The organism is Spirosoma areae, from assembly GCF_054781775.1.
In genome coordinates this window covers 230,687-288,357 of sequence record NZ_BAAGTT010000027.1, presented here as the reverse complement: position 1 = coordinate 288,357, position 57,671 = coordinate 230,687, and the positions used below count along the sequence as shown (strand labels likewise).

Below are 57,671 nucleotides of genomic sequence, written 5' to 3'. Positions count from 1 at the left end.
TTAGGGACGTCTGCGGCTTCGTACTACTATAGCTACTAATAAGCTCGGTTACTTTTGGTCCCTTGTTCCCGAAAATCTTGTCGATAAACGTATTTCCGACGGTTACGCTGGTAGCTACCTGATTCCGGGCGATAATCTGACTAATTTCTGGGGGGGCTTCCTCATAATTGCCCTTGTCTAAAAAACTAATTATCGACGACGGGCCATCGGTTTCCTGAATGCGTCGGGTTAGCCCGCCCAGCAGCGTTGGCAGGGCACTATTAATGGCTTTCAGCGTGTTGGCTGATGTTTCGTTCAACTGACCGCTTAGCTGGTCAACTACAGCGGGAGTGAACTGATCTTTCAGGTAAGCTACTAAATGAACGGCCATAGGGTTTGCGTTGAGTTGACATCACTAAAACCGGCCACCGCAAGGTTTGTTATAAAGTTATAGGGTTACAAAGTCATAAAGCTACCTGGCGCTTACGTCCATAAACTTTACAACTCTATAACCCTACAACCACTACACCTTAATTTTTCTACAGTTGCGGAATCCGCAGCACCTGATCGGGATAGATCAGGTCGGGAGATTTCAGCATGGGTTTGTTCGCTTCAAAAATAACACCGTATTTCATTGGGTCTCCGTATACCTCTTCGGCGATTTTCGACAGCGAATCACCTGATTTTACGGTATAGAATTTCCCCTCTGGAGTCGGCTGGTCAACGTCTAACTGGTTATCAACCGCCGATACACCTTCAACGTTACCAACGGCCAGTGCAATTTTCTCGGCATCTTCCTGCGATTTCACCGAACCCGACAGCGTAACCGTATCTCCTTTAGTTTTCACCGTCAGGGAGTTGTAGGCAAGGCCCAGTTGCTTCACGTGGTCGAGCAGTGCCTGCGCCCGAACCGGCTCAACTTTTTCGGCTTCGGCTGCTGCTGGAGCTACCTGATCCTTGTGGAAAATTTTTTCACCTACACCTTTGAAAAATGATAAAAGACCCATGGTTTAAGATTGGTTTTTTTATGAAACATGTACTGAATGGCTGGCAAGTACGCGAACTCATCCTTGTCAAACAACTGATTCGGATTAAGGTTTGTTTAAGTGCCTACCCTACGTGTCTGTACTATTTGACGGGTAATGGTGTTCAGAGTAACAGGAAGCCCTTATTTTTACGTTCTTTTTCAGAACCCTGTCTGCTCTCTTATATTAACCCCGACACTACCGAATGTACGTTCAGAAGAGATTTCGGCGCGGGTTGGTGCTTTTCGCGCTGATTGGCCTAACCGCCTGCACCAACAACGACATAGACCCGGCCGCTGGCAGCAGCGAAACGCCCGATAGAGGCACTGCCGACTTCACAAAATATGTGGCAATAGGTAATTCGCTAACTGCCGGATTTGCCGATGCGGGCCTGTATCGGGATGGCCAGCTCAACGCGTATCCCTCCATTCTGGCAGGTCAGTTCAAAACCGTTGGGGGGGGCGATTTTGTGCAGCCTTTGTTTAGCGAAGCGCAGGCTGCCGGTTCGGGCTACCGAAAACTCATTCGGGTGCCTTCTCTGGCTGACCCCAGCAGTCTGCTTACGTCGATTGGTACGGTGGCGCCGGGGGCGGTTCGGGGTATGGGGCCAACTGGCTCGCCACTATACACTAAATTCACGAGCGCTAATCAGAACTTAGGCGTTCCCGGTATTCAGGTAGCCAACGTTCTTTCGGCCAACTATGGCTCAGCAGCGGGCAACCCTTACTTCGAGCGTTTACTGGCCGACCAGGCCCCGGCAACGACCTATTTTCAGTATGTGAGCGATAACCTGAACGGAGCCACATTCTATTCGTGCTGGTTAGGCAATAATGATGCACTCAGTTATGCCCAGTCGGGTGGAGTGAGCCCGCTGACACCTACCGCGCTGTTCACGACGAACTTCACCGCCATGATGAATAAACTGGCCGAGGGAGGTCGCAAGGGGGTAGTTATTGGTATTCCAAACATTACAACAGCTCCCCTCTTTTCAACCTTAACCGTGCCCGTAGTTGTGGTGCAGCTCAATGTGCTTCTGCGGCCAGCTACCCCCATTACAGGCTTGTATATCCAGACAGCCACCGGAACCCGCGCCACGCAAGCCGGCGATTTGCTCATCATTACGAGTGTGACGGATTACGCCAATATTGGCAGCACGGCTACAGGCACCCGGCTGGGACCGTATGGGCTTAGCCCAACTAATCCGTTGCCCACACAAACGGTTCTGGATGCGGGCGAAGTCAGTCTGTTGAACGCTAAAATCGCTGAATATAACACCATTATGAAAGCTCAGGCCGATGCCCGAGGGGCAGCTTACGTTGATCCGAACACGATTTTAAATCAGGTAAATTCGGCAACTGGCCTTACCCAGAACGGCATTACCTATACAGCCAGCTACATTCAGGGGGGCGTGTTCAGCCTCGATGGTATCCACCTCACACCGGCCGGTTACGCCCTGATGGCAAATGAAATCATCAGGGGAATCAATGCGAAGTATAACGCAGCCATTCCGCAGGTTAATCCGGCCAGCTACCGTCGTGTGCTGCTGCAACAATAAAACTCACTCATGAAACTTAGTCAAGTAGTCATTATTGCCTATGTGTTGGCAGGCGGGCCGGTTGCCATGGCGCAGACCACGTCTGTCCGGGCCTTCGAACTGGGTATTAAGGGTGGGGGTACGTTTACGCACGGCTCTACCTCCATTGCCGCTCAAACAGTTGGCGGAGTAAACATACCTGCTGTAGAAAATAAAACGAATGGCATCGGTATGGGTTACTCGGGTGGTTTGTGGGCGCGAAAAAACGTCAGCAATTTTTTCATTCAGGCCGAAGCAACCTATAATCGGTTTGTAGTAAAGCAAAAAACCAACGCCACACTCGACGTAAATGCAAGTGCATCATTAGCCAATGCCCTGCCCGTTAGTGTGCAGCCCAGCCTCTTAACGGCTACGGTCGACGTGGTCTCTGAATCAGTGCTGGAGACCGTTAATGTTTCGATTCTGGTTGGTAAACGCTGGCTGGACGGTAAATTACGGGGCTATGCCGGACCAAGCTTTATCTTTATTCACAAGGCCGAAGCGACCCGCACCACATCGGGGGTGATTAATGCTAACTCAAACGTGTCGTTCCCACAAACCGACATTCCGGCAACCACTGGCAAAACCAATTTGCTGAACCGATACGAAGTGCAGAATCTGGAAGTCAGGGACTTTACCATTGGCCTGGAGGCTGGCGCAAGCTATTCACCCATTCCTTCACTGGATATTGACCTGCGCTATCTGGCCCCGGTGGGTGGTTTCTACAGGGATGCGAGTGTCAAAGGCTTCGTAGGAATGGCCACCCTTTCGCTTGGCTTCAAGGTGTTTTAGAGGATTAGCCAGGATTTATGAAGGATGGTCAATTTTCTGACTAATTTTTATTCGGCTGCAACGAGTGAAAACCCTGCGCCGACTGACTGGAGTCGGTAGCGCACCATCCGGTAACCGCCGGAGGGTTCGGCGTTGGCATCGCCTGAACGATAAACCGGGTATTTACGGCAAAGAATGTCGCGCTCAACCCAAAGGCTGTCATGCCCCATGTAACCGACTTCGGGCGCCAGTCGCCACGTCGGCAGTGTCACATCGGCTTTACGTTCGGGTAGAAACTGCCACGCATAGAGCCGCCCGAATGAGCCGCTGCCATAACTGGTGCAGTAGATGTATAATTCAGGAAAGCGGTTATTATCCAAATCAGCCACTTCGGCCCCAACCACGGCGCCATCAACCCGCAGGCTAAAGTTTGTCAGGAGCAATTCACCCCGGTAGGCTTTCACATTCAGGTTGCGAACCCGCCCCGTATCGGTGGCCATCACGGCAAACCGGTAGACGTTGAATTGCAGCGATTTGGTATACTGAGGCTCTGCTGTTACTGGCTTGCTGAAGGGGCCGAATGCCCGGTCGGCCACCGATGCTGTTCCGCTGATATGCTGTAGACCACTCCGAGCCAATTGAGTAAGCCACACGACGCTTACCAACAGACAACATATCTTCACATTCATCGACTCCGTTTGCTTTGTGTGCCAACAAATAACGATACGGAATCAAAAAAAGTTGATTTGGCTACGTTTCCAGAAACATCTCGCCAATTGACGTGAGCTTAATAAGAGAAGGTAATACCTGTAATCCTTTGGCAGTTAGCCTGTATTCGACACGGGGTGGTACTTCGTTATAAGACTGCTTTTCGATGACGCCTAAGCTCACTAATGTTTTGAGTTCCTGTATCAGGATTTTTTCACTTATGTCAGGAATCATACGTCGTAATTCACCATATCGGCGAGCTTCGGTGCCTACTTGAAAGATAATATACAACCGCCATTTTCCGCAAATAATATCTAATGTTTTCTTAAGTGCTAAATGATTGGTGTCTGTGGGTTTTTGGTTACTTAACGGGTCGTTCATGAGGAGGTTTTTAACTAACCTTTTTGTAAGTAAGTCGCTGATTAAAAGGCACTTGCGCCGATATGAGCAAATATAGATATTTGTGAGAAATCTATAGCAGAAACTATTTTTATATGAATTAAGTAATCGGTAAAATTAAATTCTTTTGGCTGGACTAATACGATTCATTAGTGTGATAGTTTATCTACTAACTTTCTTTATATCAACGAAATAGAATCCCGCGAATCGGCGAGAATTAGTTAAAACCAATTCTCGTCGATTCGTTAAATAGTTTAATAAAATCAGCGTATTTTTTTGACAGATTAGTCAATAAGTCGGTTAGCGGGAAATAAATGAAGCCAATTTGGCGTGTAGCCCGCAAGTTTTCTGTTGTATCGGCAAGCCAAAATTTAAACCGTTTCCACCCGCAAACTGCGCTGGCGCACGGCTTCATACAGCACCACACCCGTAGCTACTGACACGTTCAGTGAACCAACCGCCCCCAGTAGTGGAATCTTAACGTGGGTGTCGGCCAGGCGCAGGAGTTCGGGCGAGATACCGTCTTCTTCCGACCCTACGATGACGGCGATCGGGCCGGTCAGATCGGTGCTGCGTTCGTAGAGGTCGCGGCTCGATTTTTCGGTACAGGCCACGATTGTCACCCCCGATTGCTGCAAATATTTCACCGTTTCGGTGAGGTCGGGTTCGCGGCAGACCGAAATGTGGTTTAGTGCCCCCGACGAGGTCTTCATGGCATCGGAGTTAATGGCGGCTGCGCCCCGACCTGGAATTACGATGCACTGCACACCCGTACACTCGGCGGTGCGGGCAATGGCCCCAAAATTACGAACATCGGTGATGCGGTCGAGGATCAGAAAAAACGGCGTTTCGCCCCGTTCAAATACATCGGCAATAACGTTCGACAATTTAACATATTGAACCTGAGCTACTAAGCAGACGACGCCCTGATGGTTTTTTCGGGTCAGCCGGTCGAGCCGTTCGGCGGGCACACGCTGAATGGTCACGCGGTTCTGGAACGCCAGATTCTGAATATCGGAGTTGCTCAGCCCCTTTTCCATGTATAATTTATCAATCTGCTGGTCGGACTTGAGCGTCTCGATAACGGACTGAATGCCAAACACCATCTCGTCGGGTTCGGGACGAAATTGGGGGCGGGGACGTTGACTACGGTTGAATTGTTGGGGCATTAGTTAAAAATGAGTAATGAATAATGAATAATGAATAATGAATAATGTACACTGAATAATGGTCAGCAGCTAACCCATTATTCAGTGTACATTATTCATTATTCATTCGATACATACTACTCGCGGATGGCGCCGGTTCTCCATGCTTCGACAATTGGATACCAAATCGGCTGATACTCAATGTAGCGCACCAGTTCGTAATGGTCCTCGACAAATTGGTTGGGCTTCTTGGCAAAGGTAAAATTAACCTCCGAGACATTCGCCCGGCGATTATAAACCCACACTTCGCGCTCCCGGTTCCGTTGTACCCGGTCGGGCGCACCCAGCACAATGTAGATCATGCCCTTATCGGTCTTCCAGCCTTCTTTGTAGCTTGTAAATAACCGATTGGCTTCTTCTACCCGGTTAAAGTACGCTTTTAGTGTCTTTTTTGCCACATCTTCATTACCCGACATCAGGCTCAACCAGTATTTGTCGAACGCTTTTTTGGTATCCTGCGCCTGATTTAACTCGCCAATCTCCGTGCTTGTACTCATGTACAATACGGGCTTAATGAGTTTTTCAGGCCGGGTTAGTTTGGGGTATCGTTTGTCAGCCACAACCAAACCAATACCCGCTGCGTCGGTGGTATCTTCCACAAAATAATACAGGCCTTCGTGCGGAATGATAAAGGGCTGATTGGTGGTAATGGTCAGCGTTGTATCGATCATGAGCGACTTAGATGCCGGACGGGGCGACGTATTCATCGGCGACGAAGCCGCGTCGAAATCGTGGCGGTAGCGAACACCATACAGGGGCTTGCCTGTGCCATTAACATCCCGAATCAGCACAGTGTCCCCCACGTTCACATAGTTTCGCAGTTGGGGCTGTTTACCCATTTTATCGAATAGCGTGTATCGGTCGCTCAGTTTAGGTGCTTTGAATCGAAGCGTTAAATCATTGCGCGCTTTGGTGCCGTTCGTCGTTTCGGTGATTTCAGTCAGCAGAACGGCACCTGCCGCGTTGGTGCGGTCGGCCATGGCGGGCCGTTTAATATCGAATGTGAGGGTCAGATGGTCATCCTCCTGCCCTACATTTTGCGTGGTCAGTGGCACGTTACCATACCCTAACCGTTCGCGGTTATTATAATCGGGATACATGACGTAGGCCACCATAAAATGCTCGACAAATTCGGCAGGATTCTGCACCAGCTCACCCGTTGGCGACTTCGCGGTTACGTTGAGATAGACCCGAACATGGGTGGTATCGGTCGCCAGAAATTTCCCTTTGATTGACGTAACAACCCACTCACCGGATGTGCGGCCCGAAATGGCAGGTGTTGTACCGACGGCTGGACCATCGAGTATCTTTATAGGTGTTGGCGTTTGGGTCGTGGCGGGCCGCTGGGCATCAGCCCGTTGCCCGTCTGTGGGCATATCGGCGGGGCGGGCAGCGGGCTGGCCCGCCTGGTTTCGCTGCGCTTCGGTGCGGGCGTCATAAGCCGCATTAATACGGGCCTGCCGGGCTTTTTTTTGCGACGAGCAAGACGAAAAAATGACAATAAAGAGAACAATTGAGAGAACTCGCATAAACAACGGGTCTTGCGCTGATTTCGAAGAAATTATTTTGCGGGGTAATTTTAGATTCTGTGGATTCTTTAGCGTCTATTGTTACGCCATAGTGCTCAACAGAATCTAAAATTACCTATTTACTAATAACGAAAAAAATGAGCGGTTCGACTTACAAACCCACTTCATTTTTCTTTGCCTCCACAAAAGAGTAATTTTGCCCTGCGAATTGCACACATAATGTGGCGAACACATGTACAAAACCACTGAAATCACTTCCGCCGAGATTGCTTCGGACAACCCCGTTCATCAGCGGCTGCTGTTCCCTTACGTTGAAGCGGCCACAATCGTAAGCGGTAAGGTACTCGAAATCGGCTGTGGCTGGGGACGGGGACTGGAACTGCTCACCAAAGCTGCCGACCACTATACCGGCATCGACAAAAATGAGGAGTTAATTGCGGCCCTCAGCGCCGAATATCCAGCCTCAACCTTTATTGCGGCCAATATTCCTCCCCTTAGCGGCCACGACGGCGGACCGTTACCCGACAATACGTTCGATTTCATCGTGACGTTTCAGGTGATCGAGCACATCGAAAACGACGATCTGTTTATTCGGGAGGCCCATCGGGTGCTGAAACCGGGCGGTAAATTATTGCTCACAACGGTCAATAAAACGTTTTCACTCACGCGCAACCCCTGGCACGTTCGGGAGTATGACGCCGACGGGCTTACATCGCTGATGGCGACCTACTTTCCAGCGATTGACACACGGGGCATTCACGGTAATGGAAAAGTGATGGCCTATTATGAACAAAACAAAGAGTCGGTCAAAAAGCTGACCCGCTTCGATATTTTCAATTTGCAACACCGGCTACCCCGCCGACTGCTGCAGGTGCCCTATGACCTGATGAATCGCCTGAACCGCAACCGGCTTCTGCAGGCCGATGGGTTAGCCGCCGAAATCAACTATAGCGATTACCTCGTCAGCAATGACCCCGCCGGAAGCCTTGATTTCTTTTATATCGCGACGAAGTAGCTGGTTTTTACGCATCATTCTGTTATACAGTCGATTAGTTATGAAAGCACTCGGTTCACTCCTGTTGTTCCTTAGTTTAGTTAAGGTCAGTACCTGTTTTAGCCAGGTCTATGTTGATGGTGTTGCGATTGATACAGTCAATACGCCTTTTTGTCAATTGATTTGCGATAACGCTACCATTATGACCCGTGCCAAAATTCTCGTCGATTACGGGCAGCGATTCGTTGATAGCGGGCTTAATCGCCAGAAAATAGCCGGGGCTGACCGGAAACCCATTTCCTTTAATTCCAGTATCGACGCCCTGAATTTTATGGTTCGGCAGGGCTGGGAATTAGTCTCCTGTCAGATTATCGGTACTTCGTCTGGCTCAGAGAGTACGTTTATTTATCTGCTCCAGCGAAAGAAAAAGTTTACCGGAATTGACTGACAATATCCTGTCATTATTAACCACGACATTACTTACTATTCAGCATGCCTTCAGCTATTAACTGTTGCCGTGTAGGTTTACATAAATTCATTTAAACAACGAATTTTTTCCTTTAATTCAATACTAATCAACCACTTCTATTACAAAAACCAGCTTCAGTTGAGCCAATTGGTTCTTCTCCGTCGAACTACAGTCAAGCCATGACACAAGCCTTACCAGACAGCCGTACCTCCTGGTTTTTTAAATTTTGTGAATGTGTTCTGGCGGCTACTGCTCTGCTGAATTTTTTCCTGTTTCCCCTGTTGCTTTTGCCTATCTCATTTTTTGAGAAATACGGCCAGTATTTTGAGTATGTGTTACTAGGCATGGTTGGGGTGGCCTTACTCAGTAGCTTAATCTACGTCTGGATATGGCATCGACGCGAACAGATTAATGCCATGTACAGCGCCCTACGTCATGCCTGGTTACAAGGTATCATTCGCTACTGGCTGGCTTTATCGATTTCCAGTTATGGCTTTGCCAAAATTTTAAAAACTCAGTTCCAAACCCCTGCTTATCTCCTTGACATGCCCTTAGGTTCGGTTGATGGGATGAGCCTGACCTGGTACTATTTTGGCTACTCATATCTGTTGGCAGTTAGTATTGCCCTGTTTCAAATAGGCGGGTCTATCCTGCTGCTCTATCGCAGGACAACCTTACTGGGAGCAATGATCCTTTTACCAGTGATGGTCAACATCGTCCTGATTAATCTATTCTACAAAATTGCTATTGGGGCCTTTTTTAACTCAGTCATTTATTCATTATCCCTGGTCTTTCTGCTTCTGCTGCACGGAAAAAGACTCAAACTTATCTTCTGGGATGTAGTCGATCATCTCCCTAACATTCCCTTAGGGCGAAGCTGGATCAAGCACAGTCTACGTGTATTACCGATTGTTATAGCCTTTGTCTCACTTAAAGTGGAAATCAACATGCGCTCTAATGATCAAACGCTAAAAGGTACCTGGACAGTGGAAAAACTGATACGGAACGGTCGAATCCAACCCGCTACCGGTTGGTTAACGGATAGGAAGGTTTGGAGTCGTATCTATTTTGCCGGGTATGAAGAATGCGTCTTTAGTCCAAATCCATACCGGTTCGAAGCCAGTGAATGCTTGGGAGGTAGCTATAAGTTCGATAGTCTGCAAAACAAACTGCAAGTGGCCTTTTATTCTCGTGATACCTTACGGGCCACCATTAGTAATCGTACAACTGAAGCTATGTGGCTCCAGGGGGTTCTCGGTCGTGACACATTGGACATGCAACTCACTCGACTACGACGATAGGCTGCCTGTCAACCCACCGCCGGTGTCACCCGAATCACAATGGATTTTGAGGTTGGCGTATAGCTTTTTTCAGCGACGGAATCTATCGGAATCAGCACGTTCGTTTCGGGAAAGTAGGCCGCGGCACAACCACGTGGAATGTCATACGGCACCACCACAAAGCGGTGGGCCGTGCGCTGTTGCCCGCTGTAGTGGCTGTGTAAATCAACTACCTGTTTTTCCCGCAGCTGTAAGCTGGCGATGTCGTCGGAGTGCATAAACACCACCCGCCGTTCGTTGTAGATGCCCCGGTATCGGTCATCGTTGCCATACACGGTTGTGTTGAACTGGTCGTGGCTGCGGATGGTCATGAGCAATAACTCGCCGGGCTGCAACTCATGCCCGGTTGGCGTGTTGATGGTGAAATGCGCTTTGCCATCCTTCGTCTTGAACTCCCGAACACGCGGCCCGTTCGGCAGGTAAAACCCACCGGGCTTTCGGACCTGCTCGTTGTACTTCTCAAAGCCCGGTATAACCTGTTCGATGAGGTCGCGGATTCGGTCGTAATTGCCGGTGAGCGCGTCCCAGTCAACGGTCGATTTTCCCTGTAGAGTTGCCTTCGCCAGTTCGCAAACGATGGCTACCTCGCTTTTCATGGAGGGCGAAATTGGGTCCACAACGCCCCTCGACTGCGCCACCACGCCCGTTGTACTCTCACAACTGACAAACTGTTCGCCGGTGGTCTGCACATCGCGGTCAGAGCGGCCTAAGCACGGCAAAATCAGGGCAGTTTTGCCGTGAATAAGATGGCTGCGGTTCAGTTTGGTCGAAACATGAACGGTGAGCTTACAGTTTCTGAGCGCTTCCGCAGTATAGTTTGTATCGGATACGGCCATTGAAAAATTGCCGCCCATCCCGAAAAACACGGTTGCGCTGCCCTCGTGCATGGCTTTCACGGCGGCAACGGTGTCGTAGCCGTGTTTGCGGGGCGGCTCAAATTTAAACACTCGTTTCAGGGCGTCTAAAAACTGAGGCTTCGGCTTTTCCCAAATACCCATGGTGCGGTCGCCCTGCACGTTGCTATGCCCACGAATGGGGCTGGCCCCGCCCCCGTCAATACCAATGCTTCCTTTTAGCAAAAGCAGGTTGATAACTTCGTTGATGGTGTCGACAGCGTTGCGATGTTGGGTCAGGCCCATGGCCCAGCAGATAATCAGTTTTGGCGTGTATTTGAACAAATCGACTGCTTCCTGAATTTGGGTAACGGTTAGCCCGCATTGGGCAGCCAACTCACTCAGATCAAACGGCTCGAGGCTTTTCACGAAGGCATCATACCCGGCAGTGTATTGCTGAATGAAGGCCTGGTCCAGTACCTTCCCCGGCCTCTTGCTCTCCTCTTCCAGCAGAATTTTGCACATCGCCTTCACCAATGCCAGGTCGGCGTTAATCCGCACCTGTAGAAACAAGTCTGTCAGATTTTCGCTGCCCAGCAGCATATCGCGCACACTTTGCGGGTTTTTAAAGGCGAGCAGCCCGGCTTCATACAGCGGGTTTACGGCAATGATTTTGGCTCCGTTGCGCTTGGCGGCTTCTAAAGGCGTCAGCATTCGGGGCGCGTTGGTGCCGGGATTCTGCCCCATAATCATAATCACGTCGGCCTTCTCATAGTCGTCGTATCTGACCGATGCTTTACCCAGCCCAATCGACTCGCTCAGGGCTACACCGGTCGATTCGTGGCACATATTGGAGCAGTCGGGCAGGTTGTTGGTGCCAAACAGCCGGACAAACAACTGGTATAGAAAAGCGGCCTCGTTGCTGGTTCGGCCCGATGTGTAAAAGATAGCTTCGTCGGGCGAGTCGAGCGCATTGAGTTCACTGGCAATGAGTTGAAAAGCCTCTTCCCAGGTAATGGACGAATAATGTGTTTCACCGGGACGGATAAGCAGGGGTTGCGTTAACCGGCCCTGCTGCCCCAGCCAGAGGTCGGTTTTCTGTACCAGCTCAGCCACTGAATACCTCTGAAACAGCACGGGCGAGGCCGTATGTTTGGTCATTACCTCATCGGCAACCGCTTTGGCGCCACTTTCGCAGTATTCACCTAAGCGGGAGCGGTGGCCGTCGGGGTCGGGCCAGGCGCAGGAGGGGCAGTCGAAGCCATCCTTCTGATTCAGGTTGATGAGGGCTGTCCAGCCACGCGCCACGCCGGTTCCGTTCAGCACATGCTCAACAGATTTCACAACGGCCGTCATTCCGGCGGCTTCGGTAAACGGCTTTCCAATGTCGAGCTTGCCGGTGAGTTCTTCGGGGGGCGTATTTTTTGTCATGGGGGCTGGCGCTACGGAGTAATCAATCCACTTGACACCGAATGTTGCCGGGCCTCGGCGCTGTGGGCGAAGTAGCAGCAAGGTATGCCCATGGCTTCAATCCGGCTCAATGTCTCACGCGTTTTCGGCTGATTCTTCCCGTATACCTGCCGGATATAAACCGTGCGGATTTGCTTCGGAAAATGCTCGACCACCGACGCATAAATGGTAGGGTCTTCCTGCGTATCATCGCCCAGCAGCACAAACTGCAGGTGCGGATAAGCCTCCACAATCCGGACAATCCGGGCGAATTTAGTCATGTGTTTATTCTGACCCGTTTTCAGCACTTCGGCCAGTTGCTTGAGTGGACTTAATAAATAAACGCCATCGGGCAGGCCGTTCTTTTTGGCGAAGTCGATAATGTAGTCGTAGAGATTCCATTCGCTGCTCGAGACGTAGAAAAAGGCGTTTGTGGTGCCGGAATGATTGTTGGCGTCGGCCAATAGCTGGTAATGCGCGACAACGCCCTCAAACGGTTTCCGGGAGTGGGCATTGTGGGTGAGCAACACCGTTAATCGTTTGAGTTTAGTAGCCGAATGCGAGATGAGAAATGTATCGTCAATATCCGAAATGCAGGCAAACGAGGTTTTATCGGGTATTAAAACAAGGCCCTCGCTCTCAGATAATAAGGTTGGAGGGACCATGGGCGACATGAGCTGCGCCCGAACGGGATGCCAGCCGGGGGCCAGGGGTTGTGGCAGCGGCAGATCGACCCGGAAATACCCGTCGGTATCGGCTATCGCTTCGGCCTGCTGCCCCCCCGCAGCGAGGTGAACGATTGCTTTGGGATAGGGTCGAACCAGAAACAGGCGCAGGAGACCAAACAGGTTCAGCCAGATGTTGTTGCGGTATTTCTTTCGGGGCAACGCGCTCCGCCGAAATACGCTGCCATGAACGGTGAGTTGTTTGTCGTTCCCGAAGCCTCGGTATAGTTTTACAAGGGGCTGGTTAGTCAGGCGCAACAATGTTAAGAAATACTGCATTGGCTTACCCTTCGTGGGTTTATTTTGTTTATACCCTATATAACCCCTAACACCTGCATAAGTTGACTTTTTTATTCGCAATCAATCCCGTTTCGGGTGGGCAGGACAAAACCGCCTGGGAAGACGGGATAAAGGCCTATTTTACCGACACACCCCACCGGGTACAGTCGTTTTACCTCGATGGCAAGACGGATGCCGACGCCATCCGTCAGCAAATTGCCGAACACAAACCCGACCGCGTGGTGGCGGTGGGGGGTGATGGAACCCTGAAAATTGTGGCCGAACATCTGCTGGGCACTGGCATTCCGCTGGGCATATTACCCGCCGGGTCGGCCAATGGCATGGCCCGCGAGTTAGGCATTCCTGCTGGTATCCAGGAAAGTCTGGCCGTGCTCCTAAACGATACACCAGAGCCAATGGACGTGGTGTTGGTCAATGATAATGAAATTTGCCTGCACCTGGCCGACATTGGCCTGAATGCTCAGGTGGTTAAACATTATGAGCAAAACAGCCTGCGGGGAAAATTCGGCTACCTCCGCAGTGTGCTGAATGTGTTAAAAAAACGGCGGCTGCTACGGGTGTCAATTACCGTTGGAGATGCCAGCATCGAACGGGCCGCCTTTATGGTGGTGCTCGCCAACGCCCGTATGTATGGCACGGGAGCCGTTATCAACCCCGATGGCAGCCCCTTCGATGGGGTCTTTGAAGTGGTTATTTTTCGGAAGCTATCGTTCTGGGAAACGTTGAAACTGTTTTGGCGGTACCGGCCTTTCGACCCTAAAATGATTGAAATTTACCCGGCGACATCGATCAGTATTGAAACCCACAAGCGGGCCTATTTTCAGATAGATGGCGAGTACCGGGGGCGTATCGCGAAACTCGATGCCCGCATTCAGGCGGGTGCGTTAACTATTCTTGTCCCAAAATTACCCCCAACCCCCTGAAGGGGCTTTAACTGCCTTAAAGACTAATTAAAGCCTTCTTCAGGTTGGGAGTAATTTTACTCACTCAACCGAATCCGCCCCGGTTCGCTGTATAAATTGAACCGGTCGTCGCGCAGGAAACCAGCCAGGGTTATATGAGCTTCCTTCGCCATCTGCACGGCCAGACTCGATGGGGCACCTACGGCCGCCAGCAATGGAACGCCCGCCATCCAGCCTTTCTGCACTAATTCTACGCCGATTCGCCCGCTCAAAAAAACGCCAAATCGGGTGAGGGGCAGCCAGTTTTGCCAGAAAGAAGCCCCTATAAGTTTGTCTAAGGCATTATGACGACCAATGTCTTCCCGAACAAGCAGAAGTTTCCCATTGGTATCAAACAAAGCGGCTGCGTGAATACCCCCCGTGTGTGCAAAAGCCCGCTGCGCTTCGCGAACGTGCTTCGGCAGCCGGTGCAAATGATACGATTCAACGACAAAATCAGAAACAACGGGGCCGGGGGTGAGGGCCAAAACGGCTTCGATGGTGGTTTTGCCGCATAAGCCGCAACTCGACGACGTAAACGTGCTGCGCTCCAGCCGCGACCAGTCTATAACGACATCCGGGTGAAGTTCGACGCGCACCACGTTTCCTTCCTTGTGAGCATCCTGCACGCAGTGGCGGCATGAGAGAATATCAGCCGGGCGCTGGACGATGCCTTCCGTAACCAGAAAACCCATAGCCAGTTCCTCATCGTGGCCGGGTGTCCGCATGGTAACGGCCACCGCCCGCTGCTGCCGGTCATGGGGCGGCCCAAAGCCCAGCCGGATCTCGAGCGGCTCTTCGACAGCCAGCAAATCGGGGGCTTCGGTCAGGCTTTCACCGGAGATTTTTTGAATAGTAACGGGGGCAACAAGGGACATTTGGACCTATCGAAACTGTTTAGGGTTTCTTATCAAACCAGTGAATGTGTTTGCTGTTCAACCCGGTTTACTCCTAAATCCCCTAAAGGGGACTTAACTCCCGCTTGGACAAAGTCCCCTTCAGGAGATGTAGAGGGAAACCTGATTAGAAAAAGACAAGCCTAAACCGCTTCATCGTTAAAAACTAACCGTTGCCGACGCCTTCAACGCAAACGAGTTGAGGGGAATGCCGTTCGGGCCATCATCTAAGTAGTTCAGCCGGTGAATCGCCTGAATACGAATCAGTTTAAAGATATTGTCAATCCCGTAGCCAACTTCCATATAGGGTTTGTCGCCATCGAGTGTGCCGAAGTGTATCGGTCGGGTACCTTCGGGTAAAGGCTTGCGTGAATCAACGTCCTGATTTGCTTTCGACTCGTTTCCCCAGAGCGCATCGATGTTGGCAATCAATCGCCAGTTCAGTTTCCGAATGCCCGGTATCCGGTTGAACAACAGCCCCTCGAACCGATGCTGCACGTGAATGGCCACAAACCGGTCGCTGACGAACTCGTAAAATTGCATTCGGTTAAAGGTATTGGTGGTTAACAACGGCGTTGGATTACCAATATGCGGAAAAAGCAAGGGTGCGGGCAGCGTTGAGGGCGTGTAGCCCGCCGACAGCAGATACGTTGTTCGACCGAGCGGACCCAGCCGAAACGTTTGCTGCGCCCGCAGCGTCAGCCGGTCGTAGTTATAATCGCCACCCAGCGATTTGCTCCCGTGCGTGTAACGAATGGTCAGGACGGGCGCGCGTTTAGTGCCGAGCGTGATGCGGTCATTCCCATCGATGATGTATTTTTCTTTCCGGGCCAGCCGCGCTTCAATCGACCAGAACGCATCGAAAAAATCAGACTGCAACGGCGACTGATCGCCCAGGTCGGGCTGTGTCCGAAAATGAAAAGGAAAAAGTGGGTCGAAGGTGCGGCTACCCAGCGTGGCTGTCAGCAGAATACCTTTAATGGGCTCTGTTTTAAAAAAAATCTCTTTCTGATAACTCTGATAACCACCCCGATAGCGGCCAAATCGGCTCAGTGCATAAAAGATTCGATTGCCTCCAATCAATTCGGGGGTTAGCCCTAACCGCTCCAAATCATTCGCAATCCGAACGCCTGCTATCGTCCAGTGCTGCCGGGAGAACAGGTAATCCAGTTCAGCTCCGTACTTGAAGCGATGGTCTAAAGTGCCATACGCCACGTAACCACGCAGAACCCAGGTGCGGCTGAACTGCTCGTTGGTTCGGAAGCCTACCCGTGTGCGTAGCCCTTCAACACTGTTGACGGCGAACAAATACGGATACGGTCCTAAATCGAAACTGCCCAGTTTATAGAACCCCGTAACGGCTACTTGCCCAACGGCTTCGGCCATTTTAACGGCGGGCACAGCTCTTAATTTCGCGATCACCTCGCGGGTTTTCTGATCATCTTTATTGAGCGAGTCAGGCCCGGCTAAGGTACGCTGCACGGTTTGCCAATAGGCATTATTGGTTGTTGCAACGGTGTCGCTCTGCTCAATCAGCTGGTCGTAAAAGAGTATAGGCCGGGGCCGGTTCACCAGCATATTGCTGTTGTGGAGCGACACCTGCGCCCGCAGCCCAAGTGATTGTTTGCCAACGCCCGTCAGGTCGGCCATCAATCGGATGCTAACCGGTAGCCAGCCCGCCGTAGCCGATGTTCCGGCAGCCGAATCGATGGTGGTTTCCAGTTCCTGCTCAATGGTCAGGCTTCGGACATAGTTCAGGTTTGCTCCGCTGCCAACGCGGGTTTCTATCTGGCAAAGGGCAAACGTTGTCGTGTCGATCCAGGCTTTGCCCGTAAACACAAGGTCTTCCGGGCGTTTGGGGTCGAACTGGACTTCGTAGCAGACATGGTCGCCAATCTGGACGGTGTCGGCCAGAAAAAACTCGTACCAGTTTCTCCAGTTATCGCCAACGGGCGAGGCAAAATCTTTCCCCAGAATGGGGATGTAGTTGTCGTAAAAATTCTGGCTGACTAAGTTGGTGCCACCCAACAACTGTGAACTAAGCCCGGCATCATCGACGGCGACGCCTTTTATGCGGGTTTTTCGAATGTCTTCCCGTTTGCGTTCAGGATTAGCCCGGAAATAATACCGCGAAACCGACTCCGACGCCAGCAATGGCAGCAGTCGATGGCCATCGCGGTCAATGATGGAATCATGCTTACTCATAGCCTCGTTGATGCGCTTGATGAGCGGATTTTTCCGCATCCGGTCGGAGACGTGGGTGAGCGCAATTTCGGTTTTTACGTAACTGTCATATTCATAGGCCGACAGGCGTTTGCGGTCGTTGATGGAGCGATTTTTGCGAAGCTGCCGCAGGACTCGCCAGGCCGGATTTTCGCCCGCTCTTACGGTTACTTCCTGGAGCGCATTGCCGGCTGATTCGAGTTTAAAGTCGACGGCCTGGGACTGACGTTCAGGATTGATGGCCCGGCGGAGGGGTTTGTAGCCCAGTGAACTGACAGCAAGCGAGTCCGACAAAATTTTGGCCTTCAGTGTAAACCGCCCTTTGTCGTCGCTGAGTGTTCCGCTCCGGCGCCCGACCAGCGACACACTGGCGAAGGGTATCGGCTCGCCCGTGTTCGCATCTGTTATCAATCCTGTTACTGTATAAAGGGTTTGTGCCTGAGTTGTTGCAGCAACACCAATTGTTACGTACAGAATGAGTAAAAGAACGTGTGGATGTAACTTATTTTTCAATTTTCGTGGTCTTTGTTGTTTTAGTTTGCCCCGTAAAATTAACACCATCATGAGCAGTTAACAGGGCTCGGATGGCTCAACTCTCCCGAAGAGACACTCAAGCGGTAAAATACCCCTATGAACTGTTAGTCTACGGTCAATTAGACATTCTACGAAAATAGTATGCACACTGGGTATTATTCCTTAAGACTGAGAATGTTATTTCTACTCATAAACCCATTAGCCAACCAGCCAAATCCGGTCGGCGCTGGCGCCCTGCTCTGTCCATTCAACCAACACCTGCTGCGACTCCAGCGTGTTAACGCGCTTGCCGGTGTAGTCGGGTTTGATGGGTAAGTCCCGGTTATACCGCCGGTCGATCAACACCAGCAATTCAACTTTTCGGGGCCGTCCGAAGGCCGTCATCGCATCGAGTGCCGCCCGAACCATTCGGCCCGTTGCCAGCACATCGTCAATCAGAATTACCCGTTTGTTTTCAATAATAAAGGGCACGTTGGTTGTGTTGGGGCGCAGGGGTGTATCGCGCCGGCGGAAATCGTCGCGGTAAAACGTGGCATCCAAATAGCCTAATGGCACATCGTGGCCCAGCGCACGATTTAATTCGCGGGCTACCCGTTCGGCGAAATAAATGCCGCGTGGCTGCATTCCCAGCATAACCGTGTCGGCAAAATCCTGATAGTTCTCTATCAATTGCTGTGCCAGTCGGCTAATCACGATCTCGAGCAGCGGGCTGGACAGAATCAGGCGTTGTTGATTCATGGAGTAAAAATAGTCAAACAGTCGGTGAGTTGGTGTGTCGGTGAATAGCGTGCCCGCAACATAGGTGCCATAATCGTACTAATTTTGCGCTGTCGAACGGAGAATCCATTCGGGATGGCCGGAACAATGGCCAACCGGTACCCGTTGGTATGTACACCAACCGAATGGATTGCCGGTTTCCCGTTGGTCTCCAACCCAGCTATCGCGAGTCGGTAGCCTTATTAACTTAGTCGTTTTATGAAATTTCTGATTGTGGGCTTAGGCAACATCGGCCCCGACTATGCGCTAACCCGGCATAATGCCGGGTTCATGGTTCTCGACCGGATGGCCGCCCAATATGGCTTCGCTTTCACAATGACCCGATTGGCCTACACCGCCAAATGGCAGCACAAAGGCAAGCAGTTGTTTTTTGTGAAACCAACTACCTACATGAACCTGAGTGGCCGGGCGGTGCTATATTATATGAAGCAGGAAAACATTCCGGTCAATAATGTGCTGATTATTACGGACGATAAGGATTTGCCGTTTGGCAAACTGCGCCTAAAGCCAAAAGGATCGCCGGGGGGCCATAATGGTCTTCGGAGCATCGACGAAGCCCTGACCACCCAGGAATACGCCCGGCTACGGGTTGGTATTGGCAATAATTTCTCGAAAGGCAGGCAGGTCGATTTCGTTCTGGGCGAGTTTCCAGAGGACGAAAAGATTCAGCTACCGGCCTATTTAGACAAAGCCGGTGACGCAACACTTGCTTTTTGTACTATGGGCATAGAAACAGCCATGAATAATTACAACCAATGATATAACTTTTTAAAGAATTTTATAATTTTACAAAGACATATTTTATAGAAGTCTTTATGAAAGAACTCAAAATCTTATTCGTATTTCTTCGTTTAAATAATATTATTTCCAACAGTATACTGTAAAATCGGCATTATATTCGGAATAATATTCTGAATTGCCTGTTCAGGTGGTTTTGTTTTTCAGCGTTACCTTCTGATATTTGCACTGTCAAAAGACAAAACTAAATAGAACAAAACAATGAAAACGCGTGTTATCTTTGCGTCGATGATTCTTGGATTAGGATTAGCGACATCGCAGGCAACCGCGGCTACCACCACCAACACTGATGATAGCCCGGCAACCACCAAGCCGGCAAGTGCTATGCTTGTCAATGATTCCATAATGCAGTTTGCTGCCTATTTCGGAAACACTAATTACAAGTTTGCACAGACGACCAATTGGCAAAACTTTATGAGTGTTGTCTTGTTGTACAACCAAAACCCGGCTGCTGTGCTAACGCTTAGCCCTGCCGACCGGGCGAAGTTCAATGAGGCTGCAACTCAGGTAAATAATGAACTGGCCAGGCACAAAGATGCGAACGCCAGCCGTTGGACGAGGCAGGCTACGCACACGGCCCGGATGATCAACTTCCTTTGGGATGCTGACCAATCCAACAGCCAAACTGCTGAAATTCAATAAATACCAATTTAAATTGGTATTTGGAACAGAAAAGAGTAAAAGTTAGTTTTTCATGTAGAAAAGGTTAAGGGTTTAGGAATAGTCAGTATAGGGTTCTCTGCTACGATCAGGGAACCTTATCTTTTTTATGGATTTTATAATCAATGGTTCAGTCGGGCCGCCGGAGCGGTTTCACAGTAACTTTGACAATTTGGAACATTGAGCCTGGCACAACCTAAACCGATGACTATTCAAACCCTTCGCGACCATGGCCTCATCTTGTTTGAGTGCATTAGTGGCAGCCGTGCCTACGGTACCGACCTGCCCACGTCTGATACCGACATTCGCGGAGTATTTCTACTGCCACAAAGCGACCTGTACGGTCTGCACTACGTTGAGCAGGTAAACGATGCCAAAAACGACGTTATTTTTTACGAATTAGGGCGATTTGTCGAACTGTTGGCCAAAAATAATCCGAATATTCTCGAACTGCTCTGCGCCCCCGCCGACTGTATTCTCCATAAACATCCACTATTTGACCGACTGCAACCGGGCGATTTTCTGTCGAAACTCTGCCGGGATACGTTTGCGGGCTACGCGGTCAGTCAAATCAAAAAGGCGCGGGGCCTGAACAAGAAAATCCTGAATCCGTTGCCCCGCGAGCGTAAATCGCTGCTTAATTTCTGTTATCTACTGTCTGGGCAAGGTTCGCTGCCGCTGCTGGAATGGCTGGCTGCTCATGATCGAAAACCCGAAAACTGCGGCCTCGTGAGCGTTCCGCACGCCCGCGATGTGTATGCCCTGTTTCACGATGAAACTGCTTCATGGGGCTTTCAGGGCATCATTTCCGGTGCTGACTCCACCGAAGTTTCGCTCAGCAGCGTGCCTAAAGACGTTGCACCCGCAGCCCATCTGTATGTCAACCACGATGGGTATTCGAGTTATTGCAAAGACTATCGCGAGTACTGGGAGTGGGTTGAGAAACGCAACGATGCCCGGTATCAGAACACGCTGGCGCATGGCAAAAATTACGACGCCAAGAATATGATGCACACGTTTCGCCTGCTGGACATGGCTACCGAAATTCTGGAGAGCGGTCAGGTGCTGGTCCGTCGGCCAAACCGCATCGAACTGTTGCAGATTCGGGCGGGGGCCTTCGACTACGACGAGTTGATTAAACAAGCCGAACAGAAAGTAGCGCAGGTCGATGCTGCGGCCGCCGGGAGCCTCCTCCCTAACCGCCCTGATCTGGCCCGAATTAATCAGATTCTGGTGGCATTGCGAACGGCGCTGTATGAGTAGGCTGCTGGTTATCAGAGTATTTACAAACAATTTCCTGATAACAACTCAATAGCCAATGACTATTTCACCTCAGCCATATCCGACGGGTCAATCAGTAGATAGCCGGGGTTGATGCAGGCCCCGTGCCAGCGAACGCCAAAGTGCAGGTGTGGCCCCGTAACACGGCCCGTTTCACCAACGAGACCAATTTTCTGGCCCTTCGTAACGGTCTGATTTGGTTTGACCGTATAGCTCTTCAAGTGAAAATATTCGGTGATCAGGCCATTGCCGTGATCAATAAACACCGCATTGCCGCTATAAAACAGGTTAGCGGCCAGCAATACCCGGCCATTGCCAACACTCATCACCGATTTACCTTCTCCAACGGGGTAGTCCTGTCCGGTATGCCGGTCGCGGGGCTGTCCGTTGAAGGTACGGCAGGCCCCAAAATTACCTTCGCCCTTGGGTAATGGGTCGGCGGGTTTGCTCACCGGCAGGTCGAATACGGCAGGTTTTACTTCAGCTTTGTAGGCAATCAGTGGATTAACCTGCTGTGCTTCTTTAGCCGCACGGGCCTGGTTTTCAGCCGATACGTTGATGTATTCTTTCTTCGGGAAATTCGTGATATCCTCCTGAGCACAGGGCTTTTCGGCCACCATAAGTTTGGCGCTTTCGAGTTTTCCGCCCGTTGTCCGGCGCGAAATGGTGTACATACCCGCCTTCATGTCCATATCGACTGGATAATAGCAGGTGCCGTTGACGGCGGCCCAGGCGCGTTTTTCAAAGCTGCACCGCAGGCAGTTTCCGGCCCAGCGAGCTACTTCTCCCTGCGAAACGCTAACCGATTTGGGTGACGACACCGTTTTCGTTTGGGCCTGAACCGAAACCATACAGTAATAAAGGCCAGCAAGGGCCAGTGAAGAAAAGGTTTTCATGATTGACTAATTAGGTGTGTTCTATCAACTTGCTGAACGGCAATGTGTTTAGTACGGTGTTAGAATTAGCAGGGCCAGCCACCTGATAATTGCCTTCTACAACGGTGCAGATACAGCCAATTTCCCAGCCTTAATAATCGTATATTTGCCATTGTCAGCTTCTTCTGGCTTAGCCGGTAGTACAAAATAATGGTTTAACTGACTCATTCCAAGTAAGTGATGGCCCTGAGGTAACATCAACTCTCATTTTATCGTTATGAGTCCAACCTGAAGAAAATGTCTCATGCACACGTTGTATCTTCCCTCTTTGTTCATGGCTATTCTGGGCTGTGTAGCCAATGTAAATGCTCAGCCTATGGCTGCTCACTCGGCTCAACGTTACTTGAATCCCGTTTTTCCAAACATCATAAAAACACCTAACCTGGCCTTTGGTCAATCCGTAAACGACCAGGGTCGTCTGCAAAGGCATTTGTTAGATATCTACCAGCCAGCCAGAGACACCGTTGCAGCGCGACCTGTTATCGTGTTGCTTCATGGCGGTGGCTTTGTCAATGGCGATAAAGCGAATATGACCGATTACGCCAGGGAGTTCGCTCGCCGTGGCTATGTGGCCGTCTCCATTAATTACCGATTGGCTACCAAACCGCTAAAAACAAATCCACCCGATGCGAATTTCCTTGCGGCTGTCGACAATGCAAAAGAGGATGCGTTTGGTGCCATCCGTTGGCTACGGGCAAATGCAGCCAAATATCGGCTTGATAAAGGCCGTATTGCGTTGATGGGGTACTCAGCGGGTGCGATTACTGCCCTGGCAGTTAATTTCGATCAGGGAACGCAGCGTCAGGAAAATGATGGTGGCCGTGGGCAAAGTACCGCTATCTCGACAATCGTGGAAATATCCGGGGGTATCGACACGACGATGATTAAAGGGAATGAAAAGCCAGTGCTTATTATCCATGGAACCAAAGATAAAGGCGTAAAATATGGTTACGCCTTAGCCATCAACAAGGCCTGTAAGGAGAAAGGTATCCCGGTCCTGCTACAGCCTGTTCTGGACGGAACCCACGATATAAGACCCGTTTTCTCGCAGATTGCCTCCGGAACGCCCCAATGGTTCAGGGTTTTTCTGGTCGATGCCAAACCCGCGTATTGAGCTAAGAAGTAAGTGTCTGATTACCAATTAACGAGAAAGCCATGCCTCAAGACGGGCATAGCTTTCTCGTTTTTGATTTCATGGACGATGTCCTTCAAGTCACTCTGAGGAATGGCCTAAGTTGACGGGATCACGGGTAAGCCCTGCAATTACTTTTCGATCATACAAATCCAGGATGATGGTCAGGTAGAGTCAGCCTTCATCAGTGCGGATATACTCTTTTTTCAGGCATAAGATTTCTTGTTGCTCTTGACTCATATGAGCTCGGCTGCCAGTTCCTGTCCCTTGAATAGTCACTCATTCATGGCGCCATCGGGTTAGTATCTGGGGAGTAATACCCAATTCTTCAGCAGTTGATTTCAGGGAGTTTTTAGCGTCCGCTAACTCCACGGCCATGCGTTTAAATTCTTCCGGGGCCGCCCGTGCGGTCGTACTGCCTTCTGCTGGTTTTCATGCAGGGCCGCCTAAGCGGTTTATTAAGTTAGATCGTGCTTAACTTAATGGCCAGTCAAATGTAGCTGGTCCACCTGGCGAATGGGAGCCTCTGCCCGTCAGATTACCGCCTGTGAGTTGGCTAAAGACAAGCCCAGTGAATAGCCCAATGAGCGTATATTTGGTCCTCTCATAGGCCGCTTATGGACCAGCCCGAAAACAGAAAAATCATTCACATCGACATGGATGCCTTTTACGCGTCGGTCGAGCAGCGGGATAATCCGGACCTGCGCGGTAAGCCATTAGCCGTCGGCAGTTCTCAACAGCGGGGTGTTGTGGCGGCTGCAAGCTACGAAGCCCGCCAGTTTGGGGTACGCTCAGCAATGGCCTCCTCACTCGCTGTTCGTAAATGTCCAGACCTGCTTTTTGTCAAACCCCGCTTCGAGGTCTATAAAGCCGTGTCGAGTCAGATACGGACCATTTTTGCTCAGTTCACTCATCTGATTGAACCGCTCTCGCTCGATGAAGCCTATCTTGACGTGACGGATACGCTCAATACGCAGACAACGGCTACCCAATTAGCCCAAACGATTAAGGAACAGATTAAGCAGAAGACGGGACTGACGGCTTCGGCGGGTGTGTCGTATAATAAATTCCTGGCTAAACTGGCCTCTGATTATCGTAAACCCGACGGCTTGTACGTCATCAAACCTCATCAGGGACTGGCCTTTGTCGAAGAGTTGACCGTAGGTCAGTTTCACGGCATTGGCAGCGTGACAGCTGCGAAAATGAATCAGATGGGCATCTTTACGGGGTTGGATTTGCGCCAACAAAGTGAAGCGTTTTTAACCCGGCATTTTGGTAAAGTGGGGCATCACTTCTACTGCATCGCCAGAGCGATTGATAACCGTCCGGTAACGCCTGACCGGGAGCGTAAGTCTGTAGGGGCAGAAACCACCTTTGAGCAGGATTTGACGGAGTATTCAGACTTAGCCCATGAGTTGCAACCGCTGTTGACAAGCGTTTGGAAATACTGCGAACGCAGCGGAGTGCGGGGGCGAACAGTCACACTAAAGGTCAAGTACGCGGACTTTCAGCAGATCACTCGTAGCCGCACTGCACTAAGTCCTATAGCTAACCCCTCGAAGCTGGCCCAGATGAGCCTTGATTTACTTTCGTCTCTCTTACCTCTGCCGAAAGGCGTTCGTTTGTTGGGTATCGCGCTGTCGAGCCTGCAAGCTGTATCAACGACGTCAACCGGAGGGCAGTTAGCCTTAGACTTAGAATAGCAACAATTCATCAAAAAGCCTATAGTGACTAACCGACAAAAGGGGTTCTGTGGGTTTTGTCGGGTGGTTGTTCTACGTTTAATCAATAAAATAGTGTGTCTGGGTAGATTGCAGTAGCTTACCATCAGGGACTGCTTTGTCGGCTATGAAAAGCCTGGTCATACGAATAGTGGCCGTTCCGATTAAGATCACATATATACAGGAGACAAATGCCAGGGGGAGGGCCAGTTGTAATAGGATATAGGCATAGAAGAGCAACCCGAAATGATGGAGACGATTCGACAAGTACAGGCTATGCCCGTCGATTAGTACGTGACGATTTACAGGAGCAGTCTGGGTTGTGCCCATTTCGCTTTTAATCGTGCCTGAGAGGAATAGAAGTCGTAAAGCGATATGAGAAAAACAATCAAATGGGTCGCATTGGGATTAGTGACACTGGTCGTGCTAAATGGCCTTCTAAAGCCTTTTTTTGGCATTGGTACGCTCCGCATGGATGAAGAGGGCGAAGAGAATGACATCAAAGTAGCTTGTGTGGGCGACAGTATTACCTACGGGGCATTTTTATTTAACTGGTTTGCCAATGCGTTTCCTAAGCAGTTAGGCCATTTATTAGGAGATGGCTACTGGGTTAAAAATTTTGGGTTTAGCGGCCGCACAGCGATGAAAACGGGTAATTCACCGTATTTGAACACCAATATCCATCAGGAAAGCCTGGCCTTTCAGCCCGCAATTGTAGTTATCATGCTGGGTACAAATGATGCTAAAGACAAAAACTGGAAAGGGGCGCGGGCGTTCAAACAACAATACGGCCAGTTAATAGCTACTTACCAGGCTTTACCGACAAAACCCAGGATCTACATCTGTACACCAGCTAAAGCTTATAGACATGCTGTTACCGACGATGAGATTCGTAATGTGTATATCGATCAGGAAATCAAAGTCATCCATGAACTGGTTGCTCAGCGAAACTTAACGCTCATTGACGTGAACCAGTTGACAGCCCAACATCCCGAGTGGTTCAGTCTGGATGGCATTCATCCCAATGCCGCCGGTGCCAAAGCCATTGCACAGCTCGTTTGCAAGACCATTAGGGATACCATAGTAGTGTCTACTTAAAGAAACGGACCGCAGTGGCCGGTCCGTTGGAGCGGGACCACCAAATTCGTCACCTGGTTTCCTCAAAGAGGACTCTTGCAAATCTTTATCTAACGTTCAGCGAAGAATCTTTTTTGGAGATTCTGTTGCCTTTTGTTCCTCATTTGTATCTCACTAATCATAGGCAGTTAACGGCTCGCAGTTAACTGCCTTATAATCAACCAACAAAAAAGCCGCCCCTCAATCCGGGGACGGCTTTCACGTTTTCTTAACCTAAACTAAGTCCATTGCAATTTTGGATTTGGGATGTCGGATATACCCGAAATCCGACATCCCAAATCCAAAATCTCTCTAATTATTCCCTCCTACCCGGCTTTGCTCGGCGGAGGTGGCCGAATTGCGCTGGCGGGCAGTCTTAACATTTTGATTGCCAAAGCGATACGTGAACGTCAGCCTGATTTGACGGCTTTCCCAGCGCGACAATACCCGGAAGTTAATGTCCTGAACCACAGCCCGTCCGTTAAATTTATTCAGCCAGAACGGGTCGTTTACATTCAGTTTCAGGTTGCCTTTGTCGGCCATAATTTTCTTTTGCAGACCCAGGCTGAAGCCGCCCATCGGCTGCGCCCGGTAGAAACCATACTGCGAGGTTGAGTTGTACCAGCCCGATAGTTCGCCCGACAGCGTCTTGCTGAATGTGAAGTTGTTTGAGGTGTAGAGGTTGTAGGCCGCTAATTTCACCTCGTATGGAGCATTGGAATAGATCGTCTGGTAGTTCACGTAGTACCCGTTGAAATTGTTCTGCATCCGCCACCATTTCGCAATCACCACCGGGAAGCTAAGATTCAGGCTGATATTGGTTGACGAACCCTGGTTTTCGGCCGTTACATACGTGATGTTCTCGGCGGGAATCTGCCGGGGTGTCTCGCGGCTGATGAAGTCCGTGGTGTGGCTAACGTTCAGCGTGGTAGTGAAGGCGTTTTTATAGACGTGCGTCAAATCAATCGAGTTGGTGTATTGGGGCCGCAGAAAGGGGTTGCCTTTCTGGTAGGTGTACGGATCTAAATAGAACACAAACGGGTTCAGGTTCTGATAGTCCGGGCGGTCGATTCGGCGGCTATACGACAGGTTCAGCACGTTGTTGGTGTCTAACTGCCGCGACAGAAACAGCGTCGGGAACACGTTCAGGTAGTTCCGGTCGACGGTTTGATTCAGCGTCACCGACGTACCAATCGAGTGCGTGTGCTCGGCCCGCAACCCCGCCTGCACTTTCAACTTGCCGAATTTACCGGCGTAGTTAATATAACCGGCGTTGATGTTTTCGTCGTACTGGAACTGATTCGAACGGCTGGCATCGGGCAGCCATTTGCGGGTTTCCTGTTGCAGCGTGTCGTAAATCGTGTTGTTGTCGGCATTGACGAAGCTGCTTTTCAGGCCCGTTTCCCATTTACTGCCGTTCGCCATCGGATGCACGTAATCCGTCTTGAACGCCAGGATGTTAATCGCAGATGGCATTCTATTGAGCACATCCTGGTTGGGGCGGGTTAGTACGTTTTCAGCATTTGTATAGGCGGTGCTCAGCGTATTGTTGTTCAGCCCACCGTAGTGAACGTAATCGGCATCGACGGTCCACTCCCGGCCTTTCCCAAACTCGTACTTGTAGTTGATGTTACTCGTGAAGTTCGTGAAATGGTTATCTATGTTTACCTGCGTGGCGGCTTTGCTGGTGAGTTGGCGGTTCATGTCGCTGATGAGCGTATTGTTCAGCCCATTCTGCCGCCAGTCGTTCGAGAAGCCATTCACTAACACCCCAATGGTACTCTTCTGATTGATGAAATAGTCCATACCGGCTTTGTAGGAATGCCCGGTGAAGTTGTTTGGCCGGAACGAATACTGGTCGAAGTAGGTCGTGCGGCCATTGTACAGTATAGCCCGGTTGATTTCGTTTTGCTGGGCGCTCTGCCGGTTTGTGTAGCTGTAGTTGCCAAACAGGTTAACTTTTCCTTCGCGGTGATTGAGGTTTAGCGACGTGTTGAACTTTGGCAGGTCATCCCGCACACCGTTGAGGTTATTCACCCAGCCGTAGCCCGTGCCAATGATGAAGGTGCCGTTGGTGCCGAAGTTCTTATTCTTTTTCATCCTGATGTTGATAATCCCCGAATTACCGGCGGCATCGTATTTAGAGCCGGGATTGGTGATAATCTCAATCGTCGCGATGTTGTCGCTGGGGGTGTTTTTGAGTAGATTCGAGACTTCCTGTTGCGAGAGGTAGGTTTGTTTGCCGTCGATATACACAATCACACCGGCTTTACCTTTCAACTGAATCTGGTCGTTCTGGCGGTCGATGGTCACGCCGGGGGCTTTCTCCAGCACTTCCAAAGCCGTGTTGCCGCTGGAGACAATGCTGCCTTCGACGTTGACCACGGTGCGGTCAACCTGCTGCTCGATGAACGGTTTCTGGGCAACGACTTTCACTTCGGTTAAGTTTTTGGTCTCGTCGGTCAGGGCTAAAGCGGGCAGTTCCAGCGCCGGGTGCGCTTCATCGACTGCGAACGGCGCTGTATACGTTTTGCGGTAGCCTACCTGCTGAGCGGCTACTACATACTTACCGGCACCTACGTTTTCGAAGGCATATTTTCCCTCGGCGTCGCTGATGGCGCCTTTCACTAAGGTCGAGTCTTTCGCTTTGAGGAGCATGAGCGTTGTGAACTCAAGCGGCTTTCCCGCTACCGTGCCGACCTGCCCGTTAACAGTACCCCGCGTCAGAACCTGGCTAACTGCCGTCGAAAACGTGAGCAGAACAAGGAGCGGGAAGAGTAAAATCGTTTTCATAGTTGTATGCTTTTTTCGGAAAGCTGCCGGGTTGTCATCCCGAAGTACATGGCAAAGGTAGGTAGTGGGCATCACAAAGTACCTGTTCTTACACAAGCGGTCTGATTGGCAGGATAAGCGGATTCGTAGGCGGAATTGGTGTTAATGACGAGAAAATCCAGACGAATGACACGGATGAAAACTGAAATGTTGCATGTCTGAACCGTTTTTTGTCATGCTGACGGAGGAAGCATCTTCACGTATCCTGGCTAACTCATTGACATACGTCAAGATGCTTCCTCCGTCAGCATGACAAATCCCGGTCACAGTTTCAGCCCCACCGCCCACACACTGGCGTCTGGCCCCTGGCCCGCCCGAAACGGGCTGTTCGGCTCGTAGCGAAAAAACAGCTTGGCGCTCCCCCGGTAGCCCAGTTCGGTGGTTAGTCCCCAGCGAACGGGATTCAGGTTATAGGAACCATGTGCCCGAACGGTTGAGCCGCCCTCCGGCTTCACTTTGGTGTAGCTGTCTAACCGAAAACCGGCATAGGCCCCTACCCCCAGCGTCAGCCGTGATTTAAACGACACATTCAGCATCAGTGGCAGGTTGAGTTGAGTCGTTACTAATTTCGACCGGCGCAAATCCACATCAGCGGGTTCGATAAGCAGTTCATTATTCCGCTCGATCAGGGTGTTTCTTCCCTCGAACATGAAGTTGTTCCAGGCCACTTCGGGGCCAGTCACTAACCGAAGTTTGGTGGAGCCACTCACAGCCAGCGGAATGCGCGTTTGCCAGGCAAGGGCCACAAAGCGGGAGCCAGCGGGCCGCAGGTCGTAGCCCGCCGGAAGCGAGCCGCCAAGCCCATTAAAACCTACGTAGATTTTCAAATCCGACCGGACGTGCTTACTCCAGTTCTTTGGTTGGGGTGCCGAGTCGGTAATGATGGTAACGGACGTTTGGGCAAATGAGGCCGCCGAGACCGTAATCAGGGTGGTGGCCAGGAGGTGTTTGAACGTTTTCATGGTGGTTGTATGCGTTAATGATTGCTAAGCGGATAAAAGCAGCAACCTGCTGCCGGTGTTAGTTGACAGGAAGATGTCAGAACACCCGTGGCGGGTTGCTTGAGCGTGTAATTATTTTTGGGCGACGGGCTCCTCGGGCGACCCGGATTTTAGCCGCTAAAACCTTATTACTTCCTAAAGAATCTCTTGTACAATTTGTCTTTTCCGTGAAAAATAGAAAGCAATTCTTGTACTTTACTAATATTGGCAAACTATTGTGATACGGTTAGTAGTTTAAGAGATGAAGGGGCAAAATAGATTCAACAATTCCCTTTAGATTGATTATAAATAAATTACAAGAAAATCATGCACGCATCACTCACAGTAAAACAAGAAAATAAAGCTAAAGCTACATGGATAAGCATTTGTACTTTTTCCCGTTTATTCGTTTTGGGCTTTATTCAGCAAAATGGCTTTGTTTTTGAAAGCTTTTCTCGCCTGTCAGCACCCTTCGGTGGGAGCTTGCTATCCAGCAACCGCTAATCGGGAAGTGGCTTAGTAGGTTTATCCAGTTTCCTCTCCTTCCTTAACGCAACCAATCAAATAGGTATAAGTGGGCAAAAAATCGTTGACAAAGCGGATGCTACAGTCTATTGATTATCAAAGTAATCCGCTTTGTCAATGATTAGCTCAAGCAATCATGCAGAATTAAGCTAAAGTGTTTAGATTCTTTTGTTTGGCTCAATGATTTATTCGATAGTTAACCAGTTTCTTAAGTAGCCTCATCACTGTTTTAATTCCTACGGATTCACCCATACGGCCATTGCCTCTCTGCTTATTTAGCGAACAAGAGCCGGGCCGACTGCCCGGTTGGTGTATCAGACGTCATTCGCCTGCGGATGCTTAGTGCGTCCTTCGTAAATCCACAAACTTCACAACACCCATGAACCGTTTTTCAGTAATCTATCTGCTCAAAAAGCAGTATCATCATATATCCTGTGCCACGCAAGCCGAAGCTGAAGCCGCTTTAACGCACGTATGCGCGCAGAACGATTGTCGACCCATTGGTATCTACGACGCGAAAACCGAACTTTTTTATTGGGAACCCACACGCCAGCGTCAATACAACAAGGCCAGCATTGAGCGGCAGGGGAAACTGGGCGACCAGATTACGCTGCTTGCTCAGCGTCTGCGCCAGGGGGACGAAGCCCGTCATGCCCAATCGAACTCCATTTCTCAGCTTCTTCAGATGAATGGATAAAACGACCACAAAAAAATCGGTATCGGAAAATCCCGATACCGATTTTAACTACATCCGAACAGGGCTTCTGGAGTCAAAAAACCCTGCTTCGGTATTCTTCATCATAGGTTATGTCATTGCTACCCATCCTGTTTCGGAGCATTCCGAATCGAAGGGATTAGCCTGGTATAGGTCAACTTACTTATCGACAGGCCGGTAGTCGATTTGATGGCCAGTTTAGTCAGGTTCTGATCTGGAAAAAAGATGCTCGTCATGACGGTAAGTCCATCGTCGGCAAACAATTCTGCGGATGCAGCATCGACCAATAATGTCAGTGAGATCATTTTGCCGGTCGATAGCCGTGGCGCCTTGATCCGTTTACCAAACCCTTTTTCAAAATCCGTTTTGCCCGCTTTAGTGCGGTCAATGTAGTAGGCATTGGTGCCTTTGTCGTACCCAATAACCAGTTCATTACCCTGTTTATTAGCAAGCACAATGGAGAAGTCGGCAGGGTCTGGCACCGACAGTGTCAGCTTAAACGCGTTGTATGGTCCTGCGGTTTTGGCCGTAAGGTCATAGTTGCCTTTTACTGTTAAATTAGTTAATGAAACACGTTTGTCGTTCAGCGCATCAAGCTCTCCAACGGGTTTGGCGGTCAGGTATAGTTCTTTATTTACTTCTTTCAGGCCGAGATCACGCGGCACGGTGGTTGCACTTCGCCAGGCCGAAGTGGGCACAACCTGGGCATATTGCCAGTTACTCATCCACCCTATGAGGGTAGTCCGCTCACCGGTGTTGGCGAACGTCACACCCGCGTAGTTGTCGGTGCCATAATCCATCCATTTGGTTTTGGTGGAATAAGGGGTGAAGGTTGATCCATCAAAATCGCCGACAAAATAGTGAGTGGCCGAGCCACCATTTGGCCCGCCGGGGTTGATGCTGACCAGCAGCACCCACACTTTTTTTCCATTATGGTCCAGCAGCAGCAAATCCGGGCATTCCCAAACGCCCCCATGTGCGCCTACATCCGCACCAAAATCACTTTCCTTCGACCAGGATTTCAGATCAGGCGAGGAATAAAAGGTAACACGGTCTTTGGTTGCTAAGGTCATGATCCACTTTTTCCGGGGTTCATACCACCGCACTTTCGGGTCCCGAAAATCGACAATACCAGGATTAGGCACCACCGGATTTCCGGCATATTTAGTCCACGTTTTGCCTTCGTCCAGGCTATAGGCGATACTTTGATACTGGAACCTGTCTGATTTCTGCTTCTCTAATTTGGGATTATGATGGGTAAAAATGGCAACTAAGGGTATTTGCCCATTCCGGCCAAAGCCGCTGGTGTTGTTCACATCGACGACCGCGCTACCCGAAAAAATATACCCCAGACTATCCGGGAACAGGGCAATGGGCTGCTCCTGCCAGTGCACCATGTCTTTGCTGGTTGTATGGCCCCAGTGCATCGGTCCCCAGGTGGTGCTATCGGGGTAGTATTGAAAAAACAAATGATACGTTCCTTTGTAATAGACCATCCCATTCGGGTCGTTCATCCAGTGAGCTTTCGGCGAAAAATGAAACTGAGGCCGGTAAGGTTCCAGTTTCGTATTAGCCGGGCTTGTCTGCCCGCATGAATAGTGCGCGAAAGAAGCCAGCAGGGCAAGATGTAGGAGTGATTTTTTCATAGTAAGTCTACTAGTAAGGACGAGTTAATTAGATAGGGTGGGGAGTCAGCCCAACGACCGCCCCCCACGATAAACCAGACTACCAACCTAATTGGGTTAATTGACAGGTATTGGTAAATAGGTTATTGGCATTCAGTGACTTCCCCAAATAACCTACTAACTACCCCTGCCTAAAAACCAGGATTTTGCTTGTAAAGCCCTTTGGTGAAACTGATTTCCCGTTGCGGAATTGGCAGATATTCATCCCGGCCTGCTGTGAATTTGGCCGTTGCCAGGAAGGGCCGTCTTACTTTTTCCTTCTCGATGTAGGCGTTCAGTGTTTTTTCGGCAATTCCCCAGCGAACAAGGTCGAAGAAACGGGGACTTTCGGTGGCAAACTCCAGTCGGCGTTCCCATTGCATTGCTTTCCGGGCATAGTCCTGGGTCCAGCCCGTAGCCGGGTACTCTTTAAGGTTATAGTTCGATGCGAAGGTGCCATCCACCTTTTTCAGTCGGCCGGTGCTGGCTGCGGCCCTGCGTCTGATTTGGTTAATCAGGGGTCGGGCCAACTCCTGCTGGCCCAATTCAATGTAGGCTTCGGCCTGCATCAGCAACACGTCGTCGTAGCGAATGATGTCGATGTTTTTCGAGGAACCAATAAAGGGGCCTTCTTTGTGATACGATGAACTGGTGGCCAATTGCTGCTCTTTCATGGTATGGAAGAACCCATATACCCCCGCATCGCGCACCCAGCTATTACTAAATGGCTTGGTTGGATCGTACTTATATGGGTGCCCGTCGATGCCAATGGTATGGTCGACGCGAGGGTCAACAGTATCGGTCGTGAAATCGACATTCTTCTCGTTGAAGGTGTCCATCAGCGGCAACCCGTTCGCATCGGTTTTGTAGGCATTCGCTAAGTTCTGACTGGGCGCATGAAACCCGCAACAGCCATATTGTGGTGCACCGTGCGGGTAATTCAGTCCCGTCACGTAACTCAGGCGCCCAACGGCCGTGCCATCATTAATTGAATACTGAATGGCAAAAATAGACTCAGGGCCGTTTTCGGTTTCAGCGATAAAGTTTTCGGCAAAGTCGGGCTGCAGGCTGTATTGACCTGAACTGATTACCTGCTGGGTTAAGTTAACCACCTCCTGTAACCGCGTTTTATTGATGGCCACAACTTTATGATTATCATCCTGTTCGTAGGCCTGGAACAACCGCAGTTTTGCCAGATAAGCCGTTGCAGAAATCTTGTTGGCCCGTCCGGGTTGTGCCTGTTTAGCAGGCAGATTGTCAATAGCGAACTGAAAATCTTCGCCAATTTTATTCCACAACTCATCATTTTTATACTTCACATTGGACTCGTTCAGAATATCGTCGCTCGAAAGCGTTTCGGTGATGTACGGCACGTTTTTGAACAGCATTTTCAGCATAAAATGCGAATGCCCGCGCAAAAAACGCATTTCGGCCTGACGGGTTTTCTTCAGCGGAAATTCGGCATCGGTTAACGTAGTCAAACTTTTCAACGCTGAATTCGCCCGCGAAATGGCTTTGTAGAAATTTTCCCAGGTGAAGGGGTGCATGATACCGAAATCAGGCCGGGTCAGGTTGTAATGCTCGTAGAAATCAATTTCACCCACATCACCCACGCCACCACCGCCTTTATAGGCATCGTCGGAGCGAACACTGCCATATACCCACATGCTGGTCATGGGGCCAACCATATCGTCATTGCCAACACCGGCGTAGGCCGCTGTAGCCAACGCTTCGGCACCCGAAGCCGACTGTATGTTATCCGACGACAATAGCCCCTGTGGCTGGTACTCAAGATAATCATTGCAGGAGGTGGCTGTCAGCAGCAAACCGGCTGCCATGATTAGACCAAATGTTACTTTATTTTTCATGATGATTGATGGCTTTTAGAAGGATACATTGATACCAGCAGTGAAGGTCCGGGGAATTGGAATCGCATTGATGTCGACGCGCTCTGGGTCAGGCCCCTGGAAACTACCGGGTTTGATTAAGAAGAGATTATCGGCCATAACAAACAGGCGAAGCCGTTGCAGGTTGATTTTCTGGGTCAATTTCGAATCAACCGTGTAGCCCAACTGAACGTTTCTGAGCTTGAAATACGAAGTACTGACAAAGAAATAATCAGATGTGCGGGTTTCGCCATTGACATCGGACAAGGACAACGAAGGAATTTTGGAACCCGTGTTGGTGGGTGTCCAGGCATTGAATACCCCCGGCCCAACGTTATCCCGGCCCCGGATAAAATTATTATAAAATGTGTAGGCATCGAAGCCCGACCGGCCAGCGACCCCCGACCCAAAAACCGATAAGTCAAACCCTTTATAGAAGGCTTCAAACTTCAGGTTGTATTCAAACGCCGGTAGGGTCGTTCCGAAGAACACGCGGTCATCGTCGTTGATCTGCCCATCTCCATTGGTATCGACGTACCGAATCCGGCCCGGCCCCGCGCCTACCTGTTTCGGGGCCGCATCAACGTCGGCCTGGCTTTGGAACAGTCCGGCGGTTTTATACCCAAACAGGTCAAACTGAGAATGCCCCAAAATGGTGTTGATCACATTGCCGGGATAAGCCGCCCGTACTTCTTCGGGCAATTCCGTTATTTTATCGCGAAACCGGCTGATACCCGTCATGATGTTATAGGTAAAATCACCCTGGGGCTTGGCATAATAGCCGAGCGAAAATTCAAATCCATTATTCGATTTGGAAGCCCCGTTTACCGCCCGCAGTTGCCCTTCACCCACGGCGGAGGCAATAGGGGGCGTAATCAGAATATCACTTGTTTTGCGGGTGAAATAGTCGAACGACCCCTGAAACATCCCGTTCAGAAAACCAAAATCAACGCCTACGTTTAGTTCATCGGTAGTTTCCCATTTCAGGTTCGGATTTGCTCCCTGAATGGATACGAACCCTGAGGGAAGATTGCCCGTGTTAGCCCCATTCAGGTCATAGGCCGTTCCGATATTATAAAATTGGTCGAAGAAGCCATTATGCCCATTCGGGTATTGCGATTGTCGGGAGCCATACCGCGTATCATATAAGCCAAACCGGGCCAAATCGCCAATTTCCTGGTTGCCAACGCGCCCTACGCCCGCCCTGAGTTTCAGGTTGCTGATGGCTTTAACATCCTTGAAGAAACTCTCTTTATCGAGCCGCCAGCCCACCGAAGCCGCCGGAAAAATACCGTATTGATTATCGGTACCAAACCGCGACGACCCATCCCGCCGGATGGTCAGGGCGAGTAAGTACCGGTCCGAAAACCCGTAATCAATCCGGGCAAACTGCGACAGCAGCCGGTTGCCCGTGCCTGTACCGGAAACGGTGGCATTGCCGGTTCCTGAACTCAGCACAAAGTAGCCGGGCGATTGTACGGCAAAGCCTTCTTTCCGATCTGTTTGAGCAACAACATCCGTTTTAACAGCTTCCACACCGACCAGAAACTTAAAGGTGTTGTTGCCAAGATTCAGGTTGTAACGCGCTGTATTCGACCAGGTTAAACTCAGAAACTTATTCTGGTCAATAGTCAAACTGTTATTGGTGCGCCCAAATGAGCCTTCCTCAAAAGCCTGCTCGATATTTTTGAAATAATACGTGGCGTTATCGGCCCCGAGGCTTGTGCGGAGGAACAGGTTTTTGATGGGTTCGGCTTCGACGAATACGTTTCCAAACAGGTTTACCCGATTCGCATTGTCATACTGATTAATCTCCTGCATGTGAAGCGGATTATTGCGGTCCGAATAACCCGCCCCAATGGCTCCGCCCCAGGTCCCATCTTTAGCATAAACCGGAATGGTTGGCGCTAAAGTGATGGCTAAGCCAGGCGTCAGTGCGCCCCCAATATCGGTTGAAGCCAGGGTTTCGTTCAGGGAAGCGATCTGAATGTTGGCCCCTATTTTGAGTCGATTGTTAAACGCGCTGGTCAGGGCGTTGATGCGGCCACTGAGTTTATCGGCACCCGTAAAGCGCAGCATACCCGTGTTCTTGAAATACCCCAGATTGACTTGCAGGGATGAGTTTTTTGTACCACCCGAAATTGTCAGTTCGTTGTTGGTGACAATACCGGTTTTGTACATAACAGACTGCCAGTCCGTATCGCCGGCGGGCATATTCGGATTGCCTCCCACCAGCGGGTTGACCGACACGCTGTTGAGTTTAGGATTTTTAAAATCTTTATTCCAGTCGAAGGTGTACAAAGCGCCGTAGCCATCTTCGGGATTTACGCCATCGTTGACCGATGCCTGCCAGAGTGCCCTACCCCGGTCAACCGCGTTGAGCATCTTAAACCGTGAATATCTTTCGGATTGGGACGAAATACTGCTGTTAAAATCAATGTTGATTTTGCCGTTCGTATTCGTGCCGTTTTTAGTAGTTACGATGATGACCCCGTTCGAGGCTCTCGACCCGTAAATCGATGCCGCCGACGCATCTTTTAACACCTGTACCGATTCAATCGAGTTCGGATTCAACCCCTGAAACACTTCGGGCCGTTTGGTCGGAACCCCGTCGATAATGTAGAGCGGGTCGGTGTTGCCGAGCGTGTTGGCACCCCGAATCAAAATTCGGGAGTTGGTACCGTTCGGCGAACCCGTCTTTTCGATATAAAGCCCCGGCACCCGGCCCTGTATCGCCTGCATTGGGTTACCTGAACTTATATTCCGCAGTGGCGCTAAATCGACAACGGCAACTGCCCCGGTCAGGTCTTCTTTACGGGACGTGGTATACCCCAGCACGACGACTTCGGCTAATTGACCACCAGCCACTAAGGCTACGGTAAGGGTACTTTCGTTTTTGATGGCCACTTCCTGCGCGTCGTAGCCAATGAATGACACGGCTATGGAACTGGCACTTTGGGGAAGAGAAATCGAAAACTTCCCTTTGGTGTCGGCCACAGTGCCAGTCGTTGTGCCCGGAATAATAATGCTGGCACCAATAAGCGGTTCATTCGTTTTGGCATCGACAACGCTCCCCGTAATGGTACGTTGCGCCAGCGCCAACTGCAGCGTCAGCAACAGGGCGGCCAGGGTGAAGAGGTAATTTTTCATCATCATAGGAAGTTTAATTGAATAGAATTTATTGAGGCAGAGACTAAATGCGTTGTCAACTTGCGGCTGGCCACCGGCACGGGCTACCACCCCCAACCCCCTCCTAAAACAGGAGGGGGCTACCCAGAAGGGTACAGCTACCCCGTTGTATAGCCCCCTCCTAAAACAGGAGGGGGTTGGGGGTGGTCGGCTGGTCAAACAGCGTGTAAGCCCTGATTCACGATGGTTTCTTCCGTAAATGTGGGCGTAGCGCCGTGTTTAGTCGCGACGTAAGCGCCGGTTGCACAGGCAAACTGGAGAGTTTTCCGGGGTGTTTCACCTTGCAGTGTCTTGTAAAGAAAAGCGGCCAGAAACGCATCGCCACTGCCGATGGTGTCGGCCACCTCGACCGGGAAGCCACCCTGTTGCACGAAGCCGTTGGCATCCAATAGGGCTGCGCCTTTTTCACCCAGCGTCACGCACAGAATGTCCAGTTTGTAGCGGTCGCGCAGTTGCTGCATGGCCCGGCGCAGGTCCGTCTCGTGACCGTACCAACCCGACAGTTCGATCAGTTCATGTTCGTTCAGTTTGGCAATGTCAGCCCGATGCAGCAGGTCTTCAACCGTTGCGCGTTCGTAATGCGGAGCACGCAGGTTCACGTCGAACACTTTCCGGCGGGCAACAGCCAGCAACGCCAGCAGGGTTTCGTGCGTTTGCAGACTACGGGCTGCCAAACTCCCATACACGAACAAATCGCTTTGCCGAACTACATCGGTCAGGCCCGGTTCCAGTTGAATGTAATCCCAGGCAACGGGCTGAACAATTTTATACGTCACCTCGCTGCTGTCCGAAATGTTGGCTTTCGCCACGCCCGTCAGGTGGGTCTGTCCCACCTGTACAAGTTCGGTCGGAATGCCTTTTCCGGCCAGAAAATCGAGCAGTTCGCGGCCCATGTCGTCGCTCCCGACCCGGCTGATGAGTTGGGCGTTCAGGCCGAAATTGCGAAGGTCGGCAGCCACGTTCATCGGGGCGCCACCGGGTTGTTTGCTGGTGGGCAGCACGTCCCAGAGAATTTCGCCAAAACAGGTGATGGTTGGTGTCATGGTCAGAGAGGATTAATGCACAAAAACGGTCCGTTCGATTTGCTCTAAGCTGGTACCTTTGGTTTCGGGCATGAGTCGCAGCACAAACACGAGTTGCAGGACCATCATGATGGTGAAAAACAGGAAGGTGTTGCCCCCGCCAAACCGTTCGGACAGGTAGGGGAAGGTGAACGTAATGATGGCCGCCATGAGCCAGTGCGTGAAACTGCCCAGGGCCTGACCACTGGCGCGCACTTCGTTCGGGAAAATTTCGGAGATGAACACCCAGATGACGGCCCCCTGCGAGAAACCGAAAAACGCGATGTAGCCGAACAGCAGAAACGGTACGGTCATGCCGCTGAAATCTTCCACGTAAAACGCCCGCGCCACTAAGCCCAGGGTAACAATCAACCCCACCGACCCAATTTTCATGAGCGTCCGGCGACCGTAGCGGTCGATCAGGTTCATCGAAATCAGGGTAAAAACGAGGTTAATCAGCCCAATGCCCGCCGATGACAGCAGCGACGAGCTTTTGCCCAGGCCAGTCATTTCAAAAATGCGGGGAGCGTAATAAATAATGGCGTTGATGCCCGATACCTGGTTGAATACGGCAAACAACACCGCCAGCATAACGGGCGTTTTGTACTGTCCCGAAAACAACCGGGCCGATGCGGTTGTGTGATGATTGCTTTGCTGAATCGCGTTAAACGTCTCCTCAGCCGTTTCGGGGTCAATCAGGTTCAGCACCTCGCGGGCCTCGGCTACCTGCCCTTTTTTGAGCAGCAGCCAGCGTGGGCTTTCAGGAATGTTGAGGACAGCAATCAGGAAAATCAGGGAGGGCAACGCCTGCACGCCCAGCATCCACCGCCAGGGTTCAGTGCCAGCGTCGGCCAGCAGAAAATTAGATAGGTAAGCCACCAGAATACCCAGCACGACATTGAACTGAAACAGGCCTACCAGTTTCCCGCGCGACTTAGCGGGCGAAATCTCGGTGATGTACATAGGAGCCGCCACCGACGACGCGCCCACGCCCAAACCACCCAGAAACCGAAAAATGAGGAAGATGCCCCAGTTAGGAGCAAGGGCCGTGCCGAGGGAGGCCAGCAAATACAGAATCGCAATCCAGAATAGCGTTCGTTTGCGCCCCAGTTGCTCGGCTGGAATACCGCCCGTCATCGACCCAATCACCGTGCCGATGAGCGCGATGGATACCGTGAGGCCGTGCTCCCAAACACTCAGGCCCCACAGCTTTTGCAGCGATTGCTCAACGCCGGAGATAACGGCCGTATCGAAGCCGAAGAGAAAACCGCCCAGAGCGGCTGTGATTGACCAAACGAAAATGCGCTGTTTCTGACTCATATCTGCTTGTGCTGACCCGTAGTTTAAACACGGTTCATGAGTCAAATGTAGCCGGTAGATCAGGCGCAGGCTTTCAGTAATCGGTCAATTAGTTTCGATAATTACTATTAAATCATTAGGTTGATTATGAGTTGTTTATAAAAAAATAGTTACCGTGAATTGTATTATTGTTGCATTAATTTTCGATTTTGTTGCATTGATTTCTACGGCTTCCCTAGATTGTCTTTCCTTCTTTCTGGTATTCTTTTCGAATTTCATCAATCAAAAATGTTTTACTGATTGGCTTACCTACGGCTAAGGCCCGCAGACTGCTCAACTGAATACAATTCAGAATGGCGGCTCCGCTTAATTCAAACCGGCTCGCCAGTTCATCTAGTTTCACATCCGGGGCGCATTCGACCGAGTGCGGAATCATTTTCTGCCACAGCAGCAGTCGTTCAGCCATGTCGGGCACGGGAAACTGAATAACCGACTGAAACCGGCGCATAAATGCATTATCGAGGTTATTTTTATAGTTGGTGGCCAGAATAATGAGCTTGGGGTAATCTTCTAATCGCTGCAGCAAATAACCCACTTCCTGATTGGCATAGCGATCATTGGCCGTACCCACGTTCGTGCGCTTACTGAACAGCCCATCGGCTTCGTCGAAAAATAAAATCCAGTCTTTTGTTTGAGCGGTTTCAAAAACGGCCTGTAAATTTTTTTCGGTTTCTCCGATGTATTTGGAGACAATCATGGACAGGTCGATTCGGTAAACGTCTTTCCCGAATTCTTTCCCCAGCAGGGAGGCCGTCAGCGTTTTGCCAGTGCCGGGCGGCCCGTAGAACAAAGACCGATAGCCCGGTTTGAGCTTACTGCCCAGGTTGGCATCCTGGCTGAGGGTGTCGCCAAACATAAGCCAGTAGCGAATTTGCTCCAGTTCCCGCCGGGTAGCGTCGGGCAGGACCAAATCGTTCCAAACCATGGTGGTCGTGAGCAATTTAGCCGGAAAACTACTGCCAAACCGCGGTTGCCACGTCTGGCCCGTCAGCAGCAAGTCGGTATAATCACGCGACAGCAGCAGTCGCCCGCCCATTTCGGGATTGGCATCATTGTCAACTTCTATGGTCAGCACGCGCTCGCGGGCAAAAAAGTGACTGTCCGAAAACAACTGCTGCGCCGTCAGCCGCCGGTCGATGTCGGTGCCAGCCAGCACAAACAGGGCCGTTTCGCCCGTTGGCTGCAACCCGCGATTGCCCCCGCGAACGCCCCCAAAAATAGGCAGGTCGCCCCCTTTTGGCAGGAATTCCAGAATCAGGTCGCTGAACAAATCGGGGTGAACGTGGGGCGTAATGCCCAGAAGCAGCACAATTAATTCCTCGATTTTCAGGGCGCGATCCGTCACGAAGCGGGCAAATGCCGAGCCATCATCGGTGAAGGTAAACGGCGGCTGCACGAACGCAGCCGATTGTCCAAAATACTGACTCAGCCGGTTCCGAACAACATTACGCAAAAAATGGAGACTTTGAAACAAACTCGACGCCTTTGCCGGAAGGGGCGGAAACGCAACGGGATGAGCCATTTTAGGTAGCTTAGGTTCAGGGACAGCAGGTTCCGGGGCATCGGCTTCGATGTCGGGGTTAGGGTCGGCTTCGATGTCGGGGTCGGGCTTGCCAAACCAATTACGAAAAAGACTCATGGGGCGGTGGTGAGTTTAGGGGCAGGCAAGATTAGCCCCTCTGAACGGGTCGATGGCATCCTGGTCGGCCTGCGCCGAAGCGTTCCACTGCTGTTGTAGTTCGTTCACGCGCGTTTGAATCTGTTGCAGCGCATCGGCCTGGTCGCTGCCCGTAACCGCAAACTGGACAGCCCGGAAATTCGTCTGGGCCTCAAGTCGGTGGTCTTCGCCAATGCGCTGATGTTCACGCTCATGGGCCGTTAGCTGGGTTTTCATAGCACTCCAGGCCGCTACCTCGGCGGCCCGGTCGGGTCGGGCGGTCGGGCTCCAGGCCGGGCTGTCGATGGGGCAGGATTTGGCTACCGAAAGCCGGGGCGACCCGCTCACGGTTGCCCGCACCGTGCCATCGGGCAGGGTTTGATAGCGGATCGTCAACTGGCCGTTGAAAGCATACGTGCAATGGGTTTGCGCCCACTCCGGCGCGTAGGGCGAGTTGCTGTTGAGCCAGCCAACGACCTCATTGCAGGGCAGACTGCCGGGCACGGGATACCGCTGTACGGCTCCTGATTTTGAGCCATCCTGCTGCACCACGTGCGTCAGTTCGTGGGCCAGCAACCGCTTGCCGTCGGTGGTTTCGGGGTTGTATTTCCCGGCGTTGAAATAAATGTCGCTGCCGTGCGTAAACGCCTGCGCCCGCAACTCGTGGCTTAGCTGCTCAGCCTGGCTGGTGGTGTGAATGCGGACATTCGTGAAATCATGCCCAAACGCCTGAGACATTTCGGTGAGCGTTGCCGTCGGCAGAACGCTGCCCTGGCCCTTAGTGCCGCGCAGTTGCCGGGCCGACACGGGGACCGCCGATGCGGGGCCTGATGCCGAAGGCACGGCCTTTTTCTGAATTGGCTTCTCGTCTTCCTTTTCTTCTTTTTTCTGCACTTTCTCTTCGTCGGGCTCTGTTTTTCGCTGTACGGGCTTTTCGTCTTCTTTCTCTTCTTTTTTCTGCACTTTTTCCTCGTCGGGTTCGGCTTTGCGCTGGACTTTTTCTTCGTCTGGCTCTGTTTTTCGCTGCACGACCTGTTCGGCCATCTTGTCGGCCTCCTGTTCGTGGGCATCGCCGGGCTGGTTCACCGTCAGCTTGGTTTGCACGAAGGCGGGCGCGAAAAACGAGGTACGTTCGCCCGGCTGCGCGGCTTCATGACCGGCGGGCTGAAAAAAAGTGGTTTTTGCCGCAGCACCGCCTTTAGGCTGGCGACGACGGCGGAGGAAGCGGAGGGGAGTTGCCATATGTAGTTAAGCCATTTATATCAACGCTTATCAGTTAACCAGTTTTCCAGAGACGGGTGGTTTTCGATGGCCGCGCCAACGACGTTTGCCGGTTCGGCAGCCGGGCCGATCGCCCCTGTTTTGTCTAACCATTCGATAAAAGCAGGATAGCCCGGATACCTGGTTGTTGCTTCCGAAACATACAACGCCAACCGCTCTTTATCGTATTTTTCAGCAGGTTTCTCCTCATACGACGCCGGGTCGGATAGATAATACGTCCAGGTGGTTATGAAATCATAGATGGCGCCGGTGTCGTAAGGCAGCAGCGACAGAAACTCAGGCGTGGTAGTGGCGAAAACACTGGCAGGGCTTCCTTCGCTATCCAACCAGACGTAAGGCCATTCGTCGGTGAGGTCGTGGTCGGATTGCCATCGGCAAATGAGTGAGTTGCTGCCATGTTTACCAATCATGGTGAAGCTGGGGATAGCCGGGTCAGGCAGCAATGACTGCATGAGTGTTGCTGCCTGACCCGGCTCTACAAGCTCAAAATCGGCAAACGGCGCTGCCGACTGCCGACAAAACGCGATGAATTCGTTCAGCAATTTATCGTCCATCTACTTAATTTTTCAGGCTGTCCATATCCTGGCTTGCTATTTGATTTTCACCCCGCTCGATGTTTCCTTTGACGCGGGTTACCAGCGCATCTTTCTCCGTCTGCGGCATGGCAATGGCCTGAATATCACTCCAGACGGCATTTGTTTTGTTCCGACCGGCTACGTTTTTAATCGCCCGCACATCAGCCGCCAGTTCGGGTTTCATCAAATTGACCACCGCATCCCGTTTGGCCTGATTGCCCGTCAGGCCAGCGATGGCCGCCCGCGCCCGGCTGATAAAGCTATTTTTCGTAACGTCACCATTCGTGCCATAGGTGCGCCCGGCTTCGTGGCGAATGCGGTGTAAATTAATAGCATACCCGTTAGCGGCCCGGCCAGCGGCCCGGCGGGCCATGTTGCTGGTCGAACCGAAATACGGTTGCTCAGCGGCCCAGACCAGAATAGCCGCCTGGGGCTGGTGATCGGGCGTGAGTTCGTCGGAGGTTGGGTTAGGAATGGAATTGTAGGTACCCGTCAATCCCTCCAGATTATAACTCTCAACGATACGGCCTACCGCGCGGTTACCAGCCATGAGCCGTCGCAGTTTACCCGAAAGGGTAACGTTCTGATCCAGCAATTCGCGTTGTTTGGTTTGTTCCAGAGCCGTGTTGCCACTGCGTTTTGCCGCCTGCATCTGCTGAATGCGGGGCTGGATATTACTGGTCAGAAAGGTTCTGATTTCGGCAATGAGCAACCCTTCGGGCGATGTGGCCGTGATGCTGTATTCGTGAGCATAAAAATCCAGAAACTCCCGGATCGATTTCGGGTCACTGGCCATCATCAGAACGGGTTGCCCACCGCTTTCTTCAAAATACAGGGCATGATTCTCCCCATTCTCAGCCGTAAAGGTTGTTCGTAATCCGAAGAATGACAGAACGCCCGCCACAGCATCCCGCCCCATCTCCAGCAACTGACCGCCCAACTCCACGGCCTTGTTCACTAACCAGGTCAATCCTTTGTCTACCAGGGCCTGAACAGATTGGATCATCTCATTTATCCGACTACCTAAGCCCCGCAAACCGACCTGATTGGCCAGAAAGCCAATGATGGTGGGCAGGGCATTGGCCATCGTTCGCTCCAGGAAATTGGCCCCCGTTGTCACAACGCCCCGCGCAATTTCGGCTACCCCGCCCACGAACGAACTGACAACCTCCAGAATCTCACGGAGCCGCTCAATGAACGACTGCACCGCCCGGTAGAAGGCAATGAAACTGTTGATGACGGCCATAATACCGGTTGGGTCGAGCATGGATAGCAATTTGGTCACCATCTTGTCGATAATTTGTTCCATAATCCAGCTTTTCACCTTGTCGAGAACCATGTCCCAGAGGTTGGCCAACTGATCCTGAATGTGCTTCCAGATAGCGCCCGGCCCTTCTTCCATCACCTCTTTTACAAACGACCAGATGCCGGTCAGGCGGTCAAGCATACCGCGAATTTTAGCCACTTTCTGGGGGCCAATTTTGGGATGTTCACCTATTTTCTTCCAGATTTTCTCCATCGAAATACCCAGCACATCCAGCACGAAGGTTAGCACAGAACGGAACGTAAAGTCTTTGGGCGGCTGGATGTTCGCCTGTTTCAGTTCGCTGGTGAGCCAGCCAACCAGGCCATTCAGCAGGTGCGTACCAATGTTGCCGAAGAACTGCGAGAAACCCAGTTTGACTGCTTTCAGCAGATTGCCCAAAAACGCCATCGGGTCGCGCTTGATGTCTTCATACGCCTGCATAGCTTTGGCCACAATCTGGTCGATCAGATCAAAGGGGAAATTCATCAACTCCAGCGCCGTATAGATCACTTTCTTGACAACCTCGATGATGAAGCCCAGCACCCGCCCAATTGGCTCCTCAAACTGCCCGACCACCCGGATAAATGCCGCGATGGGGTTAATTAGGTCTTCGATGTGCAGCGAGTTCCAAATGTCGGTGAAGAGTTTTTTGATGCCCGCCCATGTAATCTGGAATTTCTCGATCTGGGTTTCCAGCCAGGCAATCATTTTCTCAATGGCCCCACTCTGCTGAATTTCGGCAAACTTCTCTGGCCCGGCCACCAACTCAATAAAACCGCCAATCAGACTGATGGCGTTACGCTCAACGGGCGTATCGGTGACGGGGTCTTTTTCCAGAATCACCGTCAGCAGTTTGTAACCCCGGATGCCGTGTGCGTGAGTTCGGAGCAGGCCCAGCAGGGCGTCTTTGATAAACTGAAGCACAGTCAGCGCCACCTCACTGGCAAAATCCCAGACGTTCTGGACAAAGCCCTTTGCTTCGGCTACCAGTCCATTCAGTTTGCCAATTGGGTCGCGCAGAGTCTCGAATGAAAACGTCTCCCAGAGATGGCTAACCAGGGTTTTGAGTTGAGTCAGCAGGCCCAGAAACTGCCCAAGTTTGCTGCGGAGCCAGTCGGCCGTTTTCTTGATAGTGCCGCGCTTCTCCATCTCCTCGCGCTCCTGTTTCCGGCCAATAAGATCAAGAAAATCGCTCAGGATCTCTTCAAGTGGGGCCGACACCTCCTGGCCCGTAATGGGGTCGTACTGAATGATTTTGGTGAACAGCGGATACGCCGGAATCTTGTCGACGGCCAGCCCTTTCAGCACGCTGACGAGGGCTTCTTTCAGCATCGACAACAACTCATCTTTAACGCTTTCGGCGAAGCTGACGACATCGTTTTTAAGCGCAATGAAGTGCTTTTTGACAACCTCAAAGTTGGCTTCCAGGCCGTCGACCAAATGAATTTCTTCCCAGGCCGCTTCAACGGTACTTTTCAGCCGGTCCGTGGTTAAATTTAGTCGCTGCAGTTCACCCCGGACCCAGTTAAATGCTTTGGTGATAACCTGATGCTCCTGCAACAGGTTGAAAAGCAGCATCCCAAAAACCGGAATCAGCTCCAGCAGGCCTTTCACAAGGTTTTCGGGTGTCATTTCGACACGTCTTCTCCGCAAAACGTCGTAATTCACAATGACCGACAACAGTGAATAGCCCGGAATAACATCCGGGTTGAAATTGCTTAGGAGCCAGTCAATGGCTTCATCGAGCCAGGAGGCCTGAATGGACGGAGCCGTCACGGCGGGCTGCACCGACCGCTTCACGGCGGCTTCCTGCTGCACGGTATGCGTCAGCTCGTGGGCGAGCAGAAAACGCCCATCCGATGAGGTCGTATCGTACTGGTTTTCGTTGAAATAGATGTCATTGCGGTAGGTAAACGCCTTTGCGCCAATGTCGTTGCTGAGTTGGGCCGCGCGGGTATCGGTATGAATGCGAACCCCGCTGAAATCGGCCTGAAACGCGCTGCCCATCTCTTTTTGCAGGGGCACGGGCAGGGCCGCGCCACCGCCCGCGCTGGTCTGAACCCGGCCTGTAAACTGACCGCTGGTTTGCAGGCCACCATCGGCTTTGCGTTGCAGCGAAGGAGCCGCCGGGAGCAGTTTCGCCTGCACGTCGGCCTCGTCGTCTTCATTGCGCTGCAATGGCGTAATGGCCGATGAAAAGCCCAGCCCCGACAATCCATTGGCGGGCATCCGGCTAATTTGTTCGCCCATCTGGTCGGCTTCCCGCTCGAACCGGTCGTTGGGTTTGCCAACGGTTAAGCCCCCCAAAAAATCGGACGGGGACGGATTGGCGGGCGCAGGCGTTGCGTCGGCAACTTGCTGCACGTCGGGCGTTTCCTCCTCGTTTCGCTGAACGGCCTCCTGCTCACAATCCGCGCACTTCGCCTGAATTTGTGCGGGCTGGGATTCGGCTGCTTTGGTCTGCACAGCCGGTTTTTCTTCCTCCTGGCAAGTATCGCATTTGGCCTGAATGGTTGTTGGAGTTGGCGCAAAAAAAGGCGTTGCCGGTTTGCTGTCATGGGCCATAGCCTGCCCCTGCCGTTCCTTTCGGGAAAGAACGGCGCCCGGTTTGTGGCGCTCAGTAGTGGCGCGTTGGGGGGCAGACAAGGTTTGCATCAGAATCAGGCGGTTGCGATCAGACCAGTATTAAATTCAGGATTCTTAGGACTGCTACACTGGTTATTTCTTGCGTTTCGATATATCCGGCAATCTAACTCGGTCATACAAGGCCCGGAATCCGTTTAAGGAAAAACCGGAAAAAATTTGGGGCATAAACTCGTTAAATGTGTCAGCTTCTGGATTATCTTTTTTCTCCAGAAACGAAATAATCACAAGTTGCCAATAGCGAAATCCACGAGCCGCACAAAGCAATTGAACGTAGCCTTCCATATTCACATACAGATTCACTGGTTTATCGTCAAAATCGTAGAAATAGAGGTACTGCTCATCCTTATCCTTTTCGTAGAAGCCGACACAAGCCTCATCCACGAAAAAATCGAGTATTCTGAATTGACGGATGGGATCGTCGGTGGGGGTATGATCAAACCAAAGTACTTCCTTCCAATCAGCCTCCACTTCGGGCAACGGCAGGATTTTAGCATTCCCGCTTATATCAACTCTACCTGAAAAATCCGAGTGACTCCATCGGAGGTTAAACCCATTTAATTGGGTGTAGAATGCAGCAAGTGCGCCCTTAACCCTGTCAGGATCGCTAACTTTTTTCTTCTCAATCGGAATTACTTCAACAAAATCAGGTAATAGATTTGGGGTTCGAAACAACTCTCTGCCCAGGTTCGTAAGCGTAGCCTTGAAATCATATTTATCCATAATATGGTTAATTTTTATAGAGTATCACAAAGGCATCGTTCTTGAAGCTTTCAATGACATCTTTCTCTTTTTTCGAGAAATAATCCTTCCCATTCCAGTTGAAATACCTTAAATCATCGTAGGAGGAGAACCGAGTCCCGTCTGATTCATTTTTCTCGAAGAAGGCTTGTTTAATCTTAATGGCAAGTTGTTGGCTAAGTCCATGACCAATTTTTACAATTTTCGATACATCATCACTTTGCAGGCAAATAATCTCGCGTTTTTTACCAACTAAGTCGTAAGCCTCCGGCGACTGATCAATGGTGTTTTTGATTTTGTCTGCGACGAGCGGCACCTCCGCATTGTTTTGAGGATTGACCATAGTGGCCTGGCAGTCAAGTTCAGTGGGTACATTCACTTCTTCCCGCATAATTGCCTTGACAGTTTCGGGATCTTCTTCAATGTCCGACCGGTCCACGGCGTTTTCCAGACTCCTGATAGCGGACGGGCGGTCGTAACGCGGGACGACGGTGTACTTAACGAGGTTGCCTTCGTTTATAACCGCTTTAACGAGTTTTTCGACATTAATCTCGTGTTGGGCGTTTGCTGAACGGGTGAGCGGAGTAAGATTTTTTGCATCTCTGCCGGTCCCACCGAGTTTGTTGCTCAAAAGATGCCCGAGTACATAATAAGAACCGCCCTGATTTCGACGCTGGTTGATCGTTGCATACGATTCGTTATTGATTGCCGGGGCCGACCCTTTCGGCATTTTATTTTTAGACACTTGCCCGGCATTCATGCTCACTCCGTACAAACCTTTGTACAGCCCGCCAAAAACAGGTTCAGCCCAGTCAAGGCGGTGCCCAGCGAAGAGTGGTCCGGTCAGGATGCTTAACTCGGTTAACAGACCCTGCAGTTGATCGCTCTTTTCTTCATCCGTAAAACTCCCGGATACCTTTTTAGCCTTCAGGGCATCTATTTCCTGGGCTTTTGCAATAGCCGATTTCTTAAGGCCCGCTCGTTTCTGGCCAGCTTTGGTATCGGTCTCAATCTCAATGGAAGATACCCAAATGATGTATTGTACGGGTTTATTACTGGCAAGTGTAAGTTGTGCGTTTGCTTCTTTGCCTTTAAAGTACAGTTCATGGTGTTCGCCATTTTCGGCAGTAAACTCTTTCTTTATACCCAACCACCCTTTCACTTTATCTATCGCGCCACCGACCACTTTTTTCCCTTTGGCTGCCAGCCCTTTAGCACCCTTCATAATGCGTTTCACCAACGGCTTGGCTTTATCGACCACCCACTCCATCGCCCGGATAATGGGCCGCCGGATGGTTTGAACGATGCGGTGGATTTTTTCGCCCAGATTCCCTAACCCCAGCAGCTTGGCCAGAAAGTCGATAGCGATCACGATGACGTTGCGGAGGGCCAGCACAACCTTACTGGCAATACCGCTGACATCGCCCTTGACGGCCAGTTCCACCGAGTCCAGAAAGGCGTCGACCAACTGCACGATGCGGTCGATGTTGTCCACCAGAAAGCGGATGCCCCGGTAGAGCAACTGGATGGCTTTGATGAATGCCCCCGCCGGGGTAAACAGCGACGCCACAAACGCTAAGGTCTTCCGAACTACTTCGTAGAGAACCGTTTCTTTTACTTTCGCAAACAGTTCGCTCACCCCATCGGCAATAGTTGCTTTGACGTGTTCCCACAAGCCGCCGATGCCTTCTTTCTGAACGATCTGGAACAATTCAAACCCTTCTCTGGCCCACTCTTCCCCTTTTTTGAGCGCGTCCATGAACGGCTTGCCTAATCTCTTTTCGGCGATACCCCAGAAGGTGTCCACGCTGACATCGACGAGCTGGGCCGCGAGGTTGAATAAGCCTTTGGCATCGGTGAACGATGACGGTAGCTGAATGCCGCCTTTGCCCACGCTTCCCCGCAGCCAGTCGAAGAAACCGGCCAGCAGGTAGTCGTCTAAGCGGGCCATGAACTGGTCGAAACCCAGCATGATGCCCCGGCCAATGTTCTCCAGAAACCGAATCGGATGCGCCAGAATATCGCCGATAAGATTCGCCAGCCGCACCAGCACCGAGATCAGCAGTTCGCCTAATTTATAAATGGCCGTAGCTACTTCTTTGATGAACTCAGCGGCTTTTTCGAGCCAGCCTGTGCTCACTTCTTCTTTTATTTTCTGAAAGGACTCGTTCAGGGAGGTGACGTTTTCGTGGTACGATTCGGCCAGCGACTCCGCCAGTTCGGTTTGCTTGTCATCGACACTCGATTCGAGGTTATTGAATTTCTCATCGAAGGCCGTTGATGTCTCGCTGAGCAACCGCTTCTGTTCATCGTTTAAGCTGTCAAACGCTTTTTTCTTATCCTCACGACCTTTGTCAATGCGTAAAATGGCTCGGTTCAGGTCATAGGCAATTCGTTCGGCAATTTTACTCAGCGTGGCATCGAGCGCCCGTAGAAAGGTGGCCTTCTCCTGCCGGAACGCCCGATCAATCGCTTCGGTGTCTTCCCCAAAAAGAGTATCATCCCAGGTAGTAAATCCATAGATGTCGCTTAGTTCACTTTCAACATTTTTCTCAAACGTAGCCTTGGCGGCATCAGCTTCGGTGGCAAAGGTGTCGTTGACGTAGGCTGATAAGTCGGTCAGAATCGTGTTTACATCGCTTTTGGTCAGGTTATAAATCGATTCAAATTCCTTCGTTACCTGCTCCTGTTTCAGTACGTTCGCGTCTTTTTGAGTGCCCTGCTGGTCATATACACCCGAAAACGTTTGCTCACGGGCGCTGAACATACCCTCTACTTTGGCGTTTGCTGTGCCAGCCGCTTTTTTCTGGGCGCTGGCCAGGGTTTGCTGCTCGGCCTGCCGGTAGGTTTGCGGAGCCTGAGCAGCCGCCTGCTGAGCCTGTTGTTTGGTGGATAAGGCTTCCAGAAAACGAGGCTCGTTGGAATTGGCCAACTGCTCGTCGGTAAGTTGATTGGCCGCCATCAGGTCGTCTACCGACCGGCTTTCCGGCTCCAACGAAATCTGGGCGTCTGCTTTGGGTTTGGGCGTGGCTGCAGCCGGATTGATACCCCCCGGTTTTTTGCCCGGCGGGTTGGCCTTCAGCAACTGGGGTGTCTGAACGGGCAGGTTGGCCGGTGGCGGCTCCGGTTTCTTTACTTCCTGACTAAACTGGCCCGTTTGCGTTTCGCTAACCTCCTTAACCTCCTGACCAATGGACTGTTTAACGCCTTCCAAGGGTTTATCCCGTTTAAACGCATCGGCCTCACTCTCGCTCCGGGGCAATTTTTTTTCAATCTCGGCTAATTGTTTCCCAAGCAACTCTTTAAACGTCTCCGGTTTAAAGGCCTCCCGTTTCTGCGACGTCTGGTCAGCCTTTTCGCCAATGGTAGCAAAATGCTGGCTCCTATCCTGCCCCTTTCGCTGGGTTTCCTCCGGCAATACGGCCGCGTTGGTGTACTCGTCTACTTTTTCCTGTGGTTTAGGGTGATCCCGAAGTACCCGGCGCGTCTGTTTAATCCCCTGAATTGTCGTTTGAAAGGCCGGGTCTTCGGCCGACGAAGCAGGTGCGGCCTCGGCCTGCGCTGGCAAAGCAGAGTTGGCATCTCCGTTTAGTTCGGGCAGGGTCTCTGCCTGCGCTATCAGTTGCGGTGTTTCGCCCGATTCAGTTTTTGGCGTAGCAGGCGCAATGTCAATCGCCCGAAAATCGGGGCTGAACGCCGTATGGATTGCCCCGTTGACGGGTTGTGTCCGCACAGGGGAGACCGCAGATGCGGGCGGTGCCGGAGATGGTAAGGAAGCAGGAGCAGCAGAGACTGGTTTTGGTTCGGCCCGTTCATTGGTCGGTTCGTTTTCGGACTCGGAGGCATCGGTGGGCAACCGAATGATGAGGCTGTCGTCGAAATCCGTTATCGACTGCTGGCTCTGGGCAAAAAGTGATAGTGTCGGTTGCCAGATGAGTCCCTGCTGGCCGTTTCGGTGCCGGACAAGTTGCCGCTTCTGAAGGGTCTGGAGGAGTTCGGCAGGTACAAAAAAAGGTGCTGGTGGGTCCTGCTGGTGGTCCATAGCCTGCCCCTGCCGTTCCTTGCGGGAAAGAACGGTGCCCGGTTTGTGGCGCTCGGCCGAACGCGGACCGGCCACAGGGTGCTGGGGGGCAGACAGGGTTTGCATCAACATCAGGCGGTTACCAATCGACAAAGAGCAAGTGGGGCATCCACGGAAATTTCACAACCGAAAAGCCCCATTCGCTCGGATAACTCGTTTCGTCGGTCAGTTCAATGACAACTTCAGTGGAGCGTTTGGGCGGGCGAACCAGGAGAATATCCACCGTTTTACGCTCGACCTGCAACCGCCAGTTCCCGTCACCAGAGCGACTTAGTGTGCCGTCGCGTTGCAGAAACGTGCTGCGGAGAGCTTCGACACTGCGGATAACCGGCCATTTTTCCAGCACATGCTGCAGCACCTTATCGGCTCCCTCGTAGTCGTGCGCGGTCAGGATGCCTGTACGCGGAACGGGGCGGTCCATATCCCACGCACAAAGTATTTTGTTGAGCGGCAAATCATACTCCCAGGTGTCGGTTTCGCCAGTAGCCATATATTGCAGAAGATGAACGCCCCGGCAACGGGCCGCTTCGTCCCGGAAGTCTCCACCCTCAATCAGCCCCAGCCACCGAAACAACGGCGGCACAAACTGCCCAGGCAGCACCAGCCCGGCGTTGGCCACGCGATAGAGGGTTTCCTCACGATCTCCGGTGACGGCTTCGGTGGGCAGTTGCTCAGGTGGCGTTTTTTCAGGACTATTTGTGATCCTTTGCGTTTGCTGAACGTCCGTCAACACCCGTCCGGCTCTGGCAGCATCAACGGCTGCGGCCTGCAAGTTATTCATGAAGGCGGTTTGGTTCGTTTGGGCCAGGGGCGCGTACTGAAATACGACCCGCCAGAAATCGGCCCGTTCGGCAAACGACCTGTTTGACACCTGATATTCAATAAGTTCGGTAAGCCAGGCGTTGATTTCGCTGGATAGATTCAGTTGAGCGCGAACGAACGAACCGATATTTTCGAGACCCAGAGCATACACAAAGCGCAGCCACACGGCTGGATTAGGAACGGCTTTTTCCCGCAGAAACCGCACAAACTCAGCATCCGGTGCATCGGGCAGTTGTTGGAACCAATCGGCCATTGAACTGGCAGCCGCTGACGCACTCCACCGCAGCCGACCCGTTTCCAGATAATGCTGCACCTGCTGTCGGCTGTGCTGCCGGGCCGACATAAAACTGGCCTGTTGTGGGTCCTGGGTTTTTACAAGCTGACCGATGGCTTCGCGGAAGGCCGCCGTCAGGGCTTCCCGGAGGGCTTCTTCCGAGCGGGCGCCAACGGTCAGTTCGAGTTGGGGAATGGTTACGACCACGTCGTCGGGCACCAACTGGTCAAAAACGAGGGATAAATCACGCCACAGGCTCTCGGCCAGCACCCAGCCGCTCACGGTTTGCTGCCGTTCGTAGGCCTTTGTTTGCTGACGGGCTTCCACCTCGATGGTAAGCTTGCCGATGACGTGCCGGTTTGCCATTATTGGTTCGGGGTCGTTTTATAACAGCAGGAGAACCGATAGGGCAGGGTGAAATCGGCCACTATCGTGAACGCGTCGACTTCGGGTGTCTTATCCTTTTTGCACTCGTTCAGTTCGATTTGCTCCGATTCGGCTACGAAAAAGAGCACCAGTGTTTGCCCGGCGTATCCCCCGTTTTGATGCTCCAGGCCTACACTGTAGGGGCTGTTGGCAGCGGTAAATACCGATAAATTGACGATGCCTTTAACTTCGTCGGTAGCGGGTGTGCTTTTGTTGGTAATATCCACGCCAATCACCTCGATGCCCAGATTGTACTTTCTGATGATTTCCCGTATTTCAGCAACAATTGATACAGGCACTTTTTCCAGCGTTCCATCTGCCTTTTTTATTTCTATTTCCCTGGTTATCAACCGGCCAATATGCCCTTCTGCACGCAGAAACGGCAGTTGACGGATAGTAAACGCCAGCGGAAACAGAATGTCGGGCTGGTCGGTGTAGGCGTCATCGCCCCGGTAGGCATTGTAAGACAAATGCCGGTTGATGCGATTGGTTTTGGTGGCGTAATACTCCCAGAACCGATGCAGGGAGTAGGGGCTGTCGGCATCGAGCGGGTAATAATAGGGTATTGCCTGTTGGCCCAGGAGTTCATCCAATGCCCGGCCCGGCGTAAGGCGAACCGGTAACTGGTTGAGATCTATCAGGGCCGACTTATCTTTTTTGTTTTTAAGCGGGGCCAGCTTTTCCCAGTAGTCGGTGGAATCTTCATATTCTTCGGCCCGGTCTACGTAGCCGCCTTTTACCAGCACGTTCCGTTCGAGTTGCAGACCGGGCAGGTCGAACGTCCAGATCATCATCATCAGCCGCTGGTGCAGGCATCTTACCTCACGGAGTCGCTCTTCGTTGTGATTGTAGGTGAACGGGTCTTTAAAATAATCCCTGAAAATTAAAGGCTTATACGTGAAATCGTCGTTTATAACCGGCCCCAGCAACAGGATATTAACGGGCTTCGGATCGGGTTTGGGCTCATCGCAGAGGCATTCCGCCGAGAAATCGGTGAGGGCACAACGAAATTCCTCGTAGGCGTTCAGCATGTCGGCCAGCCAGTCGTAGAAATACTGGATGTAGTATAGGTGGTCGCCTTCTTCCTTAAAGACCTGCCATTTGCGGCACAGCACTTCCCGGTAGGTAGCAAAGTGGTCCTGAACTGGCTCCGTGCAGGTTGTTGTTTTCGGGCGGGCCACCTGAGATTTCGGCGATTTCTGAGCGGGGACTTCATCGGTCAGCAGCGAGCCAAACTGCGCGTGCAACACGCGCAGGGCCAGTTTAAAGGCGGGGAAAGCCTCATCCAGAATGGTTTTGTACTCCTTGAAAATGCCATCAAAGTTCTTAATCTGCCCAAACGGCGGTCGCAGATTGTCTAACTTATCGGAGGGTTTTTTATCGTCGAAATCCCACGCCCGGTTTTTGTTGATGAGGGCCAGTGTTTTGTAGCCGAAGCGGGGCAGGGCGATATGGGGCAGTTGCCGATACGGAAACAGGGCCGCTTCGATGTGGTCGGTATCGAAACTGAGGGCCGTGCGGGGGTTGGCAAAAATACCCGGCTTCTGGTTCGACCGCGTCGGTTCGGCCAGCCGCCGGACATCGGCCTCTAAGCCCGGCTTGAGTCGGACCATATCCACCTGCCGAATCAGCAAAAACGTCAGCGGCTGGTCGGCCCGTTCGTTCACGTAGACCACCATGATCTTATCGTCCAGAAATACTGAGCCGGGTTGATCGTCGGTTCGGTACTGCGGCACAATCGAGTCGAAGCTGTCGGAGTCGGATGGTTCCTCGTCGGTTAGTTCCCAGATTTTCGTTTTGCCGAAATAAGCTGTTATCTCCGGTTTGGGTTGCTTGCGATAGTTCCAGAACTCCCGGCTTTTCAGGCTCAGCACCGTGCCATTGGGCAGAATGGCCGTGCCCGACCCGACCGTAATGCTGCTGCTGGCCTTGAGCTGAACCAACAGGCCACAGGTAATGCCCTGACCCAGCAGGCAGGTGTTTAGCAACTGGCCGGGAACGGGACTTTGGGCGTCTGGCGGACTGGCAGTGGTTGGTTCGGTCATGGTTCAGGTGTTGGCTTCGTTGGGGGTAAACAGTCGGGCGGGGTCAGGTCAGCCGTCTGCGGCAGGTTGCAGGTGCTTCGGTACTGGTTCAGTACCTCAATCAGGGCGTTGGTGGCCTCGCGCAGGGCAAACGGCTCCGGGTCGAACTGCGTGTTCACCAAGAGCCAGTCGAGGTATTTGGTTTCGAACTCGAACATCTGAGCCCGGTCGTAGCGGCAAATACACAGCATCAGGTGGGCGGGCGTTTCGAGCCGCAGCATCTGCTCAAACTGACTGAACAGGCGGGGGTCGTTGAACCGTTTCACCCAGTAGGGCACCACCACCGTTAGTTGAAACGAATACGGGTCGAGCCGGGCCAGCGGGGGTACCGATGAGGGCTGCGCTAATTCCAGCCGGATGTATTCTTCGTCGCGGGGCCGCAGCAAAATGTGTTCCACGATATGGAAACTATCGTCCTGATCCTGCGCTACGGCCAGTTTTCGGATGCGCTCCAGCTCCTCTTTAGCCCGCTGCTCATACAAAAACGGTAACGGCGACGCCAGCAGCGGCTCCTCGTCCGGGATGGTGTCATCCGTTTTGGTTTCCCAAAATCCTACCTCCCACTGCTTGGTGGGCAGTTGCCGGATGCCGTACCGGACGGGATCGGCCGCACGGTCGAAAAACGCCTGACCAGCCTCATCCGCCGACGTGCGTTTGGCATAGAGGGCCGTGCTGACCAGGAGGTTATCGGCTTCGTCGGGCGAACTTTTCAGTCCGAACCGGTAGCGTCGGCGGCTGCCTGTCGTCTGGGCGAAGGTCTCCACAAAAAAGTTAGGCTCTGTTGAGATGGGGTGGCGGGTCCAGTCGAGCCGGAAGGTCGTGAGCGGGTCCGTCTCGTCGGGGAAGGGCATCCGTTCCAGATTCGACTGGGGCATCCCCAGCAGGGCGCACACCCGGCGTTTCAGACCGGCCACATTGGGCGAGTTCCAAACGTGCAGGTTGTCGGCCTGGGGTTGTGCGCGGTAGTTGAAGCCCCGCCCCCGGTGGCTGCCCAAACCGGGCAAATACTGTAAAAATATTTGCTTCTGGCCGATCCACTGGCTCAGGTCGCCATAGGGGCTGTACTCGGCAGGGCGTTCGATGGGGTAATACTGCAGGGCGTAATCGGTGAACTGTTCGCCAAAACGGGCCATCAGGTGGTTTAACAGCCGGTTGCGGGTTAGCTGCTGCTCTACCGCGCTACCACTCACCAACCCAGTAAGGTCGGTTTCGTAGGCGGTGGCATTGCCGTTTTGCAGCAGGGTTAGCAAGCCC

At 51.7% G+C, this 57,671-nt stretch carries 42 protein-coding genes and 1 pseudogene (2 of these 43 running past the window's edge); 14 read left to right on the top strand and 29 right to left on the bottom strand.

Translation table 11 applies throughout. From position 1 onward, the window contains the following. Together ACYVI1_RS15340 and lysM are read right to left on the bottom strand one after the other, a co-directional pair. Positions 1 to 370: the beginning of a DUF937 domain-containing protein gene (locus ACYVI1_RS15340; protein WP_460911490.1), read on the bottom strand. It extends 536 nt beyond the left edge of the window; only the first 370 of its 906 coding nucleotides appear in the window; its start codon is at positions 368 to 370; the stop codon falls past the left edge of the window. Positions 371 to 518: 148 nt separating this feature from the next. Beyond that, positions 519 to 986: a peptidoglycan-binding protein LysM gene (gene lysM, locus ACYVI1_RS15335; RefSeq protein WP_460911488.1), complete on the bottom strand. Its 468-nt coding sequence runs from the start codon at positions 984 to 986 to the stop codon at positions 519 to 521. 223 nt (positions 987 to 1,209) lie between these two features. Between lysM and ACYVI1_RS15330 the strand changes: the two genes are divergently transcribed. Continuing rightward, positions 1,210 to 2,559: an SGNH/GDSL hydrolase family protein gene (locus tag ACYVI1_RS15330; RefSeq protein ID WP_460911487.1), complete on the top strand. Its 1,350-nt coding sequence runs from the start codon at positions 1,210 to 1,212 to the stop codon at positions 2,557 to 2,559. 9 nt (positions 2,560 to 2,568) lie between these two features. Further along, positions 2,569 to 3,369 (top strand): outer membrane beta-barrel protein, encoded by an 801-nt coding sequence (locus ACYVI1_RS15325; RefSeq protein ID WP_460911486.1) that lies wholly within the window; start codon positions 2,569 to 2,571, stop codon positions 3,367 to 3,369. A 47-nt stretch (positions 3,370 to 3,416) separates the two neighbouring features. On the opposite strand, the gene ACYVI1_RS15320 is transcribed toward ACYVI1_RS15325, so the two are convergent. From ACYVI1_RS15320 to ACYVI1_RS15305, 4 genes are all read right to left on the bottom strand, one after another. After that, positions 3,417 to 4,037 (bottom strand): hypothetical protein, encoded by a 621-nt coding sequence (locus tag ACYVI1_RS15320; RefSeq protein ID WP_460911485.1) that lies wholly within the window; start codon positions 4,035 to 4,037, stop codon positions 3,417 to 3,419. A gap of 61 nt (positions 4,038 to 4,098) precedes the next feature. Next, entirely contained in the window at positions 4,099 to 4,437 is a 339-nt protein-coding gene (locus ACYVI1_RS15315; RefSeq protein WP_460911484.1) for a winged helix-turn-helix transcriptional regulator, read from the bottom strand. A gap of 389 nt (positions 4,438 to 4,826) precedes the next feature. Beyond that, a complete protein-coding gene (gene rlmB, locus ACYVI1_RS15310; RefSeq protein ID WP_460911483.1) occupies positions 4,827 to 5,624 on the bottom strand; it encodes a 23S rRNA (guanosine(2251)-2'-O)-methyltransferase RlmB in 798 nt (265 codons plus the stop codon). A gap of 116 nt (positions 5,625 to 5,740) precedes the next feature. Continuing rightward, on the bottom strand, positions 5,741 to 7,192 hold the full coding sequence (locus ACYVI1_RS15305) for a GWxTD domain-containing protein (RefSeq protein ID WP_460911482.1): 1,452 nt from the start codon (positions 7,190 to 7,192) through the stop codon (positions 5,741 to 5,743). A 232-nt stretch (positions 7,193 to 7,424) separates the two neighbouring features. Between ACYVI1_RS15305 and ACYVI1_RS15300 the strand changes: the two genes are divergently transcribed. From ACYVI1_RS15300 to ACYVI1_RS15290, 3 genes are all read left to right on the top strand, one after another. Continuing rightward, positions 7,425 to 8,207, top strand: a complete 783-nt coding sequence (locus tag ACYVI1_RS15300) for a class I SAM-dependent methyltransferase (protein ID WP_460911481.1) — start codon at positions 7,425 to 7,427, stop codon at positions 8,205 to 8,207. A gap of 40 nt (positions 8,208 to 8,247) precedes the next feature. Further along, a complete protein-coding gene (locus ACYVI1_RS15295; protein WP_460911480.1) occupies positions 8,248 to 8,634 on the top strand; it encodes a hypothetical protein in 387 nt (128 codons plus the stop codon). A gap of 200 nt (positions 8,635 to 8,834) precedes the next feature. Beyond that, positions 8,835 to 9,956: a hypothetical protein gene (locus ACYVI1_RS15290; RefSeq protein ID WP_460911479.1), complete on the top strand. Its 1,122-nt coding sequence runs from the start codon at positions 8,835 to 8,837 to the stop codon at positions 9,954 to 9,956. A gap of 8 nt (positions 9,957 to 9,964) precedes the next feature. Here ACYVI1_RS15290 and ACYVI1_RS15285 read toward each other — a convergent pair whose 3' ends face one another. Both ACYVI1_RS15285 and ACYVI1_RS15280 read right to left on the bottom strand, forming a co-directional pair. Then, complete coding sequence (locus tag ACYVI1_RS15285; RefSeq protein WP_460911478.1) at positions 9,965 to 12,259, bottom strand: FdhF/YdeP family oxidoreductase; 2,295 nt, start codon at positions 12,257 to 12,259, stop codon at positions 9,965 to 9,967. 11 nt (positions 12,260 to 12,270) lie between these two features. Continuing rightward, positions 12,271 to 13,281 (bottom strand): App1 family protein, encoded by a 1,011-nt coding sequence (locus tag ACYVI1_RS15280; protein WP_460911477.1) that lies wholly within the window; start codon positions 13,279 to 13,281, stop codon positions 12,271 to 12,273. A gap of 62 nt (positions 13,282 to 13,343) precedes the next feature. On the opposite strand from ACYVI1_RS15280, the gene ACYVI1_RS15275 reads away from it, so the two are divergent. After that, complete coding sequence (locus ACYVI1_RS15275) at positions 13,344 to 14,225, top strand: diacylglycerol/lipid kinase family protein (protein WP_460911476.1); 882 nt, start codon at positions 13,344 to 13,346, stop codon at positions 14,223 to 14,225. Between the two features lie 56 nt (positions 14,226 to 14,281). Here ACYVI1_RS15275 and fdhD read toward each other — a convergent pair whose 3' ends face one another. From fdhD to pyrR, 3 genes are all read right to left on the bottom strand, one after another. Continuing rightward, complete coding sequence (fdhD, locus tag ACYVI1_RS15270; RefSeq protein ID WP_460911475.1) at positions 14,282 to 15,121, bottom strand: formate dehydrogenase accessory sulfurtransferase FdhD; 840 nt, start codon at positions 15,119 to 15,121, stop codon at positions 14,282 to 14,284. A 177-nt stretch (positions 15,122 to 15,298) separates the two neighbouring features. Further along, the gene (locus ACYVI1_RS15265) at positions 15,299 to 17,875 is read right to left on the bottom strand and encodes a DUF5686 and carboxypeptidase-like regulatory domain-containing protein (RefSeq protein WP_460911474.1); all 2,577 of its coding nucleotides are present in this window, start codon (positions 17,873 to 17,875) and stop codon (positions 15,299 to 15,301) included. Positions 17,876 to 18,094: 219 nt separating this feature from the next. Beyond that, the gene (pyrR, locus tag ACYVI1_RS15260) at positions 18,095 to 18,634 is read right to left on the bottom strand and encodes a bifunctional pyr operon transcriptional regulator/uracil phosphoribosyltransferase PyrR (RefSeq protein ID WP_460911473.1); all 540 of its coding nucleotides are present in this window, start codon (positions 18,632 to 18,634) and stop codon (positions 18,095 to 18,097) included. A gap of 237 nt (positions 18,635 to 18,871) precedes the next feature. Between pyrR and pth the strand changes: the two genes are divergently transcribed. The 3 genes from pth (at position 18,872) to ACYVI1_RS15245 (ending at position 21,394) form a co-directional block, all read left to right on the top strand. Next, positions 18,872 to 19,432: an aminoacyl-tRNA hydrolase gene (pth, locus tag ACYVI1_RS15255; RefSeq protein WP_460911472.1), complete on the top strand. Its 561-nt coding sequence runs from the start codon at positions 18,872 to 18,874 to the stop codon at positions 19,430 to 19,432. Between the two features lie 240 nt (positions 19,433 to 19,672). Beyond that, complete coding sequence (locus ACYVI1_RS15250; RefSeq protein ID WP_460911471.1) at positions 19,673 to 20,113, top strand: hypothetical protein; 441 nt, start codon at positions 19,673 to 19,675, stop codon at positions 20,111 to 20,113. Positions 20,114 to 20,335: 222 nt separating this feature from the next. Beyond that, positions 20,336 to 21,394 carry a nucleotidyltransferase domain-containing protein gene (locus ACYVI1_RS15245; protein WP_460911470.1) on the top strand — a complete coding sequence of 353 codons (1,059 nt, stop codon included), beginning with the start codon at positions 20,336 to 20,338 and terminating at the stop codon, positions 21,392 to 21,394. Between the two features lie 59 nt (positions 21,395 to 21,453). On the opposite strand, the gene ACYVI1_RS15240 is transcribed toward ACYVI1_RS15245, so the two are convergent. Then, positions 21,454 to 22,308, bottom strand: coding sequence for a M23 family metallopeptidase (locus ACYVI1_RS15240; RefSeq protein WP_460911469.1), 855 nt, complete (start codon positions 22,306 to 22,308; stop codon positions 21,454 to 21,456). 283 nt (positions 22,309 to 22,591) lie between these two features. On the opposite strand from ACYVI1_RS15240, the gene ACYVI1_RS15235 reads away from it, so the two are divergent. Then, positions 22,592 to 23,461: an alpha/beta hydrolase gene (locus tag ACYVI1_RS15235; RefSeq protein WP_460911468.1), complete on the top strand. Its 870-nt coding sequence runs from the start codon at positions 22,592 to 22,594 to the stop codon at positions 23,459 to 23,461. 297 nt (positions 23,462 to 23,758) lie between these two features. On the opposite strand, the pseudogene ACYVI1_RS15230 reads toward ACYVI1_RS15235, so the two are convergent. Further along, a pseudogene (locus tag ACYVI1_RS15230) lies at positions 23,759 to 23,863 on the bottom strand (hypothetical protein); the annotation flags it as partial. Between the two features lie 233 nt (positions 23,864 to 24,096). On the opposite strand from ACYVI1_RS15230, the gene dinB reads away from it, so the two are divergent. Together dinB and ACYVI1_RS15220 are read left to right on the top strand one after the other, a co-directional pair. Then, positions 24,097 to 25,182, top strand: a complete 1,086-nt coding sequence (dinB, locus tag ACYVI1_RS15225) for a DNA polymerase IV (protein ID WP_460911467.1) — start codon at positions 24,097 to 24,099, stop codon at positions 25,180 to 25,182. Between the two features lie 393 nt (positions 25,183 to 25,575). Continuing rightward, positions 25,576 to 26,298: a GDSL-type esterase/lipase family protein gene (locus ACYVI1_RS15220; protein WP_460911466.1), complete on the top strand. Its 723-nt coding sequence runs from the start codon at positions 25,576 to 25,578 to the stop codon at positions 26,296 to 26,298. A gap of 330 nt (positions 26,299 to 26,628) precedes the next feature. Here the strand turns inward: ACYVI1_RS15220 and ACYVI1_RS15215 are convergent, their stop codons facing one another. Both ACYVI1_RS15215 and ACYVI1_RS15210 read right to left on the bottom strand, forming a co-directional pair. Then, positions 26,629 to 29,109, bottom strand: a complete 2,481-nt coding sequence (locus tag ACYVI1_RS15215) for a TonB-dependent receptor domain-containing protein (protein ID WP_460911465.1) — start codon at positions 29,107 to 29,109, stop codon at positions 26,629 to 26,631. Positions 29,110 to 29,411: 302 nt separating this feature from the next. After that, positions 29,412 to 30,110 (bottom strand): outer membrane beta-barrel protein, encoded by a 699-nt coding sequence (locus tag ACYVI1_RS15210; RefSeq protein ID WP_460911464.1) that lies wholly within the window; start codon positions 30,108 to 30,110, stop codon positions 29,412 to 29,414. 345 nt (positions 30,111 to 30,455) lie between these two features. On the opposite strand from ACYVI1_RS15210, the gene ACYVI1_RS15205 reads away from it, so the two are divergent. Both ACYVI1_RS15205 and ACYVI1_RS15200 read left to right on the top strand, forming a co-directional pair. Next, a complete protein-coding gene (locus ACYVI1_RS15205) occupies positions 30,456 to 30,632 on the top strand; it encodes a hypothetical protein (RefSeq protein WP_460911463.1) in 177 nt (58 codons plus the stop codon). Positions 30,633 to 31,032: 400 nt separating this feature from the next. Then, positions 31,033 to 31,350: a hypothetical protein gene (locus ACYVI1_RS15200; RefSeq protein ID WP_460911462.1), complete on the top strand. Its 318-nt coding sequence runs from the start codon at positions 31,033 to 31,035 to the stop codon at positions 31,348 to 31,350. Between the two features lie 119 nt (positions 31,351 to 31,469). Here ACYVI1_RS15200 and ACYVI1_RS15195 read toward each other — a convergent pair whose 3' ends face one another. From ACYVI1_RS15195 to ACYVI1_RS15130, 14 genes are all read right to left on the bottom strand, one after another. Continuing rightward, positions 31,470 to 33,014 (bottom strand): glycoside hydrolase family 32 protein, encoded by a 1,545-nt coding sequence (locus ACYVI1_RS15195; protein WP_460911461.1) that lies wholly within the window; start codon positions 33,012 to 33,014, stop codon positions 31,470 to 31,472. 170 nt (positions 33,015 to 33,184) lie between these two features. Continuing rightward, on the bottom strand, positions 33,185 to 34,900 hold the full coding sequence (locus ACYVI1_RS15190; protein ID WP_460911460.1) for a RagB/SusD family nutrient uptake outer membrane protein: 1,716 nt from the start codon (positions 34,898 to 34,900) through the stop codon (positions 33,185 to 33,187). 15 nt (positions 34,901 to 34,915) lie between these two features. Further along, entirely contained in the window at positions 34,916 to 38,068 is a 3,153-nt protein-coding gene (locus ACYVI1_RS15185) for a SusC/RagA family TonB-linked outer membrane protein (protein ID WP_460911459.1), read from the bottom strand. A gap of 194 nt (positions 38,069 to 38,262) precedes the next feature. After that, positions 38,263 to 39,150, bottom strand: coding sequence for a carbohydrate kinase family protein (locus tag ACYVI1_RS15180; RefSeq protein WP_460911458.1), 888 nt, complete (start codon positions 39,148 to 39,150; stop codon positions 38,263 to 38,265). A 12-nt stretch (positions 39,151 to 39,162) separates the two neighbouring features. Next, positions 39,163 to 40,488, bottom strand: a complete 1,326-nt coding sequence (locus ACYVI1_RS15175; RefSeq protein ID WP_460911457.1) for a sugar porter family MFS transporter — start codon at positions 40,486 to 40,488, stop codon at positions 39,163 to 39,165. Between the two features lie 214 nt (positions 40,489 to 40,702). Further along, positions 40,703 to 42,166, bottom strand: a complete 1,464-nt coding sequence (locus tag ACYVI1_RS15170; protein WP_460911456.1) for an ATP-binding protein — start codon at positions 42,164 to 42,166, stop codon at positions 40,703 to 40,705. Between the two features lie 15 nt (positions 42,167 to 42,181). Beyond that, a complete protein-coding gene (locus tag ACYVI1_RS15165) occupies positions 42,182 to 43,426 on the bottom strand; it encodes an eCIS core domain-containing protein (RefSeq protein ID WP_460911455.1) in 1,245 nt (414 codons plus the stop codon). A 20-nt stretch (positions 43,427 to 43,446) separates the two neighbouring features. Further along, entirely contained in the window at positions 43,447 to 44,019 is a 573-nt protein-coding gene (locus tag ACYVI1_RS15160; protein ID WP_460911454.1) for a hypothetical protein, read from the bottom strand. A 4-nt stretch (positions 44,020 to 44,023) separates the two neighbouring features. Continuing rightward, on the bottom strand, positions 44,024 to 48,001 hold the full coding sequence (locus ACYVI1_RS15155; RefSeq protein ID WP_460911453.1) for an eCIS core domain-containing protein: 3,978 nt from the start codon (positions 47,999 to 48,001) through the stop codon (positions 44,024 to 44,026). 63 nt (positions 48,002 to 48,064) lie between these two features. Next, positions 48,065 to 48,712, bottom strand: a complete 648-nt coding sequence (locus ACYVI1_RS15150) for a hypothetical protein (protein WP_460911452.1) — start codon at positions 48,710 to 48,712, stop codon at positions 48,065 to 48,067. A gap of 7 nt (positions 48,713 to 48,719) precedes the next feature. Next, complete coding sequence (locus ACYVI1_RS15145) at positions 48,720 to 52,877, bottom strand: hypothetical protein (protein ID WP_460911451.1); 4,158 nt, start codon at positions 52,875 to 52,877, stop codon at positions 48,720 to 48,722. Between the two features lie 13 nt (positions 52,878 to 52,890). Then, positions 52,891 to 54,273, bottom strand: coding sequence for a contractile injection system tape measure protein (locus ACYVI1_RS15140; RefSeq protein ID WP_460911450.1), 1,383 nt, complete (start codon positions 54,271 to 54,273; stop codon positions 52,891 to 52,893). Next, the gene (locus ACYVI1_RS15135) at positions 54,273 to 56,378 is read right to left on the bottom strand and encodes a hypothetical protein (protein WP_460911449.1); all 2,106 of its coding nucleotides are present in this window, start codon (positions 56,376 to 56,378) and stop codon (positions 54,273 to 54,275) included. The genes ACYVI1_RS15140 and ACYVI1_RS15135 overlap by 1 nt, the downstream gene beginning before the upstream one ends. Continuing rightward, positions 56,375 to 57,671, bottom strand: partial view of a hypothetical protein gene (locus ACYVI1_RS15130; RefSeq protein ID WP_460911448.1) — the end only. It continues 2,003 nt past the right edge of the window; only the last 1,297 of its 3,300 coding nucleotides appear in the window; its start codon lies beyond the right edge, outside the window — the gene reads right to left on this strand; it ends in the stop codon at positions 56,375 to 56,377. Before ACYVI1_RS15130 ends, ACYVI1_RS15135 begins: the two co-directional genes overlap by 4 nt.

Excerpts from the sequence above, each read along its gene's own strand:
- ACYVI1_RS15250 (WP_460911471.1), top strand. The coding sequence starts at position 19,673 with ATGAAAACGCGTGTTATCTTTGCGTCGATGATTCTTGGATTAGGATTA.
- ACYVI1_RS15320 (WP_460911485.1), bottom strand. The coding sequence starts at position 4,037 with ATGAATGTGAAGATATGTTGTCTGTTGGTAAGCGTCGTGTGGCTTACT.
- rlmB (WP_460911483.1), bottom strand. The coding sequence starts at position 5,624 with ATGCCCCAACAATTCAACCGTAGTCAACGTCCCCGCCCCCAATTTCGT.
- ACYVI1_RS15135 (WP_460911449.1), bottom strand. The coding sequence starts at position 56,378 with ATGACCGAACCAACCACTGCCAGTCCGCCAGACGCCCAAAGTCCCGTT.
- ACYVI1_RS15215 (WP_460911465.1), bottom strand. The coding sequence starts at position 29,109 with ATGAAAACGATTTTACTCTTCCCGCTCCTTGTTCTGCTCACGTTTTCG.
- ACYVI1_RS15235 (WP_460911468.1), top strand. The coding sequence starts at position 22,592 with ATGCACACGTTGTATCTTCCCTCTTTGTTCATGGCTATTCTGGGCTGT.
- ACYVI1_RS15285 (WP_460911478.1), bottom strand. The coding sequence starts at position 12,259 with ATGACAAAAAATACGCCCCCCGAAGAACTCACCGGCAAGCTCGACATT.
- ACYVI1_RS15180 (WP_460911458.1), bottom strand. The coding sequence starts at position 39,150 with ATGACACCAACCATCACCTGTTTTGGCGAAATTCTCTGGGACGTGCTG.
- ACYVI1_RS15150 (WP_460911452.1), bottom strand. The coding sequence starts at position 48,712 with ATGGATAAATATGATTTCAAGGCTACGCTTACGAACCTGGGCAGAGAG.
- ACYVI1_RS15155 (WP_460911453.1), bottom strand. The coding sequence starts at position 48,001 with ATGCAAACCTTGTCTGCCCCCCAACGCGCCACTACTGAGCGCCACAAA.
- ACYVI1_RS15220 (WP_460911466.1), top strand. The coding sequence starts at position 25,576 with ATGAGAAAAACAATCAAATGGGTCGCATTGGGATTAGTGACACTGGTC.
- ACYVI1_RS15165 (WP_460911455.1), bottom strand. The coding sequence starts at position 43,426 with ATGGCAACTCCCCTCCGCTTCCTCCGCCGTCGTCGCCAGCCTAAAGGC.
- ACYVI1_RS15290 (WP_460911479.1), top strand. The coding sequence starts at position 8,835 with ATGACACAAGCCTTACCAGACAGCCGTACCTCCTGGTTTTTTAAATTT.
- pyrR (WP_460911473.1), bottom strand. The coding sequence starts at position 18,634 with ATGAATCAACAACGCCTGATTCTGTCCAGCCCGCTGCTCGAGATCGTG.
- ACYVI1_RS15175 (WP_460911457.1), bottom strand. The coding sequence starts at position 40,488 with ATGAGTCAGAAACAGCGCATTTTCGTTTGGTCAATCACAGCCGCTCTG.
- ACYVI1_RS15240 (WP_460911469.1), bottom strand. The coding sequence starts at position 22,308 with ATGAAAACCTTTTCTTCACTGGCCCTTGCTGGCCTTTATTACTGTATG.
- lysM (WP_460911488.1), bottom strand. The coding sequence starts at position 986 with ATGGGTCTTTTATCATTTTTCAAAGGTGTAGGTGAAAAAATTTTCCAC.
- ACYVI1_RS15325 (WP_460911486.1), top strand. The coding sequence starts at position 2,569 with ATGAAACTTAGTCAAGTAGTCATTATTGCCTATGTGTTGGCAGGCGGG.
- ACYVI1_RS15145 (WP_460911451.1), bottom strand. The coding sequence starts at position 52,877 with ATGCAAACCCTGTCTGCCCCCCAGCACCCTGTGGCCGGTCCGCGTTCG.
- ACYVI1_RS15140 (WP_460911450.1), bottom strand. The coding sequence starts at position 54,273 with ATGGCAAACCGGCACGTCATCGGCAAGCTTACCATCGAGGTGGAAGCC.
- ACYVI1_RS15160 (WP_460911454.1), bottom strand. The coding sequence starts at position 44,019 with ATGGACGATAAATTGCTGAACGAATTCATCGCGTTTTGTCGGCAGTCG.
- ACYVI1_RS15205 (WP_460911463.1), top strand. The coding sequence starts at position 30,456 with ATGCACGCATCACTCACAGTAAAACAAGAAAATAAAGCTAAAGCTACA.
- dinB (WP_460911467.1), top strand. The coding sequence starts at position 24,097 with ATGGACCAGCCCGAAAACAGAAAAATCATTCACATCGACATGGATGCC.
- ACYVI1_RS15280 (WP_460911477.1), bottom strand. The coding sequence starts at position 13,281 with ATGCAGTATTTCTTAACATTGTTGCGCCTGACTAACCAGCCCCTTGTA.
- ACYVI1_RS15200 (WP_460911462.1), top strand. The coding sequence starts at position 31,033 with ATGAACCGTTTTTCAGTAATCTATCTGCTCAAAAAGCAGTATCATCAT.
- ACYVI1_RS15245 (WP_460911470.1), top strand. The coding sequence starts at position 20,336 with ATGACTATTCAAACCCTTCGCGACCATGGCCTCATCTTGTTTGAGTGC.
- ACYVI1_RS15190 (WP_460911460.1), bottom strand. The coding sequence starts at position 34,900 with ATGAAAAATAAAGTAACATTTGGTCTAATCATGGCAGCCGGTTTGCTG.
- ACYVI1_RS15330 (WP_460911487.1), top strand. The coding sequence starts at position 1,210 with ATGTACGTTCAGAAGAGATTTCGGCGCGGGTTGGTGCTTTTCGCGCTG.
- ACYVI1_RS15295 (WP_460911480.1), top strand. The coding sequence starts at position 8,248 with ATGAAAGCACTCGGTTCACTCCTGTTGTTCCTTAGTTTAGTTAAGGTC.
- ACYVI1_RS15305 (WP_460911482.1), bottom strand. The coding sequence starts at position 7,192 with ATGCGAGTTCTCTCAATTGTTCTCTTTATTGTCATTTTTTCGTCTTGC.
- ACYVI1_RS15195 (WP_460911461.1), bottom strand. The coding sequence starts at position 33,014 with ATGAAAAAATCACTCCTACATCTTGCCCTGCTGGCTTCTTTCGCGCAC.
- ACYVI1_RS15210 (WP_460911464.1), bottom strand. The coding sequence starts at position 30,110 with ATGAAAACGTTCAAACACCTCCTGGCCACCACCCTGATTACGGTCTCG.
- fdhD (WP_460911475.1), bottom strand. The coding sequence starts at position 15,121 with ATGTCCCTTGTTGCCCCCGTTACTATTCAAAAAATCTCCGGTGAAAGC.
- ACYVI1_RS15170 (WP_460911456.1), bottom strand. The coding sequence starts at position 42,166 with ATGAGTCTTTTTCGTAATTGGTTTGGCAAGCCCGACCCCGACATCGAA.
- ACYVI1_RS15315 (WP_460911484.1), bottom strand. The coding sequence starts at position 4,437 with ATGAACGACCCGTTAAGTAACCAAAAACCCACAGACACCAATCATTTA.
- pth (WP_460911472.1), top strand. The coding sequence starts at position 18,872 with ATGAAATTTCTGATTGTGGGCTTAGGCAACATCGGCCCCGACTATGCG.
- ACYVI1_RS15300 (WP_460911481.1), top strand. The coding sequence starts at position 7,425 with ATGTACAAAACCACTGAAATCACTTCCGCCGAGATTGCTTCGGACAAC.
- ACYVI1_RS15185 (WP_460911459.1), bottom strand. The coding sequence starts at position 38,068 with ATGAAAAATTACCTCTTCACCCTGGCCGCCCTGTTGCTGACGCTGCAG.